This is a genomic window from Novosphingobium sp. (genome assembly GCF_027489515.1).
Lineage (GTDB): Bacteria > Pseudomonadota > Alphaproteobacteria > Sphingomonadales > Sphingomonadaceae > Novosphingobium.
On sequence record NZ_JAIXZS010000020.1, the window covers coordinates 1 to 56350 of the forward strand.

Below are 56350 nucleotides of genomic sequence, written 5' to 3' on the forward strand. Positions count from 1 at the left end.
CAGAAAGCGGTGGACCGCTTCCGCAAGGCCGTGGTCGAGCCCTCGATGACCAAGCTCGTCGTGCTCGATTTCTGGGCCGAATGGTGCGGGCCGTGCAAGGCGCTCACCCCGGTGCTGGAAAAGGTCTGCGGCGAATATGCCGACAAGGGTGTCGTCCTCGCCAAGATCAACGTCGATGAGGAACAGTTCATCGCCGCGCAGTTCCAGGTGCGCTCGATCCCCACCGTCTATGCCATGTTCCAGGGCCAGCCGGTGGCGGATCTCACGCCCGCGCGCAGCGAATCGCAGCTGCGCCAGATGCTCGATCAGATGCTCGCGCGCCTGCCCATCCAGGCTGGCGAAGAACCGGCGCAGGATATCGCCCCGCTGCTCGCCATGGGTGAGGAAGTGCTGGCAGGCGGTGACGGTGAGCGCGCCGTCGGCATCTTCTCGCAGATCGCCGAGATTGCGCCCGACAATGCCGCCGCCCACTCTGGCCTGATCCGCGCGCTGCTTGCGGCGGGAGACAAGGCGGCCGCCGAGGACGTCCTCGCCGCGCTCGATCCCAAGCTGGCGGACGATCCCGCGCTGGCGCAGGCGCGCTCCGCGCTCGCGCTCGCCGCCGATGCGCCCGAGCCGAGCGAGCTTGACGGCCTGCGCGCCGCCGCCAGCGCCAATCCGGGCGACATGGACGCGCAGCTCGCGCTTGCCAACGGGCTCTATGCCGCAGGAGACCGCGATGGTGCGGCAGGCCTCCTCCTCGACATGGTCGCGCGGGACCGGACGTGGAACGATGGCGCTGCGCGCACTCGCCTGCTGCAGATCTTCGAGGCTATCGGGCTTGAGGATCCGTGGGTTGCAGCCACCCGCCGCAAGCTCTCCACCGTGCTGTTCGGTTAGGCCATGGGGCAGGAAACCCGGCCGGTGCGCCTCTCGATCTTCCCGCTCACGGGCGCGCTGCTGTTCCCTGGGCTGCAGCTGCCGCTGCACATCTTCGAGCCGCGCTACCGCTCGATGATCTCCGATTCGCTGGCGCGCGACCGGCGCATCGCGATGATCCAGCCGCAGGGCCAGTATGATGGCGCGCCGCTGTTCCAGATCGGCTGCGTCGGCAAGATCGGCGAAGTCGAGGCGATGGAGGATGGCCGCTACAACGTCATCCTCGAAGGCATTTCCCGTTTTCGCCTCCTGCGCGAACTCGATGTGACGACGCCCTTCCGGCAGGTCGAGGGCGAGCTGATCGAGGACGACGCGGGCGCCAGCCTCAGCGCGGTCGAACGCGCCTCGTTCGAGCGTGAAGCGCGCCGCTTTGCCGATGCGCAGGGCTATTCGGTCGATTGGGATTCGGTCGGCCGGCTCGACGATGTCTCGCTGATCAACGGTGTCTCGCAGATCGCCCCGTTCGATGCTGCCGCCAAGCAGGCGCTGCTCGAGGCGGACAGCCTGACCGCGCGGTGCGAACTGCTCGTCCAGCTGATGCAGTTCTTCGGCCGCCGCGATTCGGACGATGGGCGGGTGACGCTTCAGTAGGCTGTTTCGGCCTCGCCGGTGCTCCGTGCCGTGTCAGCGGGCCAAGAGACTCAGAACTGCGCGCGCAGCCCGTCGATCACGAACTGTGCGGCCAGCGCTGCCAGAAGCACACCCAGCAGCCGGGTGATGACCGCCTCGACCTGCGAGCCCAGCGCCCTGATGATCGGCCGTGCTGCCACCAGCGCAATGAAGCTCAGCAGCATGACCGCGCCCAGCGCGGCCAGGATCACAAGCGTTTCCGGCAGGCCATGCGCCCGCGCGGTGAGCAGCATGACCGAAGCGATCGAGCCCGGCCCGGCCAGCATCGGCATCGCCATCGGGAAGACCGAGACGTCCTCGACCTGCGGCTGCGCGGTGCGCACTTTTTCGGCGCGCTCCTCGCGCCGTTCGGTGCGCTTCTCGAACACCATGTCAATCGCGATCATGAACAGCATGATGCCGCCCGCGATGCGGAAGCTATCGAGCTCGATGTGCAGTGCGCCAAGCAGATCCTCGCCAAACAGCGCGAAGACGACGAGAATGCCGCTGGCGATCAGACAAGCCCGCACGGCCATGATGAAAGCCTGCCGCGGCGTGGCCGAGGCCGTCAGCCCGGCGTAGATCGGCGCGCAGCCCGGCGGGTCGATCACCACGAACAGCGTCGTGAAGGCAGAGAGGAACAGCGCCAACATCGTCCTACCCCTCGTTCTTCGCCACTTCAGTGCGCTTCAGCACCTCGTTCATCTTGCCGTCCTGCCACATCCATACGGTCCATTCACGCGTCCCGCCGGGCAGCACTGTGGATCGCCAGACAATCGTGCCGTCGATCGAACGGCCATCCTTGCTGTCCGCGCCAGGCACAGCGCTCAACGCCGGGATCGGTCCCGGCAGCGGACGCATGGGTGGCGGCGCGTTCTTGTCAGGCTTGGGCGGCGGTGGCGGCTCGTCCGCCAGCGGATTGCGGCGCGGGCGCGGCGGGCAATCGGCCACCTTGCCGGTAATGAAGTCAGCGCCTGCGAGCGGCGCGGTCAGGTCCCCGCCCTGATCGAGCACCCACTTGTAATCGCCTTTCTTGCGCTGGCGCTGCCACACGGTGGAGAACCAGCCGTTTGCTGCGCCTGCCTGATAGCCGCCAAAGGTCACGCCGGCGCTGCCATCGCAGCTCATCCACACCGAACTAGGCTGCCATTGCACCGCTTGCGGCGGATTGGCCCGGCCCTTGAGCCAGGCCTTGGCGAGCACGCGCTGCGGCACGAACATTTCCGCGTCCTCGGTCGAGGTCTCGGTAAAGGCGGTCCACTGCCCCTTCTCGCGCGCTGCCCTCGCAAACGCGCTTTCCGCCGCGATCAGCGCGCTGGGATTGCCGATCGGCGTAATCCCGCTGCCAAGGCCGGGCGGCCCGTCGCGCCGGTCCTGCGCCGCAGCGGGGAGGGCAAGGGCGAGCAGGGCGAACGGAATCAAACGCTTCATGCCGCGAAGCCTAGAGCAGGCCAGAGGCGAGGGGAAGGCAGAAGGGCCCACCCCCGACCCCTCCCGCAAGCGGGAGGGGAGAAGAAAGCGCGGGCAGGCTCTCTTCCCGTAAGCGGTAGGTGAGTTAAGCCGCAACGCGCTCCCCTCCCGCCTGCGGGAGGGGCTGGGGGTGGGCCAGCTGCTGCGCCTCAGATCGCGTCCGCCGCCAGCTCCAGCCCGGCATTGCGATAGGCCGCCACCAGCGTATTGCGCAGCAGCACGGCAATGGTCATCGGGCCGACCCCGCCGGGAACCGGCGTCACCGCGCCCGCCACGTCCATCGCGCCGGCATAGTCGACATCGCCGACCAGCCGCGTCTTGCCTGCCTCGGCAGCGGGCACGCGGTTGATGCCGACATCGATCACCGTCGCGCCGGGCTTGATCCAGTCAGCCTTGACCATTTCCGCCCGGCCAACTGCCGCCACTACGATATCGGCGCGGCGCACGACCTCGGGCAGGTTCTGCGTGCGGCTGTGCGCGATCGTCACCGTGCAGCTTTCCGCGAGCAGCAGCTGGGCCATCGGCTTGCCGACGATGTTGGAGCGGCCGATCACCACGGCATCGAGGCCGGAGAGCGAACCCAGGCGGTCCTTCAGCAGCATCAGGCAGCCCAGCGGGGTGCACGGCACGAAGCCCGGCTGGCCCACCGCAAGGCGGCCTGCGCTGATCACGTGGAACCCGTCGACATCCTTGTCCGGGTTGATCGTGGAAATGACCTTCTGCTCGTCCATGTGGCCGGGCAGCGGCAGCTGAACCAGAATGCCGTCGACGGCGGGATCGGTGTTGAGCTGCTCGACCAGCGCAAGGAGATCGGCCTCCGGCGTCTCGGCGGGCAGGCGATGCTCGAAGCTCGCCATCCCGGCTTCGACGGTCTGCTTGCCCTTGGAGCGGACATAGACCTGGCTCGCGGGGTCTTCGCCCACCAGCACCACGGCAAGGCCCGCCTTGCGGCCCGCCTCGGCTTCAAATGCGGCAGCAAGCTCTCCCACCTTCGCACGCAGGTTTGCGGCAAAGGCCTTCCCATCGATGATCGCGGCAGTCATGCGGTATTCCCGTTGTGAGTGTGGATCAGACCGACGTAGCCGCTAGTGCGAGGTAGTAGAGGAGCTGCACCAGCAGGCGCAGGCCGAAGATCAGGATCATCGGCGAGAAGTCGACGCCCCCGGTGTTCGGCATGACCCGGCGGATCGGGTTCAGCAGCGGATCGAGAATGGCGTTGAGCGCGGTCCACACGGCGGAAACCGCCTTGTTCTGGGTGTTCACCACATTGAAGGCGATCAGCAGGCTCAGCACGAACTGCACGATCACGACCATCACGACAATGTCGATCAGCTGCGATATGGCAGAGATCAGCGTGAACAACAGCATTGCGCATTCCCTATGTCAGCGGGGACCAACAGCGAACCCGCTGCGCTCCTAGCCGACCCTCTCCCTGCCCCACAAGGGGCCCCTCGCCGAACGGCTGACGGCGATGGACAAACTTGTATGTGTTACATACAAATTTGTCCAGAGCTCACACGCGTAAAGATCGTGAAGTTCAGAGCTTCAAAGTGGTGCTCTCGACATGCCAGCGCAGTTGCTCGGCCGTCGCGCCGTCCACGTCGTTGGTCCGCCGCAGCACGACTTCGCCGCGGATCACCCGCGCTCCATCGGTGATCGTAACCGGCGCGGTGTAATAGAGCGATCCCGCCGCGCCCTCGGTTTCGCCTTTGCCGAAGGTCACTCGCGGGGTGTGCAGCCCGGCCCACTGCGCGGCAAAGTCATGTTCGGACAAGCCGCTGCGCGCGCCCTGATCGCCCCAGAACGTGCGGACCACGATCCAGTCGCGCGCCTCGATGGAATCGCCCCAGGCGCGCAGGACCACATCCGGCTCACGCGAACTGGGCGGGCGAGCCGGCGCAGGCGGCGGCGGGACTGGCGAGTATGTCGCGCCAGGTGCGGGCGCGCGGTTCGGAGCATCGCAGGCAGCGATAGCAAGCACGCAGGCGGCGCACAGGATGGAGCGGATCATCGCATGACCAACGTTCCGCAGCCGCGCCGGTTCCCCTGGGCGCCGCGCACGATCACGCGCGGATCAGCGTGCCTGCGCCGCGCGCGGTGAAGATCTCGATCAGCATGGCATGCGGAACGCGCCCGTCGAGCACGACCGCCGCCTCGCACCCGGCCTCGACCGCATGGACGCAAGTCTCGAGCTTGGGGATCATCCCGCCGCTGATCGTGCCGTCCTCGGCAAGGCGGGTAATGTCCGCCGGGGTAAGGTCAGTGAGCAGGCGGCGCTCCTTGTCGAGCACGCCGGGCACGTCGGTGAGGAGGAACAGCCGCGCCGCACCGAGCGCTGCCGCGATCGCGCCCGCCATCGTATCGGCGTTGATGTTGTAGGTCTCGCCATCCTCACCCACGCCGATGGGGGCGATAACCGGGATCATGTTGGCGCCGGTAATGGTGTCGATCACCGAGGTATCGATCCGAGCCGGTTCGCCGACGAAGCCGAGGTCGACGACGATCGCCTCGCCGCTTTCCGCGTCGTTGATCGCCTTGGGTGCCTTCTTCGCCTCGACCTTGCGGGCGATCACCATGCCGCCATCCTTGCCGGAAATGCCGATGGCCTTGCCGCCGGCGCGCGCGATCCAGCTGACAAGTTCCTTGTTGATCGCTCCGGCGAGGACCATTTCGGCCACTTCCGCGGTCTGCTTGTCCGTCACGCGCAGGCCATCGACAAAGCGCGATTCGATGCCGAGTGCCTTGAGCATCCGCCCGATCTGCGGGCCGCCGCCGTGGACGACGACCGGATTGATGCCGACCGCCTTCAGCAACACGATATCCTCGGCAAAGTCCTGCGCGAGATCGGGATCACCCATCGCGTGGCCGCCGTACTTCACCACGAAGGTCTTGCCCGCATATCGCTGCAGGTAAGGGAGCGCCTCGGTAAGCGTTTCGGCCTTGGCGAGCATCGCCTTGTGGTGGGCGGCGTCGTCTGCTGCGGGATCGTGCGTGGTTGCCATGATGGCCTGCGCTTTGGACCAACCGGCCCCAAGGTGCAATAATTAGCGGAATGTCTGGCCTTGGCCGTCGAGCTTGCGCCCCAGCTGGACAAAGACCCAGATCAGCGGCGGCACCATGATTGTCGAAAGCAGCAGCTTGGAGGCGATCTGCCCCGCCATGATCTCGCCGATCGGCAGCGGCACGCCCGCGGCATCCTTCACCCCGGCAAAGGAGATCGTGATGAAGATCAGCGTATCGACCATCTGGCTGAGCAGGCTGGCGATCCACGCGCGCAAAATGAGCAGCCGCCCGCGCCCGCCCGCCAGTCGCGAGAAGACATAGACGTTGAGCGTCTGCGAGGTGCCATAGGAAATGAGGCCCGCAAACTGCATCCGCGCGCCCTGACCGAGGAGGCGCGCGTAGGCCTCCTGATCGCCCCAGAACGGCGCGGGCGGCACCACGTTGATCACGAAAGTAAGCAGCAGCATCGAGCAGATCAGCGGCACGAAGCCGAAGCGCACCAGCTTGTTGGCCGCATCCTGCCCATAGAGTTCGGCCACCGCGCTCGCCATCACCACCAGCAGCAGAAAGGCGAAGATCCCGCTCTCGACCGCGAGATCGCCGATCAGCGGCCAGTGCCCCAACGCAGCGATCTTGGTGCCGAGCACGCCTGCCAGCACGACAAGCCCGCCGTAGAGCAGCGCAAAGGCAAACAGCGATGTGGGGATGGTCGGGGCCGGGCTATGGTCTTGCATTGGCAACGGTTAGCGGGATTTTGACCCTGCGCCAAATCCCGTTTAAGCCACGGTGCACAGGGATTTTCGGGGAGCTGCGGGCCAGCGATGCGCGTTTTGATGAGCCTCGCCGGCATGGCGCTGATCCTTGCGGTTGCGGTTCTCCTCTCCTCCAACCGCAGGGCGATCCGGCTGCGGGTGGTTGGGCCGGCCTTCGCGCTTCAGGCGGGTTTTGCCGCGCTGGTGCTCTATTTCCCTCCGGGCAATGCCGCGCTTCAGGGCGCTTCGGCGGGGGTCGAGGGGCTGCTCGGCTATGCCAAGGCGGGCGTTGCCTTCCTGTTCGGCCCGCTGGCCGATCCTGCCATCGGCGGCCGCAGCTTTGCCATCGCTGCGCTGCCGACAATCGTGTTCTTCGCAGCACTCATTTCCATCCTCTACTACCTCGGCATCATGCAGCTGGTGATCCGCTGGATCGGCGGGGGGCTGGAGAAGGTCACCGGCATCAGCCGCGTTGAGGCGCTGTGCGCCGCCTCCAACATCTTCGTCGGCCAGAGCGAATCGCCACTGGTGATCCGCCCCTATCTCGCCGCGCTCAATCCCTCGCAGATCTTCACGGTCATGAGCGTGGGCATGGCGGGCGTCGCGGGCACGATCCTTGCCGCCTATGCCGCGATGGGCATCCGGGTGGACTATCTCGTTGCCGCCGCATTCATGTCAGCCCCCGGCGGGGTGCTGATGGCCAAGCTGATCATGCCCGATGTGCCGCCGATGCCCGATGAACCCGCGGCCGAGGACCTCCCCAATCCGCACATCGCGGTTTCCGCGCCGGACGAGGAGCGCCCTGCCAATCTCATCATGGCCGCCAGCCAGGGCGCGCAGACGGGTGTGAAGCTGGCGGTGGCGGTCGGCGCGATGGTGCTTGCTTTCGTGGCGCTGGTCGCCATGGCGAACGGCCTGCTCGGCAGCATTGGCGCGCAGCTCGGCTATCCCGGCCTCTCGTTCCAGCAGATCCTTGGCGCGGTGTTCGCCCCCGTGTTCCTCCTCCTCGGCGCGCCCAACCGGGCCGAGGCCGCGCAAGCGGGCGGCCTGTTCGGCACCAAGATCGTGCTCAACGAATTTGTCGCCTTCATCGATCTGGGCGCGGCGAAGGACCTTTCCGCCCATACCGTCGCCATCGTCACCTTTGCGCTGTGCGGCTTTGCCAATTTCAGCTCGATCGCGATCCAGATGGCGGTTTCGGGCAGCCTCGCGCCCAATCAACGTCCGGTGATTGCCAAGCTGGGGCTTAAGGCGCTCGCGGCAGGTGCGCTCTCCAACCTGATGAGCGCGGCGCTCGCTGGAATGTTCCTCAGCGTATGAACCGATGACCGGCAGCGCCGCGATCAGAGCCGGGCTGGCCTATGGTCTGCTTGCCTTCGCGCTTGGCTTCATTCTCGGCATCGTGCGGACATTCCTTGTTGCCCCGGCGCTGGGAGCCTTTGCTGCTGTCGCTATCGAGATACCGGTGATGCTTGCCAGTTGCGTCCCGCTGGCGGTCTGGTGCCTGCGCCGATGGCGCATTGCGCGGTGGGGCAATGCTGCGCTGATGGGTCTTGCCGGGTTCGCGGTGCTCATGATTTGCGAAGTCCTGCTTGGGCTCGCCTTGGGGCAGGGGCTGCAGGCCATACTGGCCGCCATGGGAAAGCCGGCCGGTTTGCTAGGCCTTGCCGGTCAGATCGCCTTCGCGCTGCTGCCGCTAGGATGGACGGCGGCGCAGCGCCTGCCGCGCCAATAGCGGCAGGCCGAGCAGCACAAAGGGCGCGGCCATGAAGCCCCAGTAGCCGTTGTCGGGCCTGCCGAACACGGTGAGTGCAGCAAGGAACCCCGCGCTGCCGATGGCGGCGATGCGCTCCACTTCGCGGCCCCAGCGCAGCATGGCGGCCAGCGAGGCGGCAACAACCACGAGGATCAGCGGGCCGGGCAGACCGGTCAGAACCAGATTGCGGCGCAGCGCGTCGATCACCAGCGGCAGCCCGCCGAAACGCACCCAGCCGGGCGAGGTGAGGTCACCGGGGACGACTTGCGCGGCGACGAGCCGGGCGTGCAACAGCCAGAGCCCGGCAGCGAGCGCGATGGCAGCGACAGCCATGCCAGCGCGTTTCCAGTCCCGCTGCCAAACCGCGTGAATCACAATTGCCGCAAGCCACGCCAAAGCGGTCTCGCGTACCAGCACGGCCGTAAGCGCGAGGCCAATCGAGAGCCACGGCCGCCGATGCGCCGCGAGCGACAGCATGATCAGCAGCACGCTCCACTGCTCGTGGAGATAGACGTTGTCGGGAAAGAACGCGCCGAAAAGCCCCGCGACCGCTAGTGCCACGACCGCGAGCGCCTCGGCGGGCGGGCGCTCGGACAGGCTTTGCCTGAGCGCGATCAATGCGCCAAACAGCAGCGCGATCAGCGCGGCGGTGCGCATGGCGGTGCCGGGCAACAGCGCCAGCATATAAGTCATAGTCGGCGGGCGGACGGCGAGCGCGGGCTGCACCGGATAGGACCGCTCCCTCTGCGCGGCCATCGTCGCAGGGTAGAAGTTTTCCCCACCACGCACCCGTTCAACCACGGTGCGGTAGAGTTCCTGATCGAGCTGGACGGGTTTGGCCGGAGGCTTCGCCGCCAGTGGCATCGCCATGCAGGCTAGCACAGCCAGCAACAGTGCGCGCCACATTCTCAAAGCTCGCGCTTCAGATCGTAGAGCAGATCGAGCGCCGCGCGCGGGCTCAAGGAATCGATATCGATCGAGGCCAGCTTCTCGCGCAGCGCGTCGACCTTCTCCTCCGCCGCCTCGATCGCAGCAGCAAACAGCGGCAGATCATCGAGCCCAGCCGCCAGCCCGCCCGTCGCAGCGCGGCCCTTCTCCAGTCTGTCGAGCACCGATTTCGCGCGCTTGACCACCGGCGCAGGTACTCCGGCAAGGCGCGCGACGGCAAGGCCGTAGCTCTTGTCTGCAGGCCCCTCGGCCAGTTCGTGCAGCAGCACCAGATCGCCCTTCCACTCGCGCGCCCGCACGTGGTGGAGCGAGAGGGCCTCGCAGGTTTCGGCAAGGCGAGCCAACTCGTGATAGTGCGTCGCGAAGAGGCAGCGTGAGCGGTTCACCTCGTGCACGGCTTCTGCCACCGCCCAGGCCAGCGCGAGGCCGTCATACGTTGAGGTGCCGCGGCCCACCTCGTCGAGAATCACGAAGCTGCGCTCGCCTGCCTGTGCGAGGATCGCTGCGGTCTCGACCATCTCGACCATGAACGTCGAGCGTCCGCGCGCGAGGTTGTCCGCCGCACCGACGCGGCTGAACAGGCGGTCGACGATTCCGATTTCCGCCGCCTCTGCGGGAACGAAACCGCCCGCCTGCGCCAGGATCACGATCAGCGCGTTCTGCCGCAGGAACGTGGACTTGCCGCCCATGTTGGGGCCGCCGATCAGCCAGAGCCGGTCGCGCGGGGAAAGCGCGCAATCGTTGGCCACAAAGCGCTCGCCGCGTGCCGCCAGCGCCGCCTCGACGACCGGATGCCGACCACCACGAATGCTGAGCGCGGTGTCGTCTGAAAGGTGCGGCAGGCACCAGCCGCCCTCCGCTGCGCGCTCTGCCTGCCCGGCAGCCACGTCGATCCGCGCGAGCGCTGCTGCCGTTGCCGCGATGGCTTCGCGCGCTGCCACCGCGCGGGCCGTCAGGTCCTCGAAGTGCGCTTCCTCCGCTGCCAGCGCATGCCCGCCCGCTTCGGCAATGCGGCTCGCTTCCTCGTGCAGCGCGAGCGCGTTGAAGCGCACCGCGCCAGCCATGGTCTGGCGGTGGGTGAAGCCGCTGTCCGGCTGCATCAGCCTGTCGGCGTGGCGCGCCGGCACCTCGATGAAATAGCCGAGCACGCCGTTATGCCGGATCTTGAGCGAGGGGGTGCCGGTTTCCTCGCGGTAGCGCGCCTCGAGCGCGGCGATGGCGCGGCGTGAATTGCCCGCGGCATCGCGCAAGGCATCGAGCGCGGCGTCATAGCCCGCTGCGATGAAGCCGCCGCTCGCCCGCTCGGTCGGCGGCGCGGGCACAAGCGCACGGGCAAACAGATCGATCAGCGCGCCATGGCCGCCCAGTGCGGGGATCAGGCTGTCCGCCAGCGCCGGTCGTTCCACGCGTGCCGTGAGAATGGCTTGCACCCGCTGCGCCTCGCCCAGCCCGTCGCGCAGCTGGCCCAGATCGCGTGGGCTTCCCCGGCCTGCCACGATCCGCCCCAGTGCGCGGCCCACATCGGGCGCGGCGCGCAGCACGGCGCGCAGGTCCCCGCGCAGCAGCGGATCATCATGCAGCCAGCTCACGAGTTCGAGCCGCGCGCGGATCGCGCCGAGATCGGTAAGCGGCGCGGCGAGATCCTCCGCCAGCAGCCGCGCCCCGGCGCTGGTCACGCAGCGGTCGATCGCCTCGATCAGGCTGCCCTTGCGCCCTCCTCCCGAGGCCGAGAGAATTTCGAGGCTGGCGCGCGTCGCCTCGTCCATCGCCATGAAGGCGCCTGCTTCGCGCACCACTGGAGGCAGCAGCAAGGGCAGGTTTCCCCGCCCGACATGTTCGAGATAGTCGATCAGTCCCGCTGCCGCGGCCAGCATCGCGCGGCTGAACGCACCGAAGCCATCGAGCGTGGCGACGCCGTGCAGCGCCATGAGCCGGTCCGCACCGCGCTGCGAATCGAAAGCGCGGGCAGGGCGTTCGGCTGCCTCGGGCAGGTCGAGCGCGGAATCTTCGGCAACGACGAGTTCGGTTGCGCCGAGCCTGGCGAGTGCCGCGGGGAGCACCTCGGGCATGCACTCCTCCAGCTCCATCCGCCCGGTGGAGATGTCGCAGGCGGCGATCCCGACCGAGCCGCGCACCGTGCAGACCGCTGCCAGCACATTGGCGCGGCGCGGCTCGAGCAGAGCGTCCTCGGTCAGTGTCCCTGCGGTCACGAAGCGGACGATGTCGCGCGCGACAAGGGCCTTGGACCCCGCACGTTTGCGCGCTTCCTCCGGCGTTTCGGTCTGCTCGGCAATGGCGACGCGGCACCCGGCGCGGATCAGGCGCGCGAGGTAGCCTTCCGCCGAATGGACTGGCACGCCGCACATCGGGATCGGCGCCCCGCCATGTTCGCCCCGGCTGGTGAGCGCAATATCGAGTACGCTCGCCGCGATCTTCGCGTCCTCGAAGAACAGTTCGAAGAAGTCGCCCATGCGGTAAAACAGCAGGCACCCTTCGGCCTGCTGCTTCAGCGCAAGATATTGCGCCATCATCGGAGTTGGGGCATGGGAGTTCACAGCGCCCGTGGCTAGACCACGCGCGCGGGTTTCTCAAACGATCGACACCGGATATCGACATTTCCGGGCATGGGCTGGGCGGATGCTTCAAGGGTTCTTGGGGGGCGGGTGCCTCCAGGGGTCTGACGGGACGATCATTCCGATCCTTCCGACCGGCGCCGATGCGAAAGTGAACTGGGGTTGATGCAGGTCCGCGAGAAAACATTGGCCATGAGCCTGCGGGGGCTGTGGGAACGGGCGATAGCCCTGCCTTGGCTCAGTGCGCCCGGCATCATCATCACCGTCGTGCTGGTGTGCCTCCCCTTCGCGCTCGTCGAAGTGCCGCCGCTGATCGACGTTCCCGGCCATATGGGCGCCGCCGCGATCGAGGCCGCGCGCCCTGGCAATCCGTTGCTCAAGTACTTCTCGTGGAAGTGGGTCTTCACGCTCAACATCGGCGGCGATGTGCTGGCCAAGCTCATCGGCGCGCAGTTCGGCATTCTCGCCGCGGGCTGGTGGAGCACGGTGCTGGCGACGGGGCTTTTCGCGGGCGGCTGCCTTGCGACGATTCGCGTGCTCAACCCGAAGGGCGGGCACGGCGCGCCCTGGGCGCTGATGTTCGTGTTCAGCTTTCCGCTGCTGACGGGTTTCCTCAACTACATCCTCGCTACCGGCCTTTCGCTGATGGCCTTCGCCGCTGCGGTCTGGCTGGAGGACAAGCCGAAGCAGCGCGCCGCATTGCTGGTCGTGGCGCAGCCTGTGGCCATGCTCTGCCATGCCATCGGCGGCCTGCTGCTGGGCCTGCTTATCGGTGCCAACGCGCTGGGGCGCGAGATGGACCGCCTGCCTGCCGGCTGGTGGCACCCCTCGCAGTGGCGGCGCCTGCGTGATGAGCAGGATTGGCGGGCGATCGCCAAGCGCTTGTTCATCCTGTGCTGGCCGCTGGTGGCGACGATCGTCACGATCATCCTCTGGAAGTACTTCTCGCCTGATCCGGCGAGCAGCATGAACCGCTGGCGCTGGGACCAGAAGGCCTGGTACTTCGTGCTGACCTTGCGCGATCAATCGCTGCTGCTCGATGGCGCAACGACGCTGGCCTGCTTCGCACTGATCCTCTTCGGCTGGCTGCTCGGCGCGCGCTGGAAGTGGCAGCTGGGACTACCCGGCCTCCTCGTCTTCCTGCTGTTCGTCGCGATTCCCAGCGACATCAACGGCAGCAACTTCGTCGATGTGCGGCTGCTGCCGGTTGCGTGCATGCTGGCGCTCGGCCTGCAGGACTGGAGCGCTGTCTCGCTTGACCGGGCGCGCAAGATCGCACTGGTCGGTGCCTTGCTGCTCGGCACGCGGCTGGTGGTGACAGCGGCGAGCTTTGCCGATTATGCCGACGATTATCGCAAGCAGCTTTCTGCGCTTCACCATGTCGAACCGGGCAGCCGCGTACTCGCCTTCGTCGAGCATTCCTGCCTCGAGGAATCGTGGCGCAACACGCGGCGCGATCATCTTGCCAGCCTCGCCAGCCTTTATCGGCAGGCCTGGGTAAACGACAACTGGGCGGTGCCGGGGCTGCATATGGTGATCCCGCGCTTCCGCCCGGGGCGCAACTTTACCGCCGATCCTTCCGAATTCGTCTGGTCGCGCGCTTGCCGCGGCGGCCGCCTGCGCAGCGTGGATACCGCACTGAAATATGCCCCGATCGAGCGCGTCGACTACGTATGGCTCATCGACACCGGCCTGCCGCGCAACCCGGATTCGCGGCTTCAGCTGGTCTGGCAGGAAGGCCGCAGCCTGCTTTTCGCGGTGCGCCCCTTGGGTTTTCCGAAGTGGCGTTCTAAGGACCTGTAATCACGCCGTGTCCGCGGCGCGTGCCCTCTGCAACACGTCTTGCCGTGGGGATGCTGCCGGGCCAGGGAACCGCGCGCGCCGATGGGGGATGGGATGACCGACGAGAGCAATGTCCGCTTCACCGAACGTGAGGCGCTGTTCTACCACAACACGATTCGCCCCGGTAAGATCGAGATCATCGCTTCGAAGCCGATGGCAACGCAGCGCGACTTGAGCCTCGCCTATTCGCCCGGTGTCGCCGTCCCGGTGCGCGCCATCGCGGAAGACCCCGCCACCGCCTACGACTATACCGCCAAGGGCAACCTCGTTGCGGTTATTTCCAACGGCACTGCCATCCTCGGGCTCGGCAACCTCGGTGCGCTTGCCTCGAAGCCGGTGATGGAAGGCAAGGCGGTGCTCTTCAAGCGCTTTGCCGACGTCGATTCGATCGACATCGAACTCGCGACTGAGGACCCGCAGGCCATCATTGACGCGGTGACGCTGATGGAGCCGAGCTTCGGCGGCATCAACCTCGAGGACATCAAGGCGCCCGAGTGCTTCATCATCGAACAGGCGCTCAAGGAACGCCTCAAGATCCCGGTGATGCACGATGACCAGCACGGCACCGCGATCATCTCCGCCGCCGGCCTGCTGAACGCCTGCTTCCTCACCGGGCGCAACCTCGCTGACGTGAAGGTCGTGGTGAATGGCGCGGGCGCCGCTGCCATCGCCTGCACCGCGCTGATCAAGGCGATGGGCGTGCGCCACACCAACGTCACCATGTGCGACAGCAAGGGCGTCATCTACATCGGCCGGGCCGGCGTGGACCAGTTCAAATCGGCCCACGCAATCGATACGCCCAAGCGCACGCTCGAAGAAGCGCTCGAAGGCGCGGACATCTTCCTCGGCCTCTCTGTCCAGGGCGCGGTGACGCCCGAGATGGTCAAGAAGATGGCACCGCAGCCGATCATCTTCGCGATGGCCAACCCGGATCCCGAAATCACCCCGCCTGAAGCCAAGGCGGCGCGGCCCGATTGCATCGTCGCGACCGGCCGTTCGGACTATCCGAACCAGGTCAACAACGTGCTCGGCTTCCCCTTCATCTTCCGCGGCGCGCTCGATGTGCGGGCCACCGCGATCAACGAGGAAATGAAGATCGCCGCCGCCCGCGCCATTGCTGAACTGGCGCGCGAGCCGGTGCCGGAGGAAGTGGCGGCGGCCTATGGCCAGAACCACACCTTCGGGCTCGATTACATCATCCCCGCGCCGTTCGATCCGCGCCTGATGGAAGTCGTCTCCTCCGCTGTCGCCAAGGCGGCGATGGACTCGGGCGTCGCGCAGAAGCCGATCGAGGATTTCGACGCCTATCGCACCGAACTCAAGGCGCGGCTGAACCCCACTACCGGCGCGCTCACCAGCGTCTATCAGCAGGTCAAGGAAAACCCCAAGCGCGTCGTTTTTGCCGAGGCGGAGAACGAAGTCGTGCTGCGTGCGGCGATCCAGTACCGCGATTTCGGCTATGGCACCCCGGTGCTCGTCGGCCGCACCAAGGCGGTCTGCGACCTGCTGACCGAACTCGGCGTCGGCGATCCCTCCAGCTTCGAGATCCACAACTCCGCCGTCTCGCCGCTCGTACCGGAAATGGTGGCCTATCTCTACGAGCGGCTCCAGCGGCGCGGCTTCATGGAGCGCGATGTGCGCCGCATGGTCAACCAGGACCGCAACGTTTTCGCCTCGCTCCTCGTCGCGCTCGGCCACGGCGATGCGATGATCTCGGGCATGACCCGCACTTTCGCGCAGACGATCAAGGAAGTGCGTCAGGTGCTCGATCCCAAGCCCGGTCACTTGCCGTTCGGCATCCACATGATGGTCGCCAAGAACTACACCGTGTTCCTCGCCGACACGACGGTGAACGAGCGGCCGAATGCGGCCGAACTGGCGCACATCGCCACCGAAACCGCTGCCGTCGCGCGCCGCATGGGCCATGAACCGCGCGTCGCGTTCCTGTCCTATTCTACCTTCGGCAACCCGAGTGGCCGCTGGCTTGACGATATCCGCGGCGCGGTCGCGATCCTCGACGAGCAGCAGCCGAACTTCGAATACGAAGGCGAGATGGCGCCCGATGCCGCGCTCAATCCCAAGGTCATGGCGAACTATCCGTTCAGCCGTCTTTCGGGCCCTGCCAACGTGCTGATCATGCCCGGCCTGCAATCGGCCAACATCTCGGCCAAGCTGCTGCGCGAACTCGCGGGCAACGCGGTGATCGGCCCGATGCTGATCGGCATGGAAAAGCCCGTCCAGATCGCGGCGATGACCTCGATCGCACCGGATATCCTGACGCTGGCGGTGCTTGCGGCAGCGGGGGTTGCGGGGTGACCTGACCGCGCCGATTGCGGCTGTGGTGCAATGTGTTACATTGTGTTCAGCTTAAAGGAGCACGCGAAATGGGCGCCAGCACGACAATGACGATTCGGGTCACACCGGATCTCAAGGAAAAGCTCGGCCGGCTGGCGCAAAGTACACGCCGGTCTAGCTCATTCCTCGCGGTGGAGGCTGTCGAAGCCTATGTGAACCGCGAACTGCAGATCATCGAGGGTATCCAGCAAGGCCTTGCTGATATGCATGCGGGCCGCGTGATACCGCACGATGAAGCAATGGCGGAAGCCCGCCAGATCATTGCCGAAGCGCGGCAAGCAAAGACCGCCTAACGGTGCGGCGCGTCGTTTGGGCAAACAGCGCCAAGGACGATTTTCTGGCTATTGTGCGCCACATCGCCGCCGATGATCCCGGCGCTGCCGAACGCGTGCTTGCAGCGATTCAGCAAACCGGAAACGCCCTCGCCGATTTCGCTACTGGCCATCCGGGCCGGGTTGCGGGAACTTACGAGAAGTCCGTCGCCCGGCTACCCTATGTGATTGCCTATGCGCTGGGGGCCGACGAAACGGACCTGACCATTCTTCGCGTGATCCACACCTCGCGGAACTGGGAGGCTGACCAATGGCCGGAATGACATCATGCCTTTCCGGGGTTCTCCCCAGCTCGCGCGATTCGGTTCAGGGCGCTATGGAAGGTCAGCGAAGGCGGCGAATTGCTTGAACCGGCGCGGCTGGAATTGGTGGTTAGTTGTCATCATGGGATTGCTGTGGTCAGCCCATCAACCGTCCCAATCTTCCCAAGAGCGGAAGCGAACCACGGTTTCGTTTTCTGCGCGGATTAATTCGTGGTCAACTTTGAGCGCCTCAAAGTGAGACGCGTTTAGCCAACGAAGTCCCTCATTTAAATCAACGGGTTGCCAGCCGGGTATTTCAACCGTGACGTCATTCACGTCGCCAAGTTCGGCCAGCAAGCGATCGCGGTGTTCGATCCAACGCTCTTCAGCCGATAATCCCATAATCGATCCTCAACCCTTATCTAAGACTAGTATCGCTATGTCAGCGAATGTCCGCAACTGGGCGGAAGCAGCCCTAAATCACCACAGCCGAGACCGAAGGTATTCGTCACCCCGGACTTGATCCGGGGTCCCGCTTCTCGCCGCAAACGCGGCGCTCGCCTTCCCAAGCGGGACCCCGGATCAAGTCCGGGGTGACGGGGAGTGGGCGATTTCGGACGGAAGGAATTGGATTAAATCAACCCCGCCAGCGGACTGCTCGGATCGGCGTACTTGCGCGTCCCCATCCGCCCCGCCAGATAGGCGTCGCGCCCGGCTTCGACTGCCGCCTTCATCGCACGCGCCATGCGGATCGGGTCCTTGGCCTCGGCGATGGCGGTGTTCATCAGCACGCCGTCGCAGCCGAGTTCGAGCGCCACGGCGGCATCGCTCGCGGTGCCGACGCCGGCATCCACCAGCACCGGCACTTTGGCGCCTTCGACGATCAGGCGGATCGTCACGCGGTTCTGGATGCCCAGGCCCGAGCCGATCGGCGCGCCCAGCGGCATCACCGCGACTGCGCCCGCATCTTCCAGCTGCTTGGCCGCGATGGGATCATCGACGCAGTAGACCATCGGCAGGAAGCCTTCCTTGGCCAGCACTTCGGTGGCGCGGATCGTCTCGACCATGTTGGGATAGAGCGTGCGCGCCTCGCCCAGCACTTCGAGCTTCACCAGATCCCAGCCGCCCGCCTCGCGCGCCAGCCGCAAGGTGCGGATCGCATCCTCGGCGGTGAAGCACCCGGCGGTGTTGGGGAGGTAGGTGATCTTCTTCGGGTCGATGAAATCGGTCAGCATCGGCGCCTTGGGATCGCTGACATTCACCCGGCGCACCGCCACGGTCACGATCTCGGCGCCCGAAGCCTCGACCGCCGCCGCGTTCTGCGCGAAGTCCTTGTACTTGCCGGTGCCGACGATCAGCCGCGAACGGAAGGTGCGACCGGCCACGGTCCAGGTGTCATCATCCTGCCCACCGCCGACGAAATGCACGATTTCCAGCAAATCGCCGTCTGCAATCTGGACAGCCGCCAGCGTCGAGCGGGGGACGATCTCGCCATTGCGCTCAACCGCGACCTTGGCTGGATCGAGTCCGAGGCTGCGCACGAGATCGGCGATCGAGCCGGGCGGGGCGCGGCGGGGTTCGCCATTGATGGTGAGGGTGAGAGTCGCTGCAGTATCGGTGGCCATGCGGCGGGCTTTAGCGCCCAGCACGGTCCGTGCAAGTGATCAGGACGGGCAAGCTGTCAGCAGGTGTTGCGACGCATGTTCACGATATGCGCCGAGGCGACCAGCACCACGCCGCAAATCGTCAGCAGTGCTTCGGCGGTGCCATGGTCGCTGGCGATCGCGGCGGCCATCAGCGCAAGGCCCGTGGCGCCGAGTGCCAGCGGCAGGCGATGGCCATGGCGCAGCGCGCCCGCACCGATGGTGAGCAGGCCAACAACAAAAGCCGCAACCAGCCCGAACCGGTGAATTGCAGGATTGAGCAGCACGCCGCCGCCAAGCCCCAGCACCCCGATCAGGAACAACCCGGCCACGCAGTGCACCATGCACAGCCCGCTTATCAGCACACCCAGCCGGTCAAACCGGCCGCGCAGCATCGCGGGGGAGGAGTCGGGTCGGTCGGTCATGTTGGTCGCTATATGTAATAGTATCACATAACGCAATGCTCAAGGACCGTTCCGGGGCAACCCCTATAGGCATGCCCCCATTGGCGCTTGCGTTTCAGCGGCCTCGCGAGCAGAGGCGCGGCCATGAATGCTGTTGCCTTGGCCCCGGCCCGTTCTCGTGAGCGCACTCCCGCGCCGCTTGCGCTGTCCCGCTGGCTGCTCGTCGTAGCGCTGATGATCATTGGCATCGTGGTCGTTGGCGGGATTACACGGCTCACCGAATCGGGCGTCTCGATCACCGAATGGAAGCCCGTCTCGGGCGCGCTGCCGCCGCTGACCGATGCGGACTGGCAAACCGAGTTCGACAAGTACCGTCAGACGCCGCAGTACGTGCTCGTCAACGGCCCCGCGGGCATGACGCTCGCCACCTACAAGTTCATCTTCTTCTGGGAATGGGTTCACCGCCTTCTCGCGCGCACCATCGGCATGGCCTTCGCGCTGCCGCTCGCATGGTTTTGGCTGCGTGGGCAGATCCCTGCAGGCTACAAGCCACGCCTGCTGGCGCTGCTGGCGCTGGGCGCGTTGCAGGGCGCGATCGGCTGGTGGATGGTGAAGTCCGGCATCGTGAGTGATGTGAAGGTCAGCCACTTCCGTCTCGCCGCGCATCTGCTGGTGGCGTTGACCACGCTCGCCGGCGTGATCTGGACCATGCTCGATCTGCGCGCACTGGCCCGGGGCGAGCGGCGCGCCAGGCTGACCGGCTTTGCGGCGCTGGCGCTCGGCATGCTGCTGGTGCAGCTGTTCTACGGCGCGCTCCTGGCAGGGATGCGCGCGGGGACCGTGGCGGGTGGCGGCTGGTTCAACTGGGATGTCTGGCCGCTGATGCAGGGCGCGTTCTTCCCCGCCGGTATCGAATGGTCACTCGGCGCCGCGCATGCCTTGTTCTCCGATCCCTACCTCGTTCACTTCATCCATCGCTGGTGGGCATGGGCGGTCGTTGCCGTGCTCGTTGTCATGGGACGCAAGCTGCGTCGCGCCGGCGCGCGGCCGGCATCGGTCGCGATCCACACCGCCTTCGGCACGCAGATCGTGCTCGGCATCGCGACGGTGATGAGCGGCGTGACGATCTGGATCGCGGTGCTCCACCAGCTCACCGGCGCGCTGCTGGTGGCCTGCACGGCATGGGGCGCGCACCGCCTCGGAAAGCAGGTTTGAAGTTTGATCCGCTAACGCGGATGGCTGGTGCCGCCCACGTTTCAGCCTTGCTGAGACGTCAAACAGGCAAGAGGTATTATTTTACCTCCCCTGAAACCCGCCGTTTGCTTGACTCTTTCGGCATTTGTGAGCAAAGGCGCGCTTCCTCGCCATGGGACGGGCTTCGGTCCGCGCACAGGGCGTACCACAATTCCAGGATGGGTTTCAGCCATGAAGGCGCTCACGAAAGTCACCCGGTCGATCAAGCCGGCCGAGGTGGAGAAGAAGTGGCATCTCATTGATGCCGATGGCCTTGTTGTCGGCCGTCTCGCGGTGATCATCGCCAATCACCTGCGCGGCAAGCACAAGCCGAGCTACACCCCGCACGTCGATTGCGGCGATCACGTCGTCGTGATCAACGCCGACAAGGTGAAGCTCACCGGCAACAAGCTCAAGGACAAGATCTACTACAAGCACACCGGTTACGCCGGCGGCATCAAGGAAGTCACCGCGGACAAGGTCCTCAATGGTCGCTTCCCCGAGCGCGTGCTTGAGAAGGCTGTCGAGCGCATGATCCCGCGCGGCCCGCTCGGCCGGGCCCAGATGCGCGCGCTGCATCTCTACGCCGGAGCTGAACATCCCCACGCCGGGACCCAGCCCCAGCCGCTCGACGTCGCTTCGATGAACCGCAAGAACAAGGTGGGTGCGTAAGACATGTCTGAAACCGATACCGTCTCCAGCCTCGCGGATCTCAAGGATCTGACCTCGGCTGCTCCCGCTGCTCCTGTCTCGGCCTCGCCTGAAGCGCCCCGCGCCCCGTCGGCTCCCGCCGCGCCGCTGCGTGAACGTGAAGTCGATGCGCAGGGCCGCTCCTACGCCACTGGCCGCCGCAAGGACGCCGTGGCCCGCGTGTGGATCAAGCCCGGCTCGGGCAAGATCACCGTCAACGGCCGCGATCAGGAAGTCTACTTCGCGCGCCCGACGCTGCGTCTCGTGATCAACCAGCCGTTCGACATCGCTGACCGTTCGGGCCAGTACGATGTGATCGCCACCGTCAAGGGCGGCGGTCTCTCCGGCCAGGCCGGTGCGGTCAAGCACGGCATCTCGCAGGCGCTGACCAAGTTCGAGCCTGCGCTGCGCAGCGCTGTCAAGGCCGCCGGGTTCCTGACCCGCGACCCGCGCGTTGTCGAACGCAAGAAGTACGGCAAGGCCAAGGCGCGCAAGAGCTTCCAGTTCTCGAAGCGCTAATCAAAGCCAGCCGTATCGAAACAAGAAGGGCGCGGGTTTCCGCGCCCTTTTTTGTTAGCAGAGCAAGTTTTACCCGGCGGACCGGTCTTCCGGCCCGGGATGTTGCACCAGCGCAGCGCTCGATCTCCCCTATGCCGCCCGACCGGATGATCGGGACCGACGGCGCGCCAATCGAATCCGATATGGTTATCAACTCCACGGCGAGTAGATGGCCGTGGTCACGAAAACAGGTGGCGAGGTTCCGGCCAATACGGCAACGCCGGCGAGGCAGAATGCGCCAATAATGGCCGATCTGCCGAACGGCAGCTTCCTCTTCACCCGGACGGAAACGCGCGCCAGGTCGCGGCGAGCGATCCTGATATGGGTGCAAACCGGTTAACGGATTGCCCCGGCGCGGTAACCATCATCGTTATCGGATGGCAAGGTTTGAAGCCTTAAGACCGACGTACGTTCAGTTACGGGATTGTACGCTGATGCCCAATATCTTCTACGGCGATGCCACCAACAACTACATTGTTTCAGCCAACGGCGAAGACATCATCTACGGCTACGATGGCATCGACGAGCTGCACGGTCGCGGTGGCACCGATCAGCTCTTTGGCGGCAACGGCGAAGACACCCTGTTCGGCGAGGATGGCACCGATACGCTCGATGGCGGCGCTGATAACGATCAGCTCGACGGCGGCTACGGCAACGACACGCTGACCGGTGGCAGCGGCGACGATCTGTTCACGGTCAACGACGATACCGATACGATCACCGACCTCGGCGATGGCAACGACAATCTCAGCGTCGGCCCCGGCGCGATTGCCAATGCCACTGTGGTGGCAGCCTGGGCGGCAAGCTCCGCCACGATCAACGACGGCACCGTCAACATCTCAACCGTCGGCTTTGCCGTCGATCTCGGCCTTGCCGGTGGCGGCACGGGCTTCAACGTTACCAACACCGGCGCAGCGACCACGCTGACCGGTTCGGCGCAGAACGACACGCTCACGGCCGGCGTGGGCGCCGATACGCTGATCGGCGGTAGCGGGGACGACCGGTTCGTCAGCCGCGCCCATCTCGCCACCGTGGTCTATGCCGGCAACCAGGCCGATTACACCGTGACCAAGGTTGGCGTGAGCACTTGGGAAGTGGTCGACAACAACGTCGAAGACGGCAACGATGGCACCGATACGCTGGTCGGCATTCCGACCATCCAGTTCGCCGACGGCTCGGTCGATCTGCCGCTCAACCAGGCACCGGTCCTGGCGCTGCCGATCGCCGATCGCGCGCTCAAGGAAGATGCGCCGCTCAGCTACACGATCCCGGCGGGCACCTTCAGCGATCCCGATGGGGACACGCTGTCCCTCTCGGCAACGCTGGCCAACGGTTCGGCACTGCCGACGTGGCTGGTGTTCGATGCGGACACCGGCACGTTCTCGGGCACTCCGCCCAAAGACTATAACGGCCAGATCGCGCTCAAGGTCACTGCGACGGATGGCGAATACAGCGTCTCCGACAGCTTCACGCTCTCCGTAACGCCCGTCAACGACGCCCCGGTGATCACCTCGGGCGGCGGCGGTGCCGAGGCAGACTACACCGTGCTCGAGAACATCCGCGAGGTCACCCGCGTGACGGCCAGCGATGTCGATGCGGGCGCGGTGCTGCGCTACGCGATTGTCGGCGGCGCCGATGCCGGTCTGTTCAAGATCAGCTCGCGTACCGGCGGGCTCATCTTCAAGGCCGCGCCGGATTTCGAGGACCGGGCCGATGCCGATGGCAACGGGGTCTATGACGTCGTGGTCCGGGTCAGCGATGGCTGGGCTTCCGATACGCAGACCCTCCACATCACTGTCGGGGATGTGGTCAACGAAGTTCTCAGGGGCAGCACGACGGCCAACGACCTGCAAGGCGCCGGCGGCGCGGATCGCCTCTATGGCTACGCCGGAAACGATACGCTCGATGGCGGCGCGGGTAACGACAAGCTCTACGGCGGGCTTGGTGCCGACGCGCTGCTTGGCGGCGGTGGGACCGACCGCCTTTACGGCGGCGAGGGCGTCGATACCCTGACTGGCGGAGCGGGCCTCGATCTGTTCGTCTTCGACCTTTCGCCGAATACCGCCGGAAATGTCGATGTCATCACCGACTTCTCCCACGCCGAGCGCGACAAGATTGCCCTCAGCCTCGCCGATTTCTCGGGCTTCGCGAAGACCGGCGCGATCACCGCCGACCAGTTCTACGCGGCTGCCGGCGCCACGAGCGCGCAGGATGCCACGGACCAGCTTGTCTACAACACCAGCAACGGCGCGCTCTACTACGATGCCGACGGGGTTGGCGGGAAGGCCGCGGTGCAGATCGCGACCATCGCCAATTTCGATACGGCAGGCCTTGCCTACAACGATATCCTGATCCTCGCCTGAAGCTCAGGCACAAGGGGGCAGCACACGTGGCGGCCCGCTCTCCCGGGGGGGAGGGCGGGCCGCCCGGCGTCAGGGCCTCAGTGCCCTGGTGCGTTGCGCTTCACGCTCTCGGCCATGCGGGCAAGCTGCTCGGGGGTGGCATCGGTCTGGTAGCGCGCCTTCCATTCGGCGGCGGGCAGGCCGTGGATCACTTCACGCGCGGCAGTCTTGTCCAGCGGCGCACCAGCATCCACGATCCAGTCCGCCAGGCAATTGCGGCAAAAGCCGGCAAGACCCATGAGCTCGATGTTCTGCGCGTCGTGCCGATGGCGCAAGTGCCTGACAAGGCGGCGGAACGCGGCGGCGGCTACAGCATCGGGAAGTGCATCGAGGGCATCGGCCGTTGATGCTTTTGCATTGGTTTCTGCATTCGTATCCATTGGGTTCGTCCTTGGGTTTTGCCGGTAGGTAGGCCATAGGGCCAGCGCATTCAATTCGAGGTGATAGACGTGGCAAAACTGGATCCCCGTGGCCGCAAGGTGAAGATCCTCGCCACCGTCGGGCCGGCCAGCCGCTCGCCCGAGATGCTGGAAAAGCTGTTTCGCGCCGGGGCTGATGCCTTTCGCGTCAACATGAGCCACGGCGAACATGCCGTGCATGCCGAGACGATCGCCGCAATCCGCGCGCTGGAGCGCAAGGTGAACCGGCCGATCACCGTGCTGTGCGATCTCCAGGGCCCCAAGTTGCGCGTCGGTCAGTTCAAGGATGGCCGCGCGGTGATCCGCCATTCGGGCCACTTCACGCTCGATCGTAATCCCGAACCGGGCGACGAGACCCGCGTCCAGCTGCCGCATCCCGAGTTGTTCGGCATCCTGAAGCCCGGCCAGCGCCTGCTGATCGACGATGGCAAGCTGCGCCTGCGCGTGATCCGCGCCGACGACAACGCAATCCTCTGCTCGGCCGAAGTCGGCGGGGTGATTTCGGATCGCAAGGGCGTCAACGTCCCCGATGCGGTGATCCCGGTTCCCGCGATGACCGACAAGGACCGCCGCGACCTTGCCTTCGCGGTCAGCCAGGGTGCGGACTGGATCGCGCTCTCCTTCGTCCAGCGGCCCGAGGACGTCGCCGAGGCGCGCCGCCTGATGGGCGGCTACGGCGCGCTCATGGCCAAGATCGAGAAGCCCGCAGCCATCTCGCGTCTTGACGAGATTCTCGAGCTTGCGGACGGCCTCATGGTCGCGCGCGGCGATCTCGGCGTCGAGCTCAATCCCGAGCAAGTGCCACCGCTGCAGAAGCGGATCGTCGAAAAGGCGCGGCGCGAGGGCAAGCCGGTCGTCGTCGCGACGCAGATGCTCGAATCGATGATCGAGAGCCCGACGCCGACCCGCGCCGAAGTCTCCGACGTTGCCAACGCCGTCTATGACGGTGCCGACGCGGTCATGCTCTCCGCCGAAACCGCCGCGGGCGCCTGGCCCGAGGAAGCGGTCACGATCATGGACCGCATTGCCAGCGAGGTCGAGAACGACCCGGGCTATGCTGCGCGAGTCCACTTCATCGAGACGCGGCCCGATCCCACCACGGCCGATGCGCTCGCCGAAGCCTGCGCGAGCATTGCCAAGGCGCTGCCGATCGCGGGCATTATCGTGTTCACCGGCTCCGGTTCCACCGCCCGCCGCGTCGCGCGCGAACGGCCCGGCGTGCCGATGCTCGTGCTCACGCCGTCCACGTTCACCGCGCGCAAGCTTGGTCTGCTGTGGGGTGCCCATGCTGTCGCCACCAAGGATATCGGCAGTTTCGAGGAGATGATCGCCAAGGGCAAGCGCATGGCCCTGCGCCACGCTTTCGGCACCGCCGGCTCGCGGCTGATCACGCTGGCGGGTGTGCCCTTCGGCACTCCGGGCTCGACCAACCTTCTCCACATGGTGACCCTGACCGGCGACGAACTCGCCAAGCACCACGACGCCTGATTCAACTTCAGGCGCGCGGGGTTCAGCCCCGCGCGCCGAACAGCGCCGACCCGACGCGGATATGCGTTGCGCCCAGCATCACGGCAGTCTCGAAATCGTCGCTCATGCCCATCGAGCGCCCGGCAAGGCCGTGATCGTCCGCGAGCTTGGCGAGCAGCGCGAAGAACGGCGCCGCTTCTATGCCCGCCGGTGGCACGCACATCAGCCCGATCACTGGCAGGTCGGCGGTCCGCGCCTCGTCCAGCAGCGCAGGCAATTCGCCAATCGCGCAGCCGCCTTTCTGCGGCTCGTCGCCAATGTTGACCTGCACGAACAGCGGTACGCGGCGGCCGGTCTTGTCCATGGCCTTGGCCAGCGCGGTGAGCAGCGAAGACCGGTCGAGCGAATGGATGCAGTCGAACCGGCGCACCGCTTCCTCGGCCTTGTTCGATTGGAGCTGGCCGACGAGGTGTAGCTCGATATCGGGATGGGCCTCCTGCAGCGCGGGCCACTTGCCATCAGCTTCCTGCACGCGGTTCTCGCCGAACACGCGCTGCCCTTCGCCGATCAGCGGCAGGATCGCCTCGGCCGGATGAGTTTTCGAGATCGCGATCAGGGTCACGTCGCCGGCCTTGCGGCGGGCAATCGCGGCGGTGCGGGCGATACGCTCGCGCACGGCGGCGAGCGGGGTCATGGCGGCCAATGCGGCCTCTGGATCGGTCATGGGCCGGTGCTATAGGCGGGGGATGCACCGGTGTCATCCTGTCCCGCGGGTCGTCCTGCTGAGCGATGCGCGCAATGATCATCGGCTGGAATCCGCCATTTCCCGCCTCCCGCCGGGCAGCGCGCTGGTGTTTCGCCACTACCATCTGCCGCCTGCCGCGCGCCGCGCACGGTTCGAGGTGCTGCGCCGGCTCTGCGGCCGCCGCCGCGTGCTGATCCTGACCGCCGGGGAGGCGCACGGCTGGCGCGCGGATGGTCGCTATGGCGCCCCGCGCGATCTCGGCCGCACCGCCGGCCTGCGGCTTGCCACGGCGCATTCGCTGGCAGAGATCGGCACCGCCATCCGCGCACGGGCGAGCGCGATCCTGCTCTCGCCGGTCTATCCCACCCGCTCGCACCCGGGCGCGCCGGTGCTGGGGGCGGTCCGCTTCCTTGCTCTGGCGCACCGTTCGCCGCTACCGGTCATCGCGCTCGGCGGCATGACGAGGCGCCGCGCCGCGCGCCTCCCCGTGTGGGGCTGGGCCGCCATCGACGGCCTCGCCTGAACCCCGCAGAAACCCGCGACTCGCCGGGATTCCTTGGATTCCGCGTGCCATGGATTCTTGACGCCATGCCCTCTTCAGGCGCATGAAGAGCGCCAGAAGGGACAGGTTTCATGGCATCTCGCGCACTCGTTTCGCCCGCCGGAGGGCGTGCTGCCAAGGCCGCAGACTGGCGCGCGATCCTGCGGCGCAGCTTCCGCCGCAGCGCGGAACTGATCGGCGCAGCCCTGCTGTTTGCCACGATGATCGCGCTCGCGCTGGCGCTGGCGACCTACACGCAGACCGATCCCTCGGGCAGCACCGCCTCGGGCAGCCCGGTCGAAAACTGGATGGGCCTGCCCGGCGCCTGGGCGGCGGAGCGCGTGCTGCTGTTCTTTGGCCTGCCGAGCGTGCTGCTCCTTCCGTTGCTCTATGTCTTTGCCCGCCGGCTGTGGGACGCTGCGGGCGATCTGATCGACATGGACGAGGAGGACGAAGGTTTCGCCCCGCTTCCAGCATGGTGGCGCCTCGCCCTGATGCTCATGCTTGCGATGGCGCTCGTCGGTACAGCCTTTGCGCTGATGCTGACCGGGCCGGGCGGCACGCTTCCGGCGGGCGCTGGCGGACTGGGCGGCTTGCTCGGTGCGGCGCTCATCCGCGGCATCGCGCACTTGCTGCCAGATGCCGAACTGTGGATCGTGCGGGGCGCGGCGGCCCTTACGGCACTCTGCGGGCTCTTCGTCACCGCGCAGGTGTTTGCATTCGACTGGCACCGCCTGCCGCGCATGCCCGCCTTCCTGCGGCGCGGCGAGCGTCCGGCGCATCCCGCCACAGCCGGGGTTGCCGCGCTGCTCCCCAAACGTCAGCCGAAGGCGCGCACCGAGGCCGCAGGCGAGATCGCGGGCGCTGCCCCGTCCGATGCGCCGGCGCAGCGTCGCCGCCCAACCGAAATCACCGATCCCTCGCGTCCGCCAGCGCTTGCGGCCACCGCCGGCAAGGCACGACAAGGCGATCTGTTCGATCAGTATGAGCTGCCCGGTCTCGACATCCTCGAGCCGCTGCCCGCCGCCACCGGCCCGAAGATCGACAAGCTCGCGCTCGAACGCAATGCGCGCCTGCTCGAGAACGTGCTCGACGATTTCAACGTGAAAGGCGAAATCACTGCCGTCCGCACCGGCCCGGTCGTCACGATGTACGAACTGGAGCCCGCGCCCGGCATCAAGGCCAGCCGCGTGATCGGCCTCGCCGACGATATCGCCCGCAACATGAGCGCAATTTCCGCGCGCGTCTCCTCGATTCCCGGCCGCACCGTCATGGGCATCGAATTGCCCAATGCCGTGCGCGACATGGTCTCGTTCCGCGAGCTCGTTTCCTGCGACAAGTTCGTGAACTCGAAGGGCATGCTGCCGATCATCCTCGGCAAGGATATCGCGGGTGAACCCATCGTGGCGGACCTTGCCACGATGCCGCACCTGCTGGTTGCGGGCACCACCGGCTCGGGTAAGTCCGTGGGCCTCAACTGCATCCTGCTCTCGCTGCTTTATCGGCTCACGCCGCAGCAATGCCGCCTGATTCTCGTCGATCCCAAGGTGCTCGAACTCAAGTCCTACGACGATATCCCGCACCTCCTCTCGCCCGTGGTGACGGAGCCCTCGAAGGCGGTCCGCGCGCTCAAGTGGGCGGTCGAGGAAATGGAGCGGCGCTACCGCATGATGTCCTCGGTCGGCGTGCGCAACATTTCCGGCTTCAACGAGAAGGTCCGCGCCGCCGCCAGCAAGGGCAAGCCACTCGGCCGCCGTATCCAGGTCGGCTTCGATCCCGATACCGGCGAGGAGCTGTTCGAGGAGCAGCAGCTCGATTATCAGGTGCTGCCGCAGATCGTGGTGATCGTCGATGAGCTGGCGGACCTCATGGTTACTGTCGGCAAGGAAATCGAAGTCCTCATCCAGCGCCTCTCGCAGAAGAGCCGCGCGGCGGGCATCCATCTCATCATGGCAACGCAGCGCCCCTCGGTCGACGTCATCACCGGCGTGATCAAGGCCAACCTGCCCACCCGCATCAGTTTCGCCGTCACCAGCCGGATCGACAGCCGAACGATCCTTGGCGAGCAGGGCGCCGAGCAGCTGCTCGGCAAGGGTGACATGCTCTACAAGCCCAGCACCGGCGCGATCAGCCGCGTCCACGGGCCCTTCGTCAGCGATGAGGAAGTCGAGCGGGTCGCCGATCACTGGCGCGGGCAGGGCGCACCCGACTATGTGGACAGCGTCACCGAGGAGCCGGAAGACGGCGGCTTCGGTTTCGACGACCTCGACGCGACCGCCTCGGACAACCCGGAGGAGCGCAAGTACCGTCAGGTCTGCCAGCTCGTGTTCGAAAGCCAGAAGGCCTCGGCGAGCTGGGTCCAGCGCCAGATGGGGGTGGGCTACAACACCGCCTCCAAGTGGATCGAGCGCATGGAAGCGGACGGCTTCGTCGGCCCCGCCAACCATGTCGGTCGGCGAGACATTTACCGGGACAAGGACGGCAATCCGCTGTGATAGCGCGCCTCGCGCCAGCAGTGCCTTAACGCTGTCCGGTCGCTGCCGTTCTCCTGTCTGAACCGGTGGCACCGCGCTCTGCCCTTCAGCGCCGCTGTCGGCTCTCCGGGTTTACGCCCGGGATGGCGTCCAACGAGCGAGAAAGGTCAAGGCGTGCCCTATGTAGCCCTGTCCCAGTGCTGGTTCACCAGGGCCCATCAGCCGACCGCGTGGCGCGCGCACGAGGACGATGGCGGGATCTACAGCATCTGCCGCCACTGCGGCCGCCGCATCGTGACATGGGGCCGGCATCGCTGGTCGATCGCCGATGGGCTCGATGTTGCGCACCTCGCCGAAACCGCAACCGGCCGTTTCCTCACCGTGCTCGATAGCGCAGATGAATTCGTCGTGCGCCGCTTCACCGTCGATCACCTGCCCGATGAGGCGGCGATCGAGGCGTTCAAGCTCGAACTGCGCGAGCGCTATGGCATGGACGAGCCGGGCAGCGATCTCACTCTGCTCGACAGCGCAGACAAGAAAGTGCAGCGCCCCCGCAAGGCCCCGCCTATGGCCGCCCGCGCCGCACCGGGTACCCCGCGAACCGCTTGATCCGCCGTAGCGAAAAGCTCGACCGCATCGAGGACACGCCCGGCAGCCGCGCGAGGCAATCGCGGTGGATGTGGTCGTACTGGTCAAGGTCCGTCGCCGCCACGCGCAGCAGATAGTCCGCCCCGCCCGACATCAGGTGGCACTCGAGAATATCATCGAAATCCGCCACCGCCCGCTCGAAGCGGTCCATCGCCTCGCGGCTCTGGCTGGTCAGCGTGATCTCGACGAAGACCTCGACAGCAAGCCCGATCCGCCGCGGGTCGATCCGCGCGGCATAGCCGCTGATCACCCCCGCCTCCTCCAGCGCCCGGATGCGCCGATGGCAGGCGGAAGGCGAGAGCGCGACCGCCTCCGCCAGCGCCGCGATGGGCCGAGCCGAGTCGTTCTGCAGTGCATCAATCAACGCGGCGTCGGTGCGATCCATGCAAGAATTTCCTAATTCAAGGCGTAATGCCGAGAAATATCACCAAAACTGACCCTGCGATACCATCAATCAGGTGAAACAAAGCGCGCGCCTCGGTGTATCCTCGCGCGGTCGGAGAGCGAAAAGGATCCAGCTATGCGTGTCGGTACCGTCCGTGAGATCAAGAACCACGAATACCGCGTCGGCCTTACGCCCGAGAGCGTGCGCGAGCTTGCCGCGCATGGCCACGAAGTCTGGGTCGAAACCGGCGCCGGGCTCGGCATCGGCGCGGCGGACCGCGACTACGAAGCCGCCGGTGCCGTGATCAAGCCCGATGCCGCGACGATCTTCGCCGCATGCGAGATGGTCGTGAAGGTCAAGGAGCCGCAGGCCGTGGAGCGCGCAATGCTGCGCGAAGGCCAGATCCTCTTCACCTATCTCCACCTCGCGCCCGATCCCGAACAGACCGCCGATCTCGTCAAGTCCGGCGTCACCGCCATCGCCTATGAAACCGTGACCGGCCCCGGCAATCAGCTCCCGCTCCTGAAACCCATGAGCCAGGTTGCGGGCCGCATGTCGATCCAGGCCGGTGCCACCGCGCTCGAAAAGGCCCACGGCGGGCGCGGCGTGCTGCTCGGCGGTGTGCCGGGCGTGCTCCCGGCCAAGGTCGCGGTGATCGGCGGCGGCGTTGTCGGCTTCAATGCCGCGCAGATGGCGGCTGGCCTCGGCGCTGATGTCACCATCCTCGACCGCGATCCCGAAGTGCTCGAACGCCTCGGCACCCACTTCGAAAGCCGGGCCAAGACGCGTTTTTCCAACCGCGCGAACCTCGCCGATTGCGTCGCCGAGGCCGATCTCGTGATCGGCGCAGTGCTGATCCCGGGTGCCGCCGCGCCCAAGCTTGTCACGCGTGAGATGCTCGCCACCATGAAGCCTGGTGCAGTGCTCGTCGATGTTGCCATCGATCAGGGCGGCTGCTTCGAAACCAGCCGCGCGACGACCCATGCCGAACCGACCTTCGTCGTCGATGGCATCGTCCACTACTGCGTCGCCAACATGCCCGGTGGCGTCGCGCGCACCAGCACCTATGCGCTCAACAACGTGACCCTGCCGCATGCCCTCAGGATCGCCGATCTTGGCTGGAAGCGGGCGCTCGCCGACAATCCGCATCTTGCCGCAGGACTCAACGTCCATGCCGGTGAAGTGACCTACGAAGCCGTCGCGCGCGAACTCGGTTATGCGTGGCGTCCGGTCGGCGAACTACTCGTCTGAACGGGGGGCGGAGTTAACTCCGCTATAAGTCCCTTCCGCTAAAGCTGGTCCCATGGACTGGATCTGGCGCAGGTTTGTGCTGTTCGGGCTGGTAGCGCTGCTATCCGGCCTGTTCGGCATGACCGCCGCCGCCGCGCCGATTGCCGCGAGCCAGACCTGCCATGCCTCCGGGTCCGGCGGCGAACGCCTCGGTGATCTTGACCGCGCACCGCAGCGCTGGATCTGCTCGGATGCGACCTACGATGTCGGGCCCGAAAGCCTGTTCCTGCGCTTCCGTCTTGGCGATCCCGCCCAGCCGCGTGCGCAGAGCTTCGTCACCCATGCCTCGCCCTTTGCCGCGATCACCATCCGCGTGACCGACGCCGACGGGGCACAGACCACCGCGCGCTACACCGGGGAAGCCGCACGCCACCTCGTGGCAGGGCCGATGATGGTCCTCCCCCTGCCGCAGACGGTCGCACCCCCGCGCGAGGTTGCCGTGCGCATCGACAAGCCGTGGAACAAGACCATCGGCAGCGAGGCGCGGCTCGACAGCGAACCCGAAGGCTCGGGCTGGGATATGGCCGTGGTCGTCACCATGGCGGCGATCTGCGGCATGCTGGTCGTGCCACTGCTGCTCAACTTCGGGTTCTACATCGTGCTGCGGCGCGAATTCGTGCTGTGGCATATCGTGATGGTCGGGCTGATGCTGGTCCAATCGGTGTTCGGAACCGGCTTCATCCATATCCTCGCCAATCCGGATGCCGCGACAGAAATTTCCATCAACAGCCTGTGCTTTGGTGCGGTGGCAGTCTCGGGGCTGATGTTCGTCGTCACCTTCCTCGAACCGGATGCACTGCCCCCTGCGCTGCGCCGCCTGTTCTTCGCCTGCACGCCGCTGGTGATGGCCGGCGGCGTGTTCACAGCGTTGCAGTTCGATGTGCTGCGGCCTTTCAGTGCGCTGGGCATCTACAGCGCGATCTTGCTGGCGATCTGTCTGATTGTCTGCGGCCTCGCCGCGGCGTGGCATCGCGGCAGCAAGCTCGTGGTCTTCCTCATGGTCGGGTGGGCGCCGACGCTTCTCGTCGGGGGCTACCGGATCGGCTGCTATCTCCTGCCAGGCACCCGACCGACCGAATCCGTGGTCCTGTTCCAGCTCGCGCTCGCTGCGGAAGTGCTTGCCAATTCACTCGGCATCGTGATCCGCTTCCTTGAACTCAGGCGCGAGCGCGACCTTGCCAATGCACGCGCGACCGAGCTTGAAGGTGTCGCCGGCCGCGATGCGCTCACCGGTCTGTGGAACCGTCACTCGATCGAACGGCGCTTCAACGATCTGTTCCACCTTGGCTATCGCACGATGGCGGTGATCGATCTGGATCACTTCAAGCGGATCAACGACCGACATGGCCATGCGGTAGGTGATTCCGTACTCAAGGTGGTCGCCGCCACGCTCGCCGAGGATGCCGAAGCCTGCGCCATCCGCATGGGCGGCGAAGAGTTTCTTCTCCTGCTGCGCGGTGCCGGCAGTGCCGAGCGCGCAGAACGCTGCCGCCGCGCGCTCAGTGCGCGGATTACTGCCGCGATCCCCGGTCTGGAGCATGTCGTGACGGCCAGCATGGGCGTTGTCGAGCATGATTTGTCAGGCACGCTCGATGTCGAGTTCGCCGTGCTCTACAGCCACTGCGATCGCCTGCTATATGAAGCCAAGCGCCTCGGGCGCAATCGCACGATGCGCGAGCGGCTGACCGGATTTACGCCCGAATTGCAGGCGCGCACCGCCTAAGGCGTAAACAGCGCGGCCATCTCCGCCGGCACTCGCTGGATGCGCCCGCTGGCCATGTCGATCAGCACCCACTGCGTCCGCGCACTGACAATCACCTTGCCCGCCGATTTGCCGGTCGCTGGCCGGAAATCCACCCGTCGGTCGAACCGCGCCCCGCGCGGGGGATCGGGGACGAATGTCTCGCCGATCACGCTCTCGCCCAGCGCGATATTGCCGCGATAGTCGATCTCGTGCCGCGTCACGACCCAGACATAGGCCGCCTGCCACTCAGGAGGGGCGACGGCCTCCCAGTGCGAGGTTGCGAGCGCCTCCATCCACTGAACCCACACCGCATTGTTCACGTGCCCCAGCACGTCGATATGCTCCGGCCCGGCGGTGAAGGTCTTGGTGTGCATGGTCACTTCAGACACTTCAGGCCGCCACCCCCAGCTGGGCCAGGATGAAGGCAAACTCCTCCGCCGTCTCACGCAGGCCCTCGAACCGGCCCGACTTGCCGCCATGCCCCGCACCCATATTGGTCTTGAGCAGCAGTTCGTTCGCGTCGGTCTTCATCTCGCGCAGCTTCGCGACCCACTTGGCGGGCTCCCAGTAGGTCACGCGCGGATCGTTGAGGCCCGCTGTCACCAGCATCGGCGGGTAGGCCTGTGCCGAGACCTGATCGTAGGGCGAATACGAGCGAATGAGGTCGAATGCGGCCTTGTCCTCGATGGGATTGCCCCATTCGGGCCACTCTCCCGGGGTCAGCGGCAGTTCCTCGTCGAGCATGGTGGCGAGGACATCGACAAAGGGCACGTGCGCCGCCACCGCGCCCCACAGCTCGGGATCGGAATTGACCACCGCGCCCATGAGCTCCCCGCCCGCCGAGCCGCCCGCAATGGCGATCTTGCCCGCCTGCGTGAACCCTTCCGCAATCAGTCCTTTCGCCACATCGACGAAATCGTTGAACGTGTTGGTGCGCTGCTCGAGCTTGCCGGCCTTGTACCAGCGCCGCCCCAGATCATCACCGCCGCGGATATGCGCGATGGCATAGGCAAAGCCCCGGTCGATCAGGCTCAGCCGCGAGGTCGAAAAACCCGGACCGATGGCAATGCCATAAGCGCCGTAGCCATAGAGATAGAGCGGACCACCGGGTTCGCGGCCCTTTCGCCAAACCACTGATACCGGCACCAGCGTGCCATCGCGCGCGCTGATTTCCAGCCGCGCGGTTTCATAGAGCGAGGCGTCATAGCCGCTCGGGATTTCCTGCGTCTTCAGCAGTTCCAGCTGCCCTTCGGCAACATGGTAGTCGTAAACCGAAGCCGGGCTGGTCATGGACTCATAGCTGACGCGCAGCTTGTCCATCGCCCACTCAGGGTTATCGCCGAGCGAGGCCTCGTAGCTCGCCTCTGGGAAGGCAATCGGCTCGATCCGCGCTGGATCGTCGTAATAGCGCACCTCGATCCGGTCGAGCCCGCGCACCCGGCCCTCGACCACGTAGAAATCGCGGAACAGGTCGAAGCCGGTGAGGTAGAAATCCTCGGTCCCCTCGATCAACGTGGTCCATTCGCCGGGATTATTCAGCGGCGCGGTCGCCAGCCGGAAGTTCTCGTGCGTGTCGTTGGTGTGGATGAACAGCGTCTCGCCCCGCACATCCACATCGTATTCCACCCCGGTCTGCCGCGCTTTCACCAGCAGCGGCGGCGCGAGCGGATCGGCGGCGGGCACAAGGCGCACTTCACTCGTCTCATGATCGCCTGTCGAAATCACCAGCCATTCATCGTTCGCTGACAAACCGGCGGAGACGCGGAAGCCTTCGTCGTCCTCGTGGTAAAGCTCGACGTCACTCTCCACCGGTGTCCCCAGCCAGTGCAGCCGCGCGTTGTCCGTGCGCCACTGCGCATTGGCGAGGCTGTAGACCAGCGCCTTGTCGCCCGCCGCCCAGATGAGCGCCGAAAGCGTGCCGGGAATCATGTCGGGCAGCACTTCGCCGGTCGCGATCACCTTGATCCGCGCGGTGAAGCGCTCCGATCCGTTGTCGTCCACTGCCCAGGCGAGCAGCCGCCCGTCGCTGGAGACCGAAAGCGCACCCAGCCGGAAGTATTCCTTGCCCTCAGCCAGCGCCACTTCGTCGAGAAGCAACTCGTCCGGTCCGCCAGCCACAGGCCGCCGCCACCACTTCTTGTACTCGGCGCCTTCCTCGTATTCGATCCAGTAGAGCCAATCGCCGTCCTTCTGCGGCACTGACTTGTCGGCTTCCTTGATCCGCCCACGCATCTCCGCAAGCAAGGTCTCGACCGTGGGCTGCAGCGGCGCCATCCGCGCCTCGAACCATGCGTTCTCCGCTTCCAGATGCGCCAGCACCTCGGCATCCTTGACCTCGGGATAGCCCGGATCGCGCAGCCAGTTGTATGGGTCCTCGATCGTCACGCCGTGGTGGGTGAACGAATGGGGCTTCTTGGCGGCGACCGGAGGCGCGGCAGGGGTGGTCTCTGTCATCCCCCGCATCTATGGTGCAGAGCATAAGCCTGCAAGGCGGGCAACACATTCCAGGACGCGAACCATGCTGATGAACACCCATGAAGCCCGGCTCGATGCGCTGCGCAAGGAACTCGCGCGGCAGGAGCTCGATGGCTTCGTCATCCCCATCTCCGACGAACACATGAGCGAATATGTCGGCGCCTATGCCCAGCGCCTCGGCTGGCTGACCGGCTTCGGCGGCTCGGCCGGCTCGGCCGTCGTGCTCAAGGACAAGGCCGCGATCTTCGTTGACGGTCGCTACACCCTGCAGGTGCGCGAACAGGTCGATGGCCGGCTCTATTCGTATCAGTCGGTACCGCAGACCTCGATCGCGGCATGGCTTGGCGAACATGCCCCCGAAGGCGGTCGTATCGGCTATGACGCATGGCTCCACGGCAAGGGCTGGGCAGACAGCACCGCCGCCGCACTGAAGCGCCGCAATGCTGCGTTGGTCGCCGTAAAGCAGAACCCCATCGATGCGATCTGGCAGGACCGCCCCGCGCCTTCCGCTGCCCCCGCGCTCGTCCATGCGGACGAGTTCGCCGGCGCCTCCGCAAACGAGAAGCGCGCCGAAGTCGCCGCCTGGCTCACCGCGCGCGGGCTTGATGCCGCCGTGATTTCGGCGCTCGATTCGGTCGCCTGGCTGCTCAACATGCGCGGCTCGGATGTGGACTGCACGCCGGTCGCGCTCTCCCTCGTGCTCGCGCATGCAGATGGCACGGCAGACCTGTTCATCGCGCCCGAGAAGGTCACGCCTGAACTCGCCCAGCATCTCGGCAATGCCGTGCGCGTGCAGGACCGCGCCGCCTTCACCCCTGCGCTCGCCGCGCTGGCGGGCAAGAAGGTCGCGGTCGATCCCGAACGCGCGGTCGCCGCGATCTACCAGCAGCTGGCCGCCGCCGGGGCAGAAACGGTTTCGCTCACCGATCCCACCGTGCTGCCCAAGGCCTGCAAGAACCCGGTCGAACAGGCCGGCCACCGCGCCGCGCAGGCGCGCGATGGCGCCGCGATCACCCGCTTCCTCCACTGGCTCTCCAACACTGCGCCGAAGGGCACCGAGACCGAACTCTCCGCCGCCGCCGCCTTGCGCGCCGAGCGCGAGAAGACCGGCCTGCTGCGTGATCTTTCGTTCGACACGATCTCCGCCGCCGGCCCCAATGGCGCCAGCCCGCACTACAAGGTGGACGAACACACCAACCGCGCGATCGAGCCCAACAGCGTCTACCTCGTCGATTCCGGCGGCCAGTACCTTGATGGCACGACGGACATTACCCGCACCGTGTGGATCGGCCCCGATGCGCCGCCCGCTGAAGTGAAGGATCGCTTCACGCGCGTGCTCAAGGGCCATATCGCGCTCGATCTCGCGGTCTTTCCCGAAGGTACCAACGGCAGCCAGCTGGATAGCTTCGCGCGCCAGTTCCTGTGGTCGGCGGGCCTCGATTATGCCCATGGCACCGGACACGGCGTCGGTAGTTTCCTTGCGGTCCATGAAGGCCCCCAGCGCATCGCCAAGGCGGCGGGTGGGCAGGCGGGGACCGGCCAGCCGCTGCTTCCCGGCATGATCCTTTCCAACGAGCCCGGCTATTACAAGGCCGGCGAATACGGCATCCGCATCGAGAACCTCGTCCTCGTCGAGGAGCGCGACATTCCCGGCGCAGAGGGCAAGTTCATGGGCTTCGAGACGCTGACCTTCGCTCCCATCGACCGCACACTGGTCGAACCCTCGCTGCTGCTGGAGCACGAGCGCGACTGGTGGAACGCCTACCACGCCAAAGTCCGCGATCTGCTGGTACCGCAGCTGTCGGGCGCCGATCTCGCCTGGCTGGAGGCAGCCTGCGCCCCGTTGTAAGCATTTTTGTTCGTGTTATGTTCTCATAATCGCGACTCGCGGAAGAGGAGAAGAACATGATCGGTTATGTGACACTGGGGACCAACGATCTCGCGCGCGGCGCAAAGTTCTATGATGCGATCGCCGCCGAGATGGGGGTGGGCCGCATGTACGAATGGGACGGCGCAATCGCCTGGGGCGAAGCGGGCGGCGCGGCCGGCATCGGCCTGATGAAACCCTACAACGGCGAGCCCGCCACAGTCGGCAACGGCGTGATGGTCGCCTTGGAAGCGAAGGACCCGGCGCACGTGGACCGGGTCTATGCCGCCGCGCTCGCCAACGGCGGCACTTGCGAAGGCCCTCCGGGGCCGCGCGGCGAGGGCGGGTTCTATGCCGCCTATTTCCGTGATCCCGATGGCAACAAGCTCAATGCCTTCGTGATGGGGAGCTGATCGCCATGGCGCACCGCCTCGATACGAACCCGATCCACATCGGCCTCGGTGCGAAGGCGGTGCCCCAGCCTGCGTTCACCGGCATGGCATGGTACGGCGATTATATCGCTCGCCACGGGGCTGATGGGGCGGAAGGCCGCCTCGTCAGCCAGCACAGCTTCACCGAAAGCTGGGATAGCTGGGAAATGCACCCGGCGGGCGATGAAGTCGTGTTGATGCTCAGCGGCGAAGGCGTGCTCCATCAGGAGCTCGCCGATGGCACGAAAGCCGAAGTGCGCCTTGTCGCGGGCGAATATGCGGTGAACCCGCCCGGCACATGGCACACGATGGACCTGATCTCGGACGAGGCAACGGCTCTTTTCATCACCTCCGGCCTTGGGACTGAACACCGTCCGCGCTGAACCTTCGCGACAAAGTGCGACAAAACGCCGCGCCGGCGGGATAATGCTGCGACAACCCCGGTCTAGAGCGCAGACAGCGGAAAGCCCCCGTTCCGCCTGCAACGAGGACCACATTCCATGAAAAAAACCACGCTCGCCGCCTCTGCGGCCGTCGCACTCACTGCCGCTACGGCGCTCTATGCCGCCTACCCGGCCTTTGCCGAACCCGGCCGAGATCCCATGGGCAATGGAACGGAAACCTGGGCCGATGCCAAGGCCAAGGCCGACATGATGTGGACGAAGCTGGACGTGAACAAGGATGGTGTGCTCAATGCCGCCGACCGCGAGGCCAAGATGGCCGAGATGTTCGACATGATCGATGCCAACCGCGATGGCTCGATCAGCAAGGCCGAATTCATGGACCACCACAAGAAGATGATGGAAGGCGGCTGGAAGGGCCGCGATGGTGCGCCCGGTGCAGGCCCCGGCGGCGGCATGGGCATGATGATGGGCCGCGGCGCGCATATGCTCCATGAAATGGCCGAGAAGGCCGATACCAACCACGACAAGACGATCACTCGCGCCGAGTTCGACACCGCGGTGAAGGCCCGCTTCGATGCTGCCGATACCAACCACGATGGCCAGCTGACCGCCGCCGAGCGCCGCGCTGCATGGATGGCGATGCGCGGCGAGCATGGCGGCTGGGGCAAGGGTCGCGGTATGCGCGGCCATCACGGCATGGGTGGGGGCATGGGCGACGACATGGGCGATATGCCGCCGCCGCCGCCTCCCGGTGCCTGAGCATGGCGGCAGCCCCTCTTCCTGCTAACGCCGCGACCCGCGTGCTGGTGGTCGATGACGAGGCTGCCCTGCGCGAACCCCTGTCGGACTATCTTGTCCGGCAGGGGTTCGCCGCGAGTCAGGCCGCCAGCGCTGCCGAAGCCCGCGCCCGCCTTGCGGCCGAAGCCTTCGATATCGTCCTGCTGGACATCATGATGCCTGGCGAAGACGGCCTCTCGCTTTGCCGCCACCTGATCGAGGCGCGGCAGCTTCCCGTCATCTTCCTCACCGCGCGCGGCGAGGCGACCGACCGCATCGTCGGGCTCGAGATCGGGGCCGATGACTATGTGGTGAAGCCGTTCGATCCGCGCGAGCTTGTCGCCCGCATCCGCTCTGTCCTGCGCCGCGCCGCGCGCGCACCGGGCGCTGCCGAAAGCGCCGCCGCAGATCAGTACCATTACACGTTCGACGGCTGGCGGCTCGATCCGCTGCGCCGCCGCCTCATCGACCGGGAGGGCGCGGTCGTGGCGATTTCCTCGGCGGAGTTCCGCCTTCTCGTCGCGTTCCTCGATCATCCGCGCCAGGTGCTCGATCGGGACCGCCTGCTCGATATGGTGCAGGGCCGCGAGGCGCACTTGTTCGACCGCGCGGTCGACAACCAGATCAGCCGTCTGCGCCGCAAGATCGAGCGCGACAGCCGCAATCCCGAACTGATCCAGACGGTGTGGGGCGGCGGCTACATGCTCGCCGCCGAAGTGCGCCGGGTTCCAGCCGATGGCTGAACCGGCACGGCGCCTTCGCCTCTGGCCGCGCAGCCTGCAGGGCCAGATGCTGCTGGCCATCGCGCTCGCGCTGATGGTCGCACAAGGGCTCTCGGCCGCACTGATGTGGCGGATGCAGCACGAGCGGCACTTCGCCGGCCTCGTCAACTATGCCGCGTTCAGCCTCCTCGGCCGCAATCCCCGTGCGCAATTCGGCGCGCCTCCGCCCCCCAGCGGCGAGGGGCCGGAGATCGGCTTTCGCATGCCGCGCCCGCTGCGCGTGCAGGAGGAAGCGCGCTTCCCCGCGCTGGACGGGGACAGCCGCCGCCCGGAAATCGAGCAGGCGCTGCGCCAGGTGCTCGAAGCGCAGGGCGTCAATGCCGCCCGTCTGTTCGTGGCCGAGCGCGATCCGGCGCGCGATCCGGCGATTGCCGAATGGCTCGCCCGGCGCGGCCCGCGCATGGCCCGCCCCAAAGGCGCGCCGCGCCCGCGCCTGATCATCGCCGCCATTGGCCGCGATGATGGCACCTGGCTCACCGCGCGCCTGCTCGCCCCGCGCACCGAACGCGCGATGCTGACAACCCTGATCCTCCAGACGCTCTTCATCTACATCGTGCTGGTCGGCGCGGTCGCTCTCATCCTGCGCCGCATTGCCCGGCCCTTGAAGGCGCTCACCGCGCAAGTCGAAGCCTTCGCCCGGTCGCGCGCGCTTGCCGGACAGCTCGAGCCGGAGGGGCCGGACGACATCCGCCGCCTGATCGACGCGCACAACGCGATGGAACGCCGCGTCGGCGCGCTGCTCGATGAGAAGGACGTCATGCTCGGCGCCATCGGCCACGATCTCAAGACACCGCTCGCCGCGCTGCGCGTGCGGATCGAGGCGGTGGAGGACGATGCCGAGCGCGGCCGCATGGCGGCAGGCATCGAGGACATCAACCGCTCGCTCGACGATATCCTGAGCCTCGCGCGCGTCGGCCGCCCCTCCGATCCGCTCGAACAGACCGAGCTGAGCGCGCTCGTTACCGATGTCGTCGGCGAATACGAGGACATGGGCGAGGACGTCACGCTCGGCGAGGCAGAGCGCATCGTCATGCCGCTGCGCGCCACCTGGCTGCGCCGCGCGCTGCGCAATCTCGTTTCCAACGCGCTTCGTTATGGCAGCCGTGCGCGGGTCACCTTGCGGCGTGCAGGCAGCGAGGCGGTACTGATCGTCGAGGACGACGGCCCGGGCATTCCCGAGCACGAGATTGTCCGGATGCTGGAGCCGTTCACCCGGCTCGAAGCCTCGCGCAATTCATCGACCGGCGGCGCAGGGCTGGGTCTGACCCTCGCCCGCGCGATCGCCGATCAGCACGGCGGCTCGCTCACCCTCGCCAACCGTCAGCAGGACGGCGAGACCAGAGGCCTCACCGCCACGCTGCGTTTGCCACTCCAATAACCCTCTCCCCGGCCGGGGAGAGGGTTGGGAGAGGGGGCGCTTACTTGAGCTTCAGGATCGCCGCGGTCAGCTCGCTGCCGCGCGCATCCTTGAGCTTGCCGCAGGCGCGTACGCGTTCGATCGTGCGCTCCAGTTCCAGCGCGCCCGACTTGCCCGCGAACTTGGCGCGCAGGCTGTCGAACTCATCGGCCGAGGCGACCGAGCAGAAGTTGCCCAGGATCTGCGGCAGCCGCGCGCCGAAGAAGATCCCCGCGCCGCCGTTCAGCAGCTCGTCGAGGTGCGCCTTCATCCAGCTGTAGCCCCAGTCACGCGTCTCGGGCGTCAGCACCACATAGCGCACGAAGTTGAGCTTCTCGGACTGGCGCAGCCGCTTGTCCTGGAACTCGTCGAGCAGCCACTTGGCCGTGGCGGCATCGCCGCTCGATCCAATCGCGCCGAGTGCGGCAGGGCGGAACAGCGGGTCTTCCGAAGCCAGCGCCTTGTCGATCAGCATCTTGGCACCATCGAGCTTGTGCGCGCCGAGCCATGCATCGAAGGCCGTGCCGAAGAAGGCCGGATCGAGCGCCGCCGCGTTGCCGCCGAGATAGGCATCGACCGCACCTGCCAGCTGCGTGCGGAGCGCCGCGTCGCGCGCGGTGCCGGCGAGCAGGCCGACCAGCTGGACGCGGCGCTGCTGCTTCTCCGGATCGTCGGCGCTGTGGGCGCCCTCGCGCGGATCGAAGCCGATCGCCTTCAGCTGCGGCGCATAGAGCCCGTCGACCAAAGCGCGGAACTGCGGCTTGGCATTCTCCGCAATCACGCCGCGGTTGGCCATGGCCTCGAGGAGCCCGGTGGCATTGCCGCTGGCGTAGCTGTCCGGGTTCGCCGCCAGCGCGCGCGCACCGGCGATCAGCTGGTCGGCGCTCAGGCGGCCGGCGTAGAAGCTGGCGTTGAGGCTGTCTTCTACCGCCAGCGCCTCGCTCCCGCTCAGCGCCGGGGTTGCTGCGATCAGCGCGTCCCAGTCCTTGGCGGGCAGCTCGAAGCGGTAGTAGCCGGTGCCGCCCGCGTTGGGCATGATCGGCCCGGCGCTCTTGATGGTCACCGTCGCGGTCTTGTCGGTCATCAGCGTGCATTGGCGCAGATCGCCCTGGCGCAGGCACAGCGGGATGCCCCAGGTCGTCTCGGGGCCCTTCATGCCATAGCGCACGTAGCGGCTCTGCGTCACCTTCCAGCTCTGCGCACCCGCCCGCTCGAGCGTCACCAGCGGCACGCCCTGCTGATCGGTGAAGCTCTGCATCGCGGGCAGGATGCGCGGATCGCCCGCCGCCTCGGCCATCGCCTTGAAGAACTCGGCGCTGGTGGCGTTGCCATAGGTGTGCGCCGCCATATAGCCGCGCACGCCGTCGCGGAACTTGGTGTCGCCCATGAACGCCGCGATCATCGCAACGACATGGCCGCCCTTGCCATAAGTGATCGTGTCGAAGGCCGCGTCGATCTGCGCGTTCTTCTCGATCGGCTGGTGGATCGGCCGGCCTGCGATCAGCGCGTCGATGCCCATCGCGCTGAAGCCCTCGGCCAGCGCGCCCGCACCGATGTTGAGATCGGGGCGCCATTCGTTGCCGATGCGGTAGCCCATCCAGTTGGCGAAGCTCTCGTTGAGCCAGATGTCGTCCCACCATGCGGGGGTGACGAGATCGCCGAACCACTGGTGCGCCAGCTCGTGCGAAACGACCATGCCGAAGGTGCGCTTCTGCTCGGTCGAGGCCTTGTCATCCATTACGAGGATGCTGTCGTTGTAGAGATCGGCGCCCGCGTTCTCCATCGCGCCAGGGAGGATCGGCGTCGTGATCTGGTCGAGCTTGGGATATGGGAAGCTCTGGCCGAAATAGTTTTCGAGATGCTGGACGATCCCCTTGGTGCCTTCCAGCGCGAAATCGAGCTTGCCTGCGTTCTGCTTGGTCGAAACGATGCGGATCGGTAGCGGGGCGGCGCGCTGCGGGGTGGGCGGCACCTCGCCCTTTACGGTCACGAACGGGCCGACCATCAGCGCCACGAGGTAGCTCGGCAGCGGCAGCGTCTGACCGAAGGTGTGGACAGTCATGCCGTTCACGGTCTCGGTCTTGATCTCGGGCGCATTGCTTACTGCGGTGAGGCCCTCGGGGGTGCGCAGAGTCACGTTCCACGGCACCTTGAAGCCGGGCTCGTCAAACGAGGGGAAACTGGCGCGTGCATCGATCGATTCGTGCTGGGTCCACGAATACCAGTCATCGCCCACCTTGATGTGGAACATGCCCGCCGGACCGTCGCCGAACGGGGCGTCGTAGTCGAAGGTGAAGGTCGTCTTGCCTGCGGGCAGCGGCTTGTCGAACGTAACCAGCGCAACGCCGGTCGGATCGACCTGGCGGAACATGCCCGAAACCGGCTGGCCGCCGACCATCGCGGTCACCTTGCCGACCTTGAGATCGCGCCCGTGCATCCACACGAAGCGCCCGGCCTTCTTCACCTCGACGTCGATCTCGACATGGCCGGAGAAGCGATCCTTGGTGGGATCGACCGTGAGATCGAGCCGGTAGCCCTGCGGCACCACCGCGCCATCAAGCTTGCCTGCCGGCATTGTGCCGGCTTCGGCGGGGATGGGGGCAGCCGCCGCATCCTGGGCGTGGGCGGGAAGGTTTACCAGGGCGCCGGCAAGAAACGTTGCGGCGAGCAGAATCGAGCGCATAGAGGCCTTTCGAATGGCGCGGCAGGTCCGGAATGGCCCTTGCCGCATGCATGCCGTTTTGCCTGCCCCGATCCTGTTGCATCCGCAACCGGTTTCGACGAACCGCTTGCCCCCGTCGTTGAACGACAGGAGTGCCGCCTACCGCAGCAGCCCGCCCAGCAACCCGCGCGCGAACCGCCCGAAGGCCGCGCCGCCGATGGACGTCGCGATCGTGCCGACAATCGCGCTCGCGCCGGATTCGATCGGCGATGCGCGCGATTTCTTGCCGGTCATCTGCGCCGCGATCACCGATCCGGCGGAGGCGGCAATCGCGCCCACAGCGGCCTTGCCGGCCTTGCTCCACATCGAAGGGGTCTGCCGCGCGGTGGCCCGCTGCGCCTCCACCCCTTCCGCTTCGACCTGCTGCGCCGCGGCGGCTGCATCGGCGGCCTTCTGTGCCAGCACTTCGGCAGCGGATTCGCGGTTCACCGCAGCATCGTACTTGCCGTCATAGGGGCTGACCGACTGGATGATCGCGCGCTCCTTCGCGTCAAGCGGCCCCAGCCGCGAACGCGGCGGCGCAACCAGCGTACGCTGCACGATCCCCGGCGCGCCATCGGCATCGAGCGTGGAAACGAGCGCCTCACCCACCTTGAGCTCGGTAATCACCGTCTCGACATCGAGGTCGGGATTGATGCGGAAAGTCTCCGCTGCGGCCCGGATCGCCTTCTGGTCGCGCGGGGTAAACGCACGCAATGCATGCTGCACGCGGTTGCCAAGCTGCCCGGCGATCTTCTCGGGAATGTCGATCGGGTTCTGCGAGACGAAGTAGACGCCTACCCCCTTCGAGCGGATCAGGCGCACGACCTGCTCCACCTTGTCGAACAGCGCGGGCGGCGCATCGTCAAACAGCAGGTGCGCCTCGTCGAAGAAGAACACCAGCTTGGGTTTCTCGGGATCGCCCACTTCGGGCAGTGCCTCGAACAGCTCCGAAAGCAGCCAGAGCAGGAACGTGGCGTAAAGCTTGGGGCTCTGCATCAGCTTTTCGGCGCTCAGCACGTTGACCATGCCGCGTCCCTGGTCGTCGATCCTGATGAAGTCGTTGATCTCGAATGCGGGCTCGCCAAAGAACCGGTCCGCGCCCTGGCTTTCGAAGGCCAGCAGCTGGCGCTGGATCGTGCCGACGCTCGCCTTGGAAACGTTGCCGTATTTGCCAGCAAGCTCGCTCGCGTTCTCGGCGCAGGCCATCAGCGTTGCCTGCAGGTCGGGAAGGTCGAGCAGCAGCAGGCCGTTGTCGTCGGCATAGCGGAAGGCGATGTTGAGCACGCCTTCCTGCGTTTCGTTTAGGCCCATGAGGCGCGCCAGCAGCAGCGGGCCCATCTCGGAAATCGTTGTCCGGATCGGGTGCCCCGCCTCGCCGTAGAGGTCCCAGAACACCACCGGATTGTCGGCATAGACGAAAGGATCGATGCCCAGTTCCTTGGCGCGGCTCTCGATCTTGTCCGCATGCTTGAATGTCGGGCTGCCGGGCATCGCGATACCGGCAAGGTCGCCCTTCACGTCGGCCAGAAACACCGGCACCCCGCGCGCGGAGAACTGTTCGGCCATGCCCTGAAGGGTGACCGTCTTGCCGGTGCCGGTCGCGCCCGCAACAAGTCCATGCCGGTTTGCGCGGTCCAGCCGCAGCACCTGGCGTTCGCCTGTCGCACCAAGGCCAATGTAGATGTCGTCCATATGCAGTATTTCCGCCTGTGTTCCGGTTAGAACCTGATCCCGCAATTCTTGTCCTCCGGAATGAAAGCGTAGGAAAGCGCTTTTTGCATCCGGATCAGTCCGCCGCTAAAGGCCGCCGACCAGCATGACACAGGCGCCCTTCATCCTGCTCGACGATGCCCGCGAAGAAGGGGCAGGCCCGGCGCGGCTTTATACCGCGCCGCAAGAGATCGTCGTCGCGCGCCGGCCGGATGAAGTGGAAGCGGCGCTTGCCCGCATCGGCGCGGCGCCGGGGCACTGGGCAGGGATGATCGCCTACGAGGCAGGCCTTGCCCTCGAACCGCGTCTTGAAGCCCTGCTTACCGCGCGCACCGGCGCGGCAGGCCCGCTGGTGTGGTTCGCACGCTTTGCCGAAATGCGGAGCATGACCGAGGCCGAGGCGCAAGCCTGGCTCGATGCCGCGATCGAAGGGCGCGGCCGGCTTGGCCCACTCGATCCTCAGGTCTCGCCCGGCGGCTATGCGAAAGGGTTCAACAGCCTGAAATCGGCGATTGCCGCAGGCGATATCTATCAGGCGAACTATACCTTCGAACTTGGCGGCGCGTGGGAAGGCGATCCGCTTGCGATCTACCGCGCGCTGCGCGGCGATGCCCGCTCCGGCTATGGCGCGGTGATCTGGGACGGCGCGCACTGGCACCTCTCGGTCTCGCCCGAGCTGTTCTTCACGCTCGAAGAGGGCCGCGCCGAAGTCCGTCCGATGAAGGGCACCGCCCCGCGCGGCCGCACGGCAGAGGAAGACGCCCGGTTCAAGGCCGCGCTCGCCTCCAGCGTCAAGGATCTCGCCGAGAACCTGATGATCGTCGACCTCATGCGCAACGATCTCTCGCGCGTGGCCGAGCCCGGCAGCGTGCGGGTGGCGGCGCCCTTCGCGGTCGAGACCTATCCGACCGTCCACCAGATGGTGACGACGGTCCACGCCCGGCTCCAGCCCGGTGCGGACGCGCGCGATCTGCTGCGCGCCATCTTCCCCTGCGGCTCGATTACCGGCGCGCCGAAGATCCGGGCGATGGAACTGATCGATGAGGTCGAGCGCGATGCGCGCGGGCTTTACTGCGGAGCGATCGGGCGGATCGATGTCGCGGAAACGCAAGGCACTGGTGAGGCTGCCTTCAATGTGGCAATCCGTACGGTGCGGCTGCTGCCCGATTATCCGGGGGCAGGCCGGGGGCGCGCCACAATGGGGGTCGGCTCCGCAGTCGTTGCGGACTCGGCGGCTCTTCCGGAATGGCGCGAATGCCTGGTGAAAGGGGATGTCTTGCGTCTGGGGGCCAGCAGCGCCGATCTGATCGAGACGATGGCGTTCGATCCCGCCCACGGCATTGCGCTGCTCGAACTGCACCTTGAACGCATGAAGACGAGCGCCGCCGAGCTCGGCTTCGCATTCGATCGCCATGCGCTGCGCAATGCGATCCATGTGCTCTGTTTCGATCTCGATGCGCCCTCGCGCGTCCGGCTGCTCGTCTCGAAAAGCGGTGCCCATGCGCTCGAGGCGGCCCCGATGCCGCCCGCCTTGCCCGGTCCCGCGATCTGCGCGGTCCTCCCGCTCCCGGTGGCCGAGGGCGATTGGCGCCTGCGCCACAAAACGAGCGACCGCCATTTCTACGAAGACGCCTTGCGCGCCGCCAAGGCCGCCGGGGCACACGAAGCGCTGCTCCTGCGCGATGATGGCCGGCTGACCGAAGGCAGCTTCACAAGTCTTTTCGTCACCCGCGGTGACCTGCTGGTCACGCCTCCCGCCGCGCTCGGCCTCCTCCCCGGCGTGCTGCGCCGCAGCCTTCTCGATAGCGGCCGCGCGGTCGAAGGCGATGTAACCATGAACGATCTCGAATCCGGCTTCTTCATCGGCAACGCCCTGCGTGGCCTGATGCCGGCAAAGCTGCTCGGCGCATGAGCGAGGCCCATTTCAGCGCCGCGCTTCAGCGCATTTCCGCCTCGCGCACCACAGTGATGACCGACCGCGCCATCGCGCTGCGTGCCGAAGGGCACGACATCATCTCGCTTTCGGTGGGCGAGCCCGATTTCCCCACGCCGCCGCACGTGATCGCTGCCGCCAAAGCCGCGCTTGATGCGGGCGATACGCGCTACACCGCCGTCCCCGGCACCGCCGCGCTGCGCGACGCGGCGGCCCTGCATTTCGCCCGCGATCTCGGCATCCATGTGCCGTCCTCGCAAGTGATCGTCAGCGCGGGCGGCAAGCAAGCGATCTTCCTAGCCATCGCCGCGACCGCCGGTCCGGGCGACGAGGTCCTGATCCCCGCGCCGTGGTGGGTCAGCTACCCCGAGATCGTCCGCTTCGCCGGGGCCGAACCCGTCGCGATCCCGACCACGCCGCAGACCGGCTACCGCATCAGCGCCGACCAACTGGCCGCCGCGATAACGCCGCGCACCCGCTGGCTGCTGCTCAACAGTCCCGGCAATCCCACTGGCGCGGTCTATTCTGCCGATGACCTCGCCGCGCTCGGCGAAGTCCTGCGCCGCCACCCGCAGGTCCTTGTCCTCAGCGACGATATCTACGCGCCCTTGCGCTATACCGAAGGCGCCCATGCCACGCTCGCGGTCGTCTGCCCCGATCTCGCGGACCGTGTGCTGACCGTCTCCGGCGTATCCAAAAGCCACGCAATGACCGGCTTCCGCATCGGTGTCTCGGCCGGGCCGCAATGGTTGATCGGCGCGATGGCCAGGCTCCAGTCGCATGCTTCTGGCAATCCCTGCTCGATCAGCCAGGCCGCTGCCGTTGCCGCCTTCACCGGCCCGCAGGATTTCCTGCTCGATTGGCGCGAGCGCTTCCGTGTCCGCCGCGATGTGGCTGTTGCGGCGCTCAATGCCGTGCCCGGCCTCGCCACGCCTAGCCCCGATGGTGCGTTCTATTGCCTGGTCGATGCCGGCCCGCTGATGGCGCGCTTCGGCGATGACGAGGCGCTGGCGCTGCATCTCCTCGATCACGGCGTCGCGGTCGTCGCGGCCTCGGCCTTCGGCGGGCAGGATGGTTTCCGCATCAGCTTTGCGGCAGACGATGCCCGCCTTGCCGAAGCTCTCTCCCGCATCGCCAAGGCCCTGAAATGACAATGGCGCAATGATCACGCTTCCCATCCTGTTTGAGGACGCCGAGGCGCTCGTCATCGACAAGCCCGCCGGCCTGCCGATTGATCGGCCCCGCGCCGGGGGCACCAGCCTCGAAAACTATCTCGATGCCCTGCGCCTCGGGTTCCAGCGCTTGCCGCTCGCGGTTCACCGGCTTGATCAGGATACCTCGGGCTGCCTGCTCCTCGCGCGCAACGCCAAGGCGCACAAGCGCTTCGCCGCGGCGTTTGAAGCGCGGCAGGTCGAGAAGGTCTATCTCGGTGTCGTCGCCGGGCCGGTCGCGGATGACGATGGCACCATCGCCCTCAATCTCTCCAAGATCAGCAGTGCGGAAAAGGGCTGGCGGATGATCGCTGCGCGCGCGGGCAAGCCTGCCATCACGCACTGGCGCGTGCTCGATCGCAAGGAAGGAATGACGCTGGTCGAGTTCCGCCCAGAAACCGGCCGCACCCACCAGATCCGCATTCATGCGCTTGCGGGCCTCGGTGCCGCGCTGCTCGGTGATCCGGTCTATGGCAGCGGCGCCGATGTAACGACGGGCGCCCGGCGCACCATGCTTCACGCCGCCGCGCTCACCGTGCCGCGCGAAGGCAAGGCGCCGATTGCCGCAAGCGCGCCGCTCCCGGCCGATTTCGCAGCGCTCGGGTTCGCGGAAGTTGAGCCTGAGGCTGACCCATGTCCACCGACGCCCTGATCGAACGCGCGCTTGGCCTGATCGAGGAGAGCTTCATCGCCTCGGCAGGGCCCGGCGGGCAGAACGTCAACAAGGTGGCGACGGCAGTACAGATACGCCTCGATGTTTTCGCGCTGCGCCTCGAGCCGCAAGTGTTTCACCGCCTCAAGGAACTCGCCGGCAGCAAGATGACCGCGCGCGGCGAGATCGTGATGACCGCGCGCAGCTACCGTACGCAGGAACAGAACCGCGAGGATGCGAGGAATCGGCTTGCCGACCTGCTGCGCGAGGCCGCGACGCTCCCCGCACGACGCGCAAAAACGCGGCTCAACCGCGTCGGCAAGACCGAACGTCTGGCAGGCAAGAAGAACCGCAGCGCCATCAAGGCCGGCCGCGGCAAAGTCCGGCTGGACTAGGGCTTCGCGCTGGCGCCATCCGCTGCGGCGGAGGCGGGCGGGGCGGTAAGATCCGCGGGCACGGTCGCGTCCACCAGCGGCGGGGCAGGGCGATTCTGCAGCATTTCCGCTGCCTCATCGAGCGCGCGGGCTTCGCCGACGGTCACGCCGCCGGGGCCCGGATCGGTGTCCTTCTGACAGCCGCTGAGGCACAGGGCTGCGGGGAGCAGCGCCGCAGCGGCTAGCGCCGCACGCAGGCTCCCCGCGCCGGTCATTACTGAGGCTTCTGCTCTTCGGCAGCGGCTGCTGCGGCGGCCTTGGCTTCCTCGGCAGCCGAGACGGCGCTGTCCGCCGCGCTCTTGGCTGCGTCCTCGGCGCTCATCGCGGCCTGCGAGGCATCGGCGGCAGGCGCAGGGGCAGCAGCCGAAGGCTCGGCCGAGGGCAGTTCGTCGGCGGGCATCTCGACGTTGTCGGCGGTCGCGCCGGCCGAAGCGTCGTCAGTCTTGCCGCAGGCGCTCAGCGCGAATGCGGCGGCGCAGGCCAGCACGGTGGCGAGGCGCTTGATCTGGATGGTCTTGGTCATGGGTGTCCCTCGAACAGGTCTGGATGGTGCATCGAGGCGGCGCGGGGCCGCTGCGCCGGCGCGTTCTAAAGCGCGCTCCCCGTCAAGGCAAACCTCAAACCGCCGATCCGGAAGGTTGTGCCCGGACTGTTATGCCATATAAGGAAATCTTTATACGACTTGCATCATATAAAGAATGCTTTATATGAGGTTCCCATGTCCGTTCTCGAAGCCCTGCGCGCACTGGCCGACCCCACCCGGCTGAGGATCATGCGGCTGCTTGCCAGCATGGAACTCGCTGTGGGTGAACTTGCGCAAGTTCTCGGCCAAAGCCAGCCGCGCGTCTCCCGCCACATCAAGATCCTCTGCGATGCCGGCCTTGCCGAGCGCCGCCGCGAGGGCGGCTGGGTGTTCCTGCGTGCTGCCGTCAGCGAAGCCGGCTCGCCTGATACCCTCGGCACCGCACTCGCCCGCGTCCTCGTCAGCGCAGAAGCTGCCGATCCCGGCTTCGGAGCCCAGTGCGCCGAGGACCGTCAGCACCTCGGCGTGATCCGCTCCGCGCGCGAAGCCAGCGCGGCGGACTACTTCGCGCGCCACGCCGCGCAGTGGGACGAACTGCGCAGCCTCCACATCGCCGATGGCCCGGTCGAAGCCGCGCTCGGTGAGATGCTTGCCGGCCAGATCGGCCGCCTCCTCGATGTCGGTACCGGCACCGGGCGCATCGCCGAGCTGTTCGCGGATCGCGCCAGCCACCTTACCGGGCTCGACAAGAGCCCTGAAATGCTCCGCCTTGCGCGCACCCGGCTGCAGCACTTGCCCGCCGGCCACGTCACGCTGGTCCAGGGCGATTTCGCGCAGTTGCCGTTCCCGGATGCGGGCTTCGACACAGTTCTGTTCCACCAGGTCCTGCACTATGCCTTCGCTCCGCAAGCCGTGCTGGCGGAGGCCGCGCGCGTCACCGCGCCGGGCGGGCGCGTCGTTATCGTCGATTTCGCCCCGCACGACCGCGAGGAGCTGCGCACCGCCCACGCCCACGCGCGGCTCGGTTTCTCCGACGCGCAGATCGCGGGCCTGCTCACTGCGGCCGGGTTCGACCCCGCCGGCGATCGCGCGCTTCCGGGGCACGAACTCATCGTCAAGATCTGGACCGGTGTGCGCCGCAGCGAGCGTGCCACCGTGACCGAATTCCCGAGGCTGGCAACCCAATGACCACCACCTTCGATCAGCTCCGCGAGGCGCGCACTGCGCTCGATACCCCGCTGTTTGCGGGCCTTCCGGGCGATATCCGCGTCTCGTTCGAGTTCTTCCCCCCGCGCACCGATCCGCTGATGGAGCAACTCTGGGAGGTCGTGACGACACTCGCGCCGCTGCGCCCCAGCTTCGTCTCGGTGACGTACGGTGCAGGCGGATCGACGCGCGATCGCACCCACGGCACCGTCTCGCGCATCATCAAGGAAGCGCGCCTCCCTGCTGCAGCGCACCTCACCTGCGTCGAGGCGAGCAAGGCCGAGATCCGGGACGTCGCCGAGAGTTACTGGGAAGCCGGCGTGCGCCACATCGTCGCGCTGCGCGGTGACATGGGCGCACCAGGGGTGCCGTTCACCCCGCATCCCGATGGCTATGCCAATGCGGCGGAACTCGTTGCAGGCCTCAAGGCCATCGCTCCGTTCGAGATCTCGGTCGCCGCTTATCCCGAGATGCACCCGGATTCGCCGAGCCTCGAGGCCGATATCGACAATCTCAAGCGCAAGCTCGATGCCGGGGCCAGCCGCGCGATCACGCAGTTCTTCTTCGAGCCCGAAACCTTCTTCCGCTTCCGCGACAGGCTGGCCGCCGCCGGGATCACCGCCCCGGTCCTTCCGGGCATCCTCCCCGTCTCCAACGTCGCGCAGACGCGCAAGTTCGCCGCCGCCTGCGGCGCGCAGATCCCGGCGTGGATGGACGGCCTGTTCGAAGGCCTCGATCATCACCCCGCCTCGCGCCAGCTTGTCGCCGCCACCGTCTGCGCCGAGTTCTGCCGCCGTCTCTACGCGGGCGGCGTGCGCGATTTCCACTTTTACACGCTGAACCGCGCCGAGCTGTCCTACGCGATCTGCCACCTGCTCGGCCTGCGCCCCGAACGCGCCCCGCTGGAGCAAGCTGCATGACGATCACTCCATCCGCTGCCCGTACCGCTCTGCTCGAGCAGGCCGGCAAGCGCATCCTCATCACCGATGGCGCGTTCGGCACCGAGATCCAGAACTGGAAGCTGACCGAGGCCGATTACGCCGGCAATCTCGGCTTCTCGCGCGATCAGAAGGGCAACAACGACATCCTCGCGCTAACGGCACCGCATGTGCCCGAATCGATCCACCGCGCCTATTTCGCGGCGGGTGCGGACATTGCGGAGACCAACACCTTCTCCGCCAACCGTATCAGCCAGGCCGATTACGGCGCCGAACACCTCGTGCGCGCAATCAACCTCGAAAGCGCGAAGCTCGCCCGCCGCGTCGCGGATGAGTTCACCGAGGACGACGGCCGCCCCCGCTTTGTCGCTGGCGCCATCGGTCCGACCAACAAGACCCTCTCGCTCTCGCCCGATGTCAACGATCCGGGCTTCCGCGAGATCGACTGGGACTTCCTTGTCGAAGTCTACCGCGAACAGGCCGAAGCGCTGATCGAAGGCGGCGCAGACTTCATCCTTGTCGAAACTGTGTTCGATACGCTCAACGCCAAGGCCGCGATCATGGCTGTCCGCCATCTCGAGCAGCAGCTTGGCCGCGAAGTGCCGATCATGCTCTCGATGACGCTGACAGATCTTTCGGGTCGCAACCTTTCAGGCCACACGGTCGAGGCCTTCTGGTACGCCGTCCGCCACGCCCGCCCCGTCACCATCGGGCTCAACTGCTCGTTCGGCGCTGCCCAGCTGCGCCCCCATGTCCGCGCGCTCTCGCAGATCGCGGACACCCTGATCATGGTCTACCCCAACGCGGGCCTGCCCAACGAACTCGGCCAGTACGACGAACTCCCCGCCACCACTGCTGGCCTCGTTCACGAGTGGGCCGAGCACGGGCAGGTCAATGTGCTTGGCGGCTGCTGCGGCTCCACGCCCGAGCACATCGCTGCGATAGCCCGCTCGGTGCAGGGCCTGCCCCCGCGCCAGCTGCCGCAGCACCAGACCGCCACAGCGCTGGCTGGCCTCGAACCCTTCGTGATGGCCTGACCATCTCCCCTCCCGCTCGCGGGAGGGGCCGGGGGAGGGCATGTTGCCGCTCGCCCGACCAGAACACACCCTCCCCTAGCCCCTCCCGCACGCGGGAGGGGAACAGGAAGCAGAAATGACCACCGATACTGCCACCCGCCCCACTGGCTCTTCCTTCGTCAACGTCGGCGAACGCACCAATGTCACCGGCTCTGCTGCGTTCAAGAAGCTGATCCTCGCGGGCGACTACACCAAGGCCGTCGAAGTCGCGCGCCAGCAGGTCGAGAACGGCGCGCAGATCATCGACGTCAACATGGACGAGGGCCTGCTCGATGCGGTCCACGCCATGACCACGTTCCTCAAGCTGATCGCCGCCGAACCCGATATCGCCCGCGTGCCGGTGATGATAGACAGCTCGAAGTGGGACGTGATCGAAGCCGGGCTCAAGTGCGTCTCGGGCAAGCCCATCGTCAACTCGATCTCGATGAAGGAGGGCGAGGAAGCCTTCCTCGCCGCCGCGCGCAAGTGCATGGATTATGGCGCCGCCGTCGTCGTCATGGCTTTCGACGAGAAGGGCCAGGCCGATACCAAGGCGCGCAAGGTCGAGATCTGCAGCCGCGCCTACGATCTTCTCCTCGGCATCGGCTTCCCGGCCGAGGATATCATCTTCGATCCCAACATATTTGCGGTCGCCACCGGCATCGAGGAGCACGACCGCTACGCACTCGACTTCATCGAGGCCGCGCGCGAGATCCGTGCCCGCTGCCCGCATGTCCACATCTCGGGCGGTCTCTCCAACCTCTCGTTCTCGTTCCGCGGTAACGAGACGGTCCGCCGCGCGATGCATTCGGTGTTCCTCTACCACGCGATCCCTGCGGGGATGGACATGGCCATCGTCAACGCCGGCCAGCTTGATATCTACGACCAGATCGATCCCGTGCTGCGCGAAGCCTGCGAGGACGTCGTGCTCAACCGCGTGCCTGCCACCGGCGGCGAGAAAACCGCCACCGAACGGCTCATCGAACTTGCCGAAAGCTACAAGGGCAAAGACGCCTTTGCCGAAAAGGCCGCCGAGGAATGGCGCGGCTGGGATGTCGTCCGCCGCCTCGAGCATGCGCTCGTCAAGGGCATCGACATGTACGTCGTCGAGGACACCGAGGAAGCCCGCGCCGCCATCTTCGCGCGCGGCGGCAGGCCGATCGAAGTGATCGAAGGCCCGCTGATGCAGGGCATGAACACGGTTGGTGACCTGTTCGGCTCGGGCAAGATGTTCCTGCCGCAAGTGGTCAAGTCCGCCCGCGTCATGAAGAAGGCCGTCGCCCACCTCATCCCCTACATCGAGGCGGAAAAGGAAGAAGGCGCGCGCCCGAAGGGCCGGATCATCATGGCCACCGTGAAGGGTGACGTCCACGATATCGGCAAGAACATTGTCGGCGTCGTGCTCCAGTGCAACGGCTACGAAGTGATCGATCTCGGCGTCATGGTGCCGTGGTCGAAGATCCTCGAAGTCGCCAAGGCCGAGGATGTCGACATGATCGGCCTCTCGGGTCTCATCACCCCTTCGCTCGACGAGATGGTGACGGTGGCCGAGGAAATGCAGCGCGCCGGGTTCAACATTCCGCTGCTCATCGGCGGCGCGACCACCAGCAAGGTCCACACCGCGCTGCGCATCGATCCCGCCTATGAAGGCCCGGTCGTCCACGTGCTCGATGCCAGCCGCGCTGTCGGCGTCGCCAGCCAGCTGCTGTCGGACACCCAGCGCGACGGCTTCGTCGAGGCGACCGCGGGTGACTACCAGCACGTGCGCGATCTGCGCGCCGGCAAGGAAGCCTCGGTCCTCCTCAGCCTCGCCGACGCGCGCGCCAATGCCTATGCGCCGGACCTTTCGGAAAAGGCGCCGCCGCCCGAACAGCCAGGGCTCCACGTCTTCCCCGAATGGGATCTCGCGGACCTCGCCGAATGCATTGACTGGACCCCGTTCTTCCGCGCGTGGGAGCTGGCCGGCAATTACCCGGCCATTCTCGATGACGAGATCGTCGGCGAAAGCGCCCGCAGCCTGTTTGCTGATGCGCAGAAGATGCTCGAGCAGATCATCGCCGAGAAGTGGTTCACCGCAAAGGGCGTTGCGGGCTTCTGGCCCTGCCACCGCGAGGAGGACGATGTCGTGCTTTACCTCCCCGAGGAAGAGCGCCACGTGCGCATCCCTTTCCTGCGCCAGCAGATCCGCAAAAGCCGCGACCGGAAGAACATGTGCCTTGCCGATTTCATCGATCCGCAGGGCGATTGGCTCGGCGGCTTCGCGGTCGGCATCCACGGCATCGAGCCGCACCTTGCCCGCTTCCAGGCCGCGCACGACGATTACAACGACATTCTCCTGAAGGCACTTGCCGACCGTTTCGCAGAAGCCTTTGCCGAACGCCTGCACCAGCACGTGCGCACCACGCTCTG

General features: G+C 66.5%; 53 protein-coding genes (1 of these 53 cut by a window edge). 32 read left to right on the forward strand and 21 right to left on the reverse strand.

From position 1 onward, the window contains the following. Both Q0082_RS03085 and Q0082_RS03090 read left to right on the forward strand, forming a co-directional pair. Nucleotides 1-879 (forward strand): tetratricopeptide repeat protein (locus tag Q0082_RS03085; RefSeq protein WP_298189762.1); only part of this gene is annotated, 879 nt, incomplete at its 5' end. Between the two features lie 3 nt (nt 880-882). Next, on the forward strand, nt 883-1509 hold the full coding sequence (locus Q0082_RS03090; RefSeq protein WP_298189764.1) for an LON peptidase substrate-binding domain-containing protein: 627 nt from the start codon (nt 883-885) through the stop codon (nt 1507-1509). Between the two features lie 50 nt (nt 1510-1559). Here Q0082_RS03090 and Q0082_RS03095 read toward each other — a convergent pair whose 3' ends face one another. The 7 genes from Q0082_RS03095 to Q0082_RS03125 all read right to left on the reverse strand — a co-directional run bounded on the left by Q0082_RS03095 (nt 1560) and on the right by Q0082_RS03125 (nt 6734). Beyond that, nucleotides 1560-2180 (reverse strand): MarC family protein, encoded by a 621-nt coding sequence (locus Q0082_RS03095; RefSeq protein WP_298189766.1) that lies wholly within the window; start codon nt 2178-2180, stop codon nt 1560-1562. A gap of 4 nt (nt 2181-2184) precedes the next feature. Then, complete coding sequence (locus tag Q0082_RS03100; RefSeq protein WP_298189768.1) at nt 2185-2958, reverse strand: hypothetical protein; 774 nt, start codon at nt 2956-2958, stop codon at nt 2185-2187. Nucleotides 2959-3146: 188 nt separating this feature from the next. Continuing rightward, nucleotides 3147-4040, reverse strand: coding sequence for a bifunctional methylenetetrahydrofolate dehydrogenase/methenyltetrahydrofolate cyclohydrolase FolD (gene folD, locus Q0082_RS03105; protein WP_298189770.1), 894 nt, complete (start codon nt 4038-4040; stop codon nt 3147-3149). A 25-nt stretch (nt 4041-4065) separates the two neighbouring features. After that, on the reverse strand, nt 4066-4365 hold the full coding sequence (locus tag Q0082_RS03110) for a YggT family protein (protein ID WP_298189773.1): 300 nt from the start codon (nt 4363-4365) through the stop codon (nt 4066-4068). Nucleotides 4366-4534: 169 nt separating this feature from the next. Continuing rightward, on the reverse strand, nt 4535-5008 hold the full coding sequence (locus Q0082_RS03115) for a hypothetical protein (protein WP_298189775.1): 474 nt from the start codon (nt 5006-5008) through the stop codon (nt 4535-4537). 52 nt (nt 5009-5060) lie between these two features. Beyond that, complete coding sequence (gene argB / locus Q0082_RS03120; protein WP_298189777.1) at nt 5061-5999, reverse strand: acetylglutamate kinase; 939 nt, start codon at nt 5997-5999, stop codon at nt 5061-5063. Nucleotides 6000-6041: 42 nt separating this feature from the next. Next, nucleotides 6042-6734, reverse strand: a complete 693-nt coding sequence (locus Q0082_RS03125) for a queuosine precursor transporter (protein ID WP_298189779.1) — start codon at nt 6732-6734, stop codon at nt 6042-6044. An 87-nt stretch (nt 6735-6821) separates the two neighbouring features. On the opposite strand from Q0082_RS03125, the gene Q0082_RS03130 reads away from it, so the two are divergent. Beyond that, nucleotides 6822-8072, forward strand: coding sequence for a nucleoside transporter C-terminal domain-containing protein (locus tag Q0082_RS03130; RefSeq protein ID WP_298189782.1), 1251 nt, complete (start codon nt 6822-6824; stop codon nt 8070-8072). 4 nt (nt 8073-8076) lie between these two features. Further along, nucleotides 8077-8487, forward strand: coding sequence for a hypothetical protein (locus Q0082_RS03135; protein WP_298189783.1), 411 nt, complete (start codon nt 8077-8079; stop codon nt 8485-8487). On the opposite strand, the gene Q0082_RS03140 is transcribed toward Q0082_RS03135, so the two are convergent. Further along, a complete protein-coding gene (locus tag Q0082_RS03140) occupies nt 8449-9378 on the reverse strand; it encodes a hypothetical protein (RefSeq protein WP_298189785.1) in 930 nt (309 codons plus the stop codon). The two genes, Q0082_RS03135 and Q0082_RS03140, sit on opposite strands and share 39 nt — an antisense overlap. 38 nt (nt 9379-9416) lie before the next feature. Further along, complete coding sequence (mutS, locus tag Q0082_RS03145) at nt 9417-11987, reverse strand: DNA mismatch repair protein MutS (RefSeq protein WP_298189787.1); 2571 nt, start codon at nt 11985-11987, stop codon at nt 9417-9419. A gap of 234 nt (nt 11988-12221) precedes the next feature. Here mutS and Q0082_RS03150 point away from each other — a divergent pair, with 234 nt between their 5' ends. From Q0082_RS03150 to Q0082_RS03165, 4 genes are all read left to right on the forward strand, one after another. Beyond that, nucleotides 12222-13832 (forward strand): hypothetical protein, encoded by a 1611-nt coding sequence (locus Q0082_RS03150; protein ID WP_298189789.1) that lies wholly within the window; start codon nt 12222-12224, stop codon nt 13830-13832. Nucleotides 13833-13925: 93 nt separating this feature from the next. Continuing rightward, nucleotides 13926-16187 carry an NADP-dependent malic enzyme gene (locus tag Q0082_RS03155; RefSeq protein WP_298189791.1) on the forward strand — a complete coding sequence of 754 codons (2262 nt, stop codon included), beginning with the start codon at nt 13926-13928 and terminating at the stop codon, nt 16185-16187. A 68-nt stretch (nt 16188-16255) separates the two neighbouring features. Next, nucleotides 16256-16519, forward strand: a complete 264-nt coding sequence (locus Q0082_RS03160) for a CopG family ribbon-helix-helix protein (RefSeq protein WP_298189794.1) — start codon at nt 16256-16258, stop codon at nt 16517-16519. Nucleotides 16520-16521: 2 nt separating this feature from the next. Further along, a complete protein-coding gene (locus Q0082_RS03165) occupies nt 16522-16821 on the forward strand; it encodes a type II toxin-antitoxin system RelE/ParE family toxin (protein WP_298189796.1) in 300 nt (99 codons plus the stop codon). Nucleotides 16822-16965: 144 nt separating this feature from the next. Here Q0082_RS03165 and Q0082_RS03170 read toward each other — a convergent pair whose 3' ends face one another. From Q0082_RS03170 to Q0082_RS03180, 3 genes are all read right to left on the reverse strand, one after another. After that, nucleotides 16966-17202, reverse strand: a complete 237-nt coding sequence (locus tag Q0082_RS03170) for a hypothetical protein (RefSeq protein ID WP_298189799.1) — start codon at nt 17200-17202, stop codon at nt 16966-16968. A gap of 230 nt (nt 17203-17432) precedes the next feature. Then, a complete protein-coding gene (thiS, locus tag Q0082_RS03175; RefSeq protein ID WP_298189801.1) occupies nt 17433-18425 on the reverse strand; it encodes a sulfur carrier protein ThiS in 993 nt (330 codons plus the stop codon). 56 nt (nt 18426-18481) lie between these two features. Then, nucleotides 18482-18868, reverse strand: a complete 387-nt coding sequence (locus Q0082_RS03180) for a MerC domain-containing protein (protein WP_298189803.1) — start codon at nt 18866-18868, stop codon at nt 18482-18484. 123 nt (nt 18869-18991) lie between these two features. On the opposite strand from Q0082_RS03180, the gene Q0082_RS03185 reads away from it, so the two are divergent. The 4 genes from Q0082_RS03185 to Q0082_RS03200 all read left to right on the forward strand — a co-directional run bounded on the left by Q0082_RS03185 (nt 18992) and on the right by Q0082_RS03200 (nt 23691). After that, nucleotides 18992-20062, forward strand: coding sequence for a COX15/CtaA family protein (locus Q0082_RS03185; protein WP_298189806.1), 1071 nt, complete (start codon nt 18992-18994; stop codon nt 20060-20062). A 210-nt stretch (nt 20063-20272) separates the two neighbouring features. Continuing rightward, nucleotides 20273-20752 carry a 50S ribosomal protein L13 gene (gene rplM / locus Q0082_RS03190; RefSeq protein ID WP_292939836.1) on the forward strand — a complete coding sequence of 160 codons (480 nt, stop codon included), beginning with the start codon at nt 20273-20275 and terminating at the stop codon, nt 20750-20752. 3 nt (nt 20753-20755) lie between these two features. Next, nucleotides 20756-21289 (forward strand): 30S ribosomal protein S9, encoded by a 534-nt coding sequence (gene rpsI / locus Q0082_RS03195; protein ID WP_298189809.1) that lies wholly within the window; start codon nt 20756-20758, stop codon nt 21287-21289. Between the two features lie 473 nt (nt 21290-21762). Continuing rightward, complete coding sequence (locus Q0082_RS03200) at nt 21763-23691, forward strand: putative Ig domain-containing protein (RefSeq protein ID WP_298189811.1); 1929 nt, start codon at nt 21763-21765, stop codon at nt 23689-23691. A 77-nt stretch (nt 23692-23768) separates the two neighbouring features. On the opposite strand, the gene Q0082_RS03205 is transcribed toward Q0082_RS03200, so the two are convergent. After that, nucleotides 23769-24110, reverse strand: a complete 342-nt coding sequence (locus Q0082_RS03205; protein WP_298189813.1) for a DUF1244 domain-containing protein — start codon at nt 24108-24110, stop codon at nt 23769-23771. A 69-nt stretch (nt 24111-24179) separates the two neighbouring features. Between Q0082_RS03205 and pyk the strand changes: the two genes are divergently transcribed. After that, on the forward strand, nt 24180-25637 hold the full coding sequence (gene pyk / locus Q0082_RS03210; protein WP_298189815.1) for a pyruvate kinase: 1458 nt from the start codon (nt 24180-24182) through the stop codon (nt 25635-25637). Between the two features lie 22 nt (nt 25638-25659). Here pyk and Q0082_RS03215 read toward each other — a convergent pair whose 3' ends face one another. Continuing rightward, the gene (locus Q0082_RS03215; RefSeq protein WP_298189817.1) at nt 25660-26340 is read right to left on the reverse strand and encodes a YggS family pyridoxal phosphate-dependent enzyme; all 681 of its coding nucleotides are present in this window, start codon (nt 26338-26340) and stop codon (nt 25660-25662) included. A gap of 22 nt (nt 26341-26362) precedes the next feature. Here Q0082_RS03215 and Q0082_RS03220 point away from each other — a divergent pair, with 22 nt between their 5' ends. The 3 genes from Q0082_RS03220 (at nt 26363) to Q0082_RS03230 (ending at nt 29985) form a co-directional block, all read left to right on the forward strand. Further along, nucleotides 26363-26884 (forward strand): thiamine phosphate synthase, encoded by a 522-nt coding sequence (locus Q0082_RS03220; protein ID WP_298189819.1) that lies wholly within the window; start codon nt 26363-26365, stop codon nt 26882-26884. Nucleotides 26885-26994: 110 nt separating this feature from the next. After that, nucleotides 26995-29397, forward strand: a complete 2403-nt coding sequence (locus Q0082_RS03225; RefSeq protein ID WP_298189820.1) for a DNA translocase FtsK 4TM domain-containing protein — start codon at nt 26995-26997, stop codon at nt 29395-29397. Between the two features lie 153 nt (nt 29398-29550). Then, nucleotides 29551-29985: a hypothetical protein gene (locus Q0082_RS03230; protein WP_298189823.1), complete on the forward strand. Its 435-nt coding sequence runs from the start codon at nt 29551-29553 to the stop codon at nt 29983-29985. Here Q0082_RS03230 and Q0082_RS03235 read toward each other — a convergent pair. Beyond that, nucleotides 29942-30409: an Lrp/AsnC family transcriptional regulator gene (locus Q0082_RS03235; protein ID WP_298189825.1), complete on the reverse strand. Its 468-nt coding sequence runs from the start codon at nt 30407-30409 to the stop codon at nt 29942-29944. The two genes, Q0082_RS03230 and Q0082_RS03235, sit on opposite strands and share 44 nt — an antisense overlap. 135 nt (nt 30410-30544) lie before the next feature. Here Q0082_RS03235 and ald point away from each other — a divergent pair, with 135 nt between their 5' ends. Both ald and Q0082_RS03245 read left to right on the forward strand, forming a co-directional pair. Continuing rightward, the gene (ald, locus tag Q0082_RS03240) at nt 30545-31660 is read left to right on the forward strand and encodes an alanine dehydrogenase (RefSeq protein WP_298189828.1); all 1116 of its coding nucleotides are present in this window, start codon (nt 30545-30547) and stop codon (nt 31658-31660) included. Nucleotides 31661-31712: 52 nt separating this feature from the next. Continuing rightward, nucleotides 31713-33422, forward strand: a complete 1710-nt coding sequence (locus Q0082_RS03245) for a diguanylate cyclase (protein ID WP_298189834.1) — start codon at nt 31713-31715, stop codon at nt 33420-33422. Here the strand turns inward: Q0082_RS03245 and Q0082_RS03250 are convergent. Both Q0082_RS03250 and Q0082_RS03255 read right to left on the reverse strand, forming a co-directional pair. Beyond that, the gene (locus tag Q0082_RS03250) at nt 33419-33817 is read right to left on the reverse strand and encodes an acyl-CoA thioesterase (protein ID WP_298189899.1); all 399 of its coding nucleotides are present in this window, start codon (nt 33815-33817) and stop codon (nt 33419-33421) included. The two genes, Q0082_RS03245 and Q0082_RS03250, sit on opposite strands and share 4 nt — an antisense overlap. A 16-nt stretch (nt 33818-33833) precedes the next feature. Next, nucleotides 33834-35906 carry a S9 family peptidase gene (locus Q0082_RS03255; RefSeq protein ID WP_298189837.1) on the reverse strand — a complete coding sequence of 691 codons (2073 nt, stop codon included), beginning with the start codon at nt 35904-35906 and terminating at the stop codon, nt 33834-33836. A 61-nt stretch (nt 35907-35967) separates the two neighbouring features. Between Q0082_RS03255 and Q0082_RS03260 the strand changes: the two genes are divergently transcribed. From Q0082_RS03260 to Q0082_RS03285, 6 genes are all read left to right on the forward strand, one after another. After that, on the forward strand, nt 35968-37767 hold the full coding sequence (locus Q0082_RS03260) for an aminopeptidase P family protein (protein ID WP_298189902.1): 1800 nt from the start codon (nt 35968-35970) through the stop codon (nt 37765-37767). A 56-nt stretch (nt 37768-37823) separates the two neighbouring features. Then, the gene (locus tag Q0082_RS03265) at nt 37824-38198 is read left to right on the forward strand and encodes a VOC family protein (RefSeq protein ID WP_298189839.1); all 375 of its coding nucleotides are present in this window, start codon (nt 37824-37826) and stop codon (nt 38196-38198) included. Between the two features lie 5 nt (nt 38199-38203). Beyond that, nucleotides 38204-38599, forward strand: coding sequence for a cupin domain-containing protein (locus Q0082_RS03270; RefSeq protein WP_298189842.1), 396 nt, complete (start codon nt 38204-38206; stop codon nt 38597-38599). 117 nt (nt 38600-38716) lie between these two features. Continuing rightward, complete coding sequence (locus Q0082_RS03275) at nt 38717-39379, forward strand: EF-hand domain-containing protein (RefSeq protein ID WP_298189844.1); 663 nt, start codon at nt 38717-38719, stop codon at nt 39377-39379. Nucleotides 39380-39381: 2 nt separating this feature from the next. Continuing rightward, nucleotides 39382-40140 carry a response regulator gene (locus Q0082_RS03280; RefSeq protein ID WP_298189846.1) on the forward strand — a complete coding sequence of 253 codons (759 nt, stop codon included), beginning with the start codon at nt 39382-39384 and terminating at the stop codon, nt 40138-40140. Next, nucleotides 40133-41557: an ATP-binding protein gene (locus Q0082_RS03285; RefSeq protein WP_298189848.1), complete on the forward strand. Its 1425-nt coding sequence runs from the start codon at nt 40133-40135 to the stop codon at nt 41555-41557. The genes Q0082_RS03280 and Q0082_RS03285 overlap by 8 nt, the downstream gene beginning before the upstream one ends. Nucleotides 41558-41597: 40 nt before the next feature. Here Q0082_RS03285 and Q0082_RS03290 read toward each other — a convergent pair whose 3' ends face one another. Next, entirely contained in the window at nt 41598-44258 is a 2661-nt protein-coding gene (locus tag Q0082_RS03290; RefSeq protein WP_298189850.1) for a M1 family metallopeptidase, read from the reverse strand. A gap of 138 nt (nt 44259-44396) precedes the next feature. Further along, complete coding sequence (locus Q0082_RS03295) at nt 44397-45971, reverse strand: helicase HerA-like domain-containing protein (protein ID WP_298189853.1); 1575 nt, start codon at nt 45969-45971, stop codon at nt 44397-44399. A gap of 124 nt (nt 45972-46095) precedes the next feature. On the opposite strand from Q0082_RS03295, the gene pabB reads away from it, so the two are divergent. The 4 genes from pabB to arfB are packed head-to-tail and all read left to right on the forward strand — an operon-like array spanning nt 46096 to nt 50180. Beyond that, entirely contained in the window at nt 46096-47901 is a 1806-nt protein-coding gene (pabB, locus tag Q0082_RS03300) for an aminodeoxychorismate synthase component I (RefSeq protein ID WP_298189855.1), read from the forward strand. Beyond that, nucleotides 47898-49073, forward strand: a complete 1176-nt coding sequence (locus Q0082_RS03305; protein WP_298189857.1) for a pyridoxal phosphate-dependent aminotransferase — start codon at nt 47898-47900, stop codon at nt 49071-49073. The genes pabB and Q0082_RS03305 overlap by 4 nt, the downstream gene beginning before the upstream one ends. Before the next feature lie 10 nt (nt 49074-49083). After that, complete coding sequence (locus Q0082_RS03310; protein ID WP_298189859.1) at nt 49084-49785, forward strand: RluA family pseudouridine synthase; 702 nt, start codon at nt 49084-49086, stop codon at nt 49783-49785. Next, a complete protein-coding gene (arfB, locus tag Q0082_RS03315) occupies nt 49767-50180 on the forward strand; it encodes an alternative ribosome rescue aminoacyl-tRNA hydrolase ArfB (RefSeq protein ID WP_298189861.1) in 414 nt (137 codons plus the stop codon). The genes Q0082_RS03310 and arfB overlap by 19 nt, the downstream gene beginning before the upstream one ends. On the opposite strand, the gene Q0082_RS03320 is transcribed toward arfB, so the two are convergent. Then, nucleotides 50177-50434: a hypothetical protein gene (locus tag Q0082_RS03320; RefSeq protein ID WP_298189863.1), complete on the reverse strand. Its 258-nt coding sequence runs from the start codon at nt 50432-50434 to the stop codon at nt 50177-50179. The two genes, arfB and Q0082_RS03320, sit on opposite strands and share 4 nt — an antisense overlap. After that, nucleotides 50434-50742: a hypothetical protein gene (locus Q0082_RS03325; RefSeq protein WP_298189866.1), complete on the reverse strand. Its 309-nt coding sequence runs from the start codon at nt 50740-50742 to the stop codon at nt 50434-50436. The genes Q0082_RS03320 and Q0082_RS03325 overlap by 1 nt, the downstream gene beginning before the upstream one ends. A gap of 195 nt (nt 50743-50937) precedes the next feature. Between Q0082_RS03325 and Q0082_RS03330 the strand changes: the two genes are divergently transcribed. The 4 genes from Q0082_RS03330 to metH all read left to right on the forward strand — a co-directional run. Next, nucleotides 50938-51930 (forward strand): metalloregulator ArsR/SmtB family transcription factor, encoded by a 993-nt coding sequence (locus Q0082_RS03330; protein WP_298189869.1) that lies wholly within the window; start codon nt 50938-50940, stop codon nt 51928-51930. After that, the gene (gene metF, locus Q0082_RS03335) at nt 51927-52868 is read left to right on the forward strand and encodes a methylenetetrahydrofolate reductase [NAD(P)H] (protein ID WP_298189872.1); all 942 of its coding nucleotides are present in this window, start codon (nt 51927-51929) and stop codon (nt 52866-52868) included. The genes Q0082_RS03330 and metF overlap by 4 nt, the downstream gene beginning before the upstream one ends. Next, the gene (locus Q0082_RS03340; protein WP_298189874.1) at nt 52865-53923 is read left to right on the forward strand and encodes a homocysteine S-methyltransferase family protein; all 1059 of its coding nucleotides are present in this window, start codon (nt 52865-52867) and stop codon (nt 53921-53923) included. Before metF ends, Q0082_RS03340 begins: the two co-directional genes overlap by 4 nt. A 115-nt stretch (nt 53924-54038) precedes the next feature. Then, nucleotides 54039-56350: the 5' portion of a methionine synthase gene (gene metH, locus Q0082_RS03345; RefSeq protein WP_298189876.1), read on the forward strand. 337 nt of this gene lie beyond the right edge of the window; the window shows 2312 of its 2649 coding nt (coding positions 1-2312); it begins with the start codon at nt 54039-54041; its stop codon lies off the right edge, out of view.

Coding starts and splice junctions, on each gene's coding strand:
- Q0082_RS03295 (WP_298189853.1), bottom strand. CDS start 45,971: ATGGACGACATCTACATTGGCCTTGGTGCGACAGGCGAACGCCAGGTG.
- Q0082_RS03160 (WP_298189794.1), top strand. CDS start 16,256: ATGGGCGCCAGCACGACAATGACGATTCGGGTCACACCGGATCTCAAG.
- folD (WP_298189770.1), bottom strand. CDS start 4,040: ATGACTGCCGCGATCATCGATGGGAAGGCCTTTGCCGCAAACCTGCGT.
- Q0082_RS03215 (WP_298189817.1), bottom strand. CDS start 26,340: ATGACCGATCCAGAGGCCGCATTGGCCGCCATGACCCCGCTCGCCGCC.
- Q0082_RS03235 (WP_298189825.1), bottom strand. CDS start 30,409: ATGGATCGCACCGACGCCGCGTTGATTGATGCACTGCAGAACGACTCG.
- Q0082_RS03310 (WP_298189859.1), top strand. CDS start 49,084: ATGATCACGCTTCCCATCCTGTTTGAGGACGCCGAGGCGCTCGTCATC.
- Q0082_RS03330 (WP_298189869.1), top strand. CDS start 50,938: ATGTCCGTTCTCGAAGCCCTGCGCGCACTGGCCGACCCCACCCGGCTG.
- Q0082_RS03220 (WP_298189819.1), top strand. CDS start 26,363: ATGCACCGGTGTCATCCTGTCCCGCGGGTCGTCCTGCTGAGCGATGCG.
- Q0082_RS03150 (WP_298189789.1), top strand. CDS start 12,222: ATGAGCCTGCGGGGGCTGTGGGAACGGGCGATAGCCCTGCCTTGGCTC.
- Q0082_RS03250 (WP_298189899.1), bottom strand. CDS start 33,817: ATGCACACCAAGACCTTCACCGCCGGGCCGGAGCATATCGACGTGCTG.
- Q0082_RS03290 (WP_298189850.1), bottom strand. CDS start 44,258: ATGCGCTCGATTCTGCTCGCCGCAACGTTTCTTGCCGGCGCCCTGGTA.
- Q0082_RS03205 (WP_298189813.1), bottom strand. CDS start 24,110: ATGGATACGAATGCAGAAACCAATGCAAAAGCATCAACGGCCGATGCC.
- Q0082_RS03110 (WP_298189773.1), bottom strand. CDS start 4,365: ATGCTGTTGTTCACGCTGATCTCTGCCATATCGCAGCTGATCGACATT.
- Q0082_RS03260 (WP_298189902.1), top strand. CDS start 35,968: ATGAACACCCATGAAGCCCGGCTCGATGCGCTGCGCAAGGAACTCGCG.
- Q0082_RS03245 (WP_298189834.1), top strand. CDS start 31,713: ATGGACTGGATCTGGCGCAGGTTTGTGCTGTTCGGGCTGGTAGCGCTG.
- arfB (WP_298189861.1), top strand. CDS start 49,767: ATGTCCACCGACGCCCTGATCGAACGCGCGCTTGGCCTGATCGAGGAG.
- mutS (WP_298189787.1), bottom strand. CDS start 11,987: ATGATGGCGCAATATCTTGCGCTGAAGCAGCAGGCCGAAGGGTGCCTG.
- metF (WP_298189872.1), top strand. CDS start 51,927: ATGACCACCACCTTCGATCAGCTCCGCGAGGCGCGCACTGCGCTCGAT.
- rpsI (WP_298189809.1), top strand. CDS start 20,756: ATGTCTGAAACCGATACCGTCTCCAGCCTCGCGGATCTCAAGGATCTG.
- Q0082_RS03100 (WP_298189768.1), bottom strand. CDS start 2,958: ATGAAGCGTTTGATTCCGTTCGCCCTGCTCGCCCTTGCCCTCCCCGCT.
- Q0082_RS03305 (WP_298189857.1), top strand. CDS start 47,898: ATGAGCGAGGCCCATTTCAGCGCCGCGCTTCAGCGCATTTCCGCCTCG.
- Q0082_RS03280 (WP_298189846.1), top strand. CDS start 39,382: ATGGCGGCAGCCCCTCTTCCTGCTAACGCCGCGACCCGCGTGCTGGTG.
- Q0082_RS03225 (WP_298189820.1), top strand. CDS start 26,995: ATGGCATCTCGCGCACTCGTTTCGCCCGCCGGAGGGCGTGCTGCCAAG.
- argB (WP_298189777.1), bottom strand. CDS start 5,999: ATGGCAACCACGCACGATCCCGCAGCAGACGACGCCGCCCACCACAAG.
- ald (WP_298189828.1), top strand. CDS start 30,545: ATGCGTGTCGGTACCGTCCGTGAGATCAAGAACCACGAATACCGCGTC.
- Q0082_RS03340 (WP_298189874.1), top strand. CDS start 52,865: ATGACGATCACTCCATCCGCTGCCCGTACCGCTCTGCTCGAGCAGGCC.
- Q0082_RS03200 (WP_298189811.1), top strand. CDS start 21,763: ATGCCCAATATCTTCTACGGCGATGCCACCAACAACTACATTGTTTCA.
- Q0082_RS03140 (WP_298189785.1), bottom strand. CDS start 9,378: ATGGCGATGCCACTGGCGGCGAAGCCTCCGGCCAAACCCGTCCAGCTC.
- thiS (WP_298189801.1), bottom strand. CDS start 18,425: ATGGCCACCGATACTGCAGCGACTCTCACCCTCACCATCAATGGCGAA.
- Q0082_RS03185 (WP_298189806.1), top strand. CDS start 18,992: ATGAATGCTGTTGCCTTGGCCCCGGCCCGTTCTCGTGAGCGCACTCCC.
- Q0082_RS03095 (WP_298189766.1), bottom strand. CDS start 2,180: ATGTTGGCGCTGTTCCTCTCTGCCTTCACGACGCTGTTCGTGGTGATC.
- Q0082_RS03325 (WP_298189866.1), bottom strand. CDS start 50,742: ATGACCAAGACCATCCAGATCAAGCGCCTCGCCACCGTGCTGGCCTGC.
- Q0082_RS03130 (WP_298189782.1), top strand. CDS start 6,822: ATGCGCGTTTTGATGAGCCTCGCCGGCATGGCGCTGATCCTTGCGGTT.
- Q0082_RS03270 (WP_298189842.1), top strand. CDS start 38,204: ATGGCGCACCGCCTCGATACGAACCCGATCCACATCGGCCTCGGTGCG.
- Q0082_RS03180 (WP_298189803.1), bottom strand. CDS start 18,868: ATGACCGACCGACCCGACTCCTCCCCCGCGATGCTGCGCGGCCGGTTT.
- rplM (WP_292939836.1), top strand. CDS start 20,273: ATGAAGGCGCTCACGAAAGTCACCCGGTCGATCAAGCCGGCCGAGGTG.
- Q0082_RS03125 (WP_298189779.1), bottom strand. CDS start 6,734: ATGCAAGACCATAGCCCGGCCCCGACCATCCCCACATCGCTGTTTGCC.
- pabB (WP_298189855.1), top strand. CDS start 46,096: ATGACACAGGCGCCCTTCATCCTGCTCGACGATGCCCGCGAAGAAGGG.
- Q0082_RS03275 (WP_298189844.1), top strand. CDS start 38,717: ATGAAAAAAACCACGCTCGCCGCCTCTGCGGCCGTCGCACTCACTGCC.
- Q0082_RS03135 (WP_298189783.1), top strand. CDS start 8,077: ATGACCGGCAGCGCCGCGATCAGAGCCGGGCTGGCCTATGGTCTGCTT.
- Q0082_RS03115 (WP_298189775.1), bottom strand. CDS start 5,008: ATGATCCGCTCCATCCTGTGCGCCGCCTGCGTGCTTGCTATCGCTGCC.
- Q0082_RS03285 (WP_298189848.1), top strand. CDS start 40,133: ATGGCTGAACCGGCACGGCGCCTTCGCCTCTGGCCGCGCAGCCTGCAG.
- Q0082_RS03265 (WP_298189839.1), top strand. CDS start 37,824: ATGATCGGTTATGTGACACTGGGGACCAACGATCTCGCGCGCGGCGCA.
- Q0082_RS03255 (WP_298189837.1), bottom strand. CDS start 35,906: ATGCGGGGGATGACAGAGACCACCCCTGCCGCGCCTCCGGTCGCCGCC.
- Q0082_RS03155 (WP_298189791.1), top strand. CDS start 13,926: ATGACCGACGAGAGCAATGTCCGCTTCACCGAACGTGAGGCGCTGTTC.
- Q0082_RS03170 (WP_298189799.1), bottom strand. CDS start 17,202: ATGGGATTATCGGCTGAAGAGCGTTGGATCGAACACCGCGATCGCTTG.
- Q0082_RS03090 (WP_298189764.1), top strand. CDS start 883: ATGGGGCAGGAAACCCGGCCGGTGCGCCTCTCGATCTTCCCGCTCACG.
- Q0082_RS03320 (WP_298189863.1), bottom strand. CDS start 50,434: ATGACCGGCGCGGGGAGCCTGCGTGCGGCGCTAGCCGCTGCGGCGCTG.